Source organism: Phaeobacter sp. B1627 (assembly GCF_006265095.1).
Taxonomy (GTDB): Bacteria; Pseudomonadota; Alphaproteobacteria; order Rhodobacterales; family Rhodobacteraceae; genus Epibacterium.
Genome location: NZ_VCNK01000023.1, coordinates 1 through 57,671, shown reverse-complemented (window position 1 = coordinate 57,671; position 57,671 = coordinate 1). Strand labels below are relative to the sequence as shown.

General features: G+C 58.2%; 51 protein-coding genes (1 of these 51 running past the window's edge). 25 read left to right on the top strand and 26 right to left on the bottom strand.

Going from position 1 to position 57,671, the window contains the following annotated elements; genetic code table 11:
- Together FGE21_RS13565 and lipA are read left to right on the top strand one after the other, a co-directional pair.
- A protein-coding gene (locus FGE21_RS13565) for a DUF6456 domain-containing protein (RefSeq protein WP_139663840.1) crosses the window boundary here: on the top strand, positions 1-539 show its 3' portion. The gene continues 511 nt to the left of window position 1, outside the view; the window shows 539 of its 1,050 coding nt (coding positions 512-1,050); its start codon lies beyond the left edge, outside the window; the stop codon is at positions 537-539.
- Between the two features lie 466 nt (positions 540-1,005).
- A complete protein-coding gene (lipA, locus tag FGE21_RS13560; RefSeq protein ID WP_139663839.1) occupies positions 1,006-1,959 on the top strand; it encodes a lipoyl synthase in 954 nt (317 codons plus the stop codon).
- Between the two features lie 119 nt (positions 1,960-2,078).
- Here lipA and hpt read toward each other — a convergent pair whose 3' ends face one another.
- A complete protein-coding gene (gene hpt / locus FGE21_RS13555) occupies positions 2,079-2,615 on the bottom strand; it encodes a hypoxanthine phosphoribosyltransferase (RefSeq protein ID WP_139663838.1) in 537 nt (178 codons plus the stop codon).
- Positions 2,616-2,689: 74 nt separating this feature from the next.
- Here hpt and FGE21_RS13550 point away from each other — a divergent pair, with 74 nt between their 5' ends.
- Positions 2,690-3,136: a type II toxin-antitoxin system RatA family toxin gene (locus tag FGE21_RS13550; RefSeq protein WP_139663837.1), complete on the top strand. Its 447-nt coding sequence runs from the start codon at positions 2,690-2,692 to the stop codon at positions 3,134-3,136.
- Here the strand turns inward: FGE21_RS13550 and FGE21_RS13545 are convergent.
- Genes FGE21_RS13545 through FGE21_RS13535 form a run of 3 tightly spaced genes read right to left on the bottom strand, consistent with a single transcriptional unit; the run spans position 3,125 to position 5,231 of the window.
- Complete coding sequence (locus FGE21_RS13545) at positions 3,125-3,604, bottom strand: CinA family protein (RefSeq protein ID WP_139663836.1); 480 nt, start codon at positions 3,602-3,604, stop codon at positions 3,125-3,127. The genes FGE21_RS13550 and FGE21_RS13545 overlap by 12 nt on opposite strands.
- Positions 3,601-4,098 (bottom strand): phosphatidylglycerophosphatase A, encoded by a 498-nt coding sequence (locus FGE21_RS13540; protein WP_139663835.1) that lies wholly within the window; start codon positions 4,096-4,098, stop codon positions 3,601-3,603. Before FGE21_RS13540 ends, FGE21_RS13545 begins: the two co-directional genes overlap by 4 nt.
- Positions 4,095-5,231 carry a bifunctional 2-C-methyl-D-erythritol 4-phosphate cytidylyltransferase/2-C-methyl-D-erythritol 2,4-cyclodiphosphate synthase gene (locus FGE21_RS13535; protein ID WP_139663834.1) on the bottom strand — a complete coding sequence of 379 codons (1,137 nt, stop codon included), beginning with the start codon at positions 5,229-5,231 and terminating at the stop codon, positions 4,095-4,097. The genes FGE21_RS13540 and FGE21_RS13535 overlap by 4 nt, the downstream gene beginning before the upstream one ends.
- A gap of 193 nt (positions 5,232-5,424) precedes the next feature.
- Here FGE21_RS13535 and dusB point away from each other — a divergent pair, with 193 nt between their 5' ends.
- From dusB to hflX, 9 genes are all read left to right on the top strand, one after another.
- Positions 5,425-6,414, top strand: coding sequence for a tRNA dihydrouridine synthase DusB (gene dusB, locus FGE21_RS13530; RefSeq protein WP_139663833.1), 990 nt, complete (start codon positions 5,425-5,427; stop codon positions 6,412-6,414).
- Positions 6,411-7,499 (top strand): nitrogen regulation protein NR(II), encoded by a 1,089-nt coding sequence (locus FGE21_RS13525; protein ID WP_139663832.1) that lies wholly within the window; start codon positions 6,411-6,413, stop codon positions 7,497-7,499. The genes dusB and FGE21_RS13525 overlap by 4 nt, the downstream gene beginning before the upstream one ends.
- 18 nt (positions 7,500-7,517) lie before the next feature.
- Complete coding sequence (locus tag FGE21_RS13520) at positions 7,518-8,897, top strand: response regulator (RefSeq protein WP_139663831.1); 1,380 nt, start codon at positions 7,518-7,520, stop codon at positions 8,895-8,897.
- A 99-nt stretch (positions 8,898-8,996) separates the two neighbouring features.
- Positions 8,997-11,276, top strand: coding sequence for a PAS domain-containing sensor histidine kinase (locus FGE21_RS13515; RefSeq protein WP_139663830.1), 2,280 nt, complete (start codon positions 8,997-8,999; stop codon positions 11,274-11,276).
- A complete protein-coding gene (locus FGE21_RS13510) occupies positions 11,273-12,682 on the top strand; it encodes a sigma-54 dependent transcriptional regulator (protein WP_139663829.1) in 1,410 nt (469 codons plus the stop codon). Before FGE21_RS13515 ends, FGE21_RS13510 begins: the two co-directional genes overlap by 4 nt.
- 102 nt (positions 12,683-12,784) lie before the next feature.
- Complete coding sequence (gene trkA / locus FGE21_RS13505; RefSeq protein ID WP_139663828.1) at positions 12,785-14,161, top strand: Trk system potassium transporter TrkA; 1,377 nt, start codon at positions 12,785-12,787, stop codon at positions 14,159-14,161.
- Between the two features lies 1 nt (position 14,162).
- Positions 14,163-15,701 carry a TrkH family potassium uptake protein gene (locus FGE21_RS13500; RefSeq protein ID WP_139663827.1) on the top strand — a complete coding sequence of 513 codons (1,539 nt, stop codon included), beginning with the start codon at positions 14,163-14,165 and terminating at the stop codon, positions 15,699-15,701.
- Positions 15,702-15,831: 130 nt separating this feature from the next.
- Positions 15,832-16,071 carry an RNA chaperone Hfq gene (gene hfq / locus FGE21_RS13495; protein ID WP_005611588.1) on the top strand — a complete coding sequence of 80 codons (240 nt, stop codon included), beginning with the start codon at positions 15,832-15,834 and terminating at the stop codon, positions 16,069-16,071.
- Positions 16,071-17,342 carry a GTPase HflX gene (gene hflX, locus FGE21_RS13490; protein ID WP_139663826.1) on the top strand — a complete coding sequence of 424 codons (1,272 nt, stop codon included), beginning with the start codon at positions 16,071-16,073 and terminating at the stop codon, positions 17,340-17,342. The genes hfq and hflX overlap by 1 nt, the downstream gene beginning before the upstream one ends.
- An 11-nt stretch (positions 17,343-17,353) precedes the next feature.
- Here hflX and FGE21_RS13485 read toward each other — a convergent pair whose 3' ends face one another.
- Positions 17,354-19,828, bottom strand: a complete 2,475-nt coding sequence (locus FGE21_RS13485; RefSeq protein WP_139663825.1) for a penicillin acylase family protein — start codon at positions 19,826-19,828, stop codon at positions 17,354-17,356.
- Positions 19,829-19,942: 114 nt separating this feature from the next.
- Between FGE21_RS13485 and FGE21_RS13480 the strand changes: the two genes are divergently transcribed.
- Positions 19,943-20,815, top strand: coding sequence for an NAD(P)-dependent oxidoreductase (locus FGE21_RS13480; RefSeq protein WP_139663824.1), 873 nt, complete (start codon positions 19,943-19,945; stop codon positions 20,813-20,815).
- A 79-nt stretch (positions 20,816-20,894) separates the two neighbouring features.
- Here the strand turns inward: FGE21_RS13480 and FGE21_RS13475 are convergent, their stop codons facing one another.
- Positions 20,895-21,467: a YSC84-related protein gene (locus tag FGE21_RS13475; protein WP_139663823.1), complete on the bottom strand. Its 573-nt coding sequence runs from the start codon at positions 21,465-21,467 to the stop codon at positions 20,895-20,897.
- A gap of 151 nt (positions 21,468-21,618) precedes the next feature.
- A complete protein-coding gene (gene hemB / locus FGE21_RS13470; protein ID WP_139663822.1) occupies positions 21,619-22,617 on the bottom strand; it encodes a porphobilinogen synthase in 999 nt (332 codons plus the stop codon).
- Positions 22,618-22,797: 180 nt separating this feature from the next.
- On the opposite strand from hemB, the gene FGE21_RS13465 reads away from it, so the two are divergent.
- Together FGE21_RS13465 and mfd are read left to right on the top strand one after the other, a co-directional pair.
- Positions 22,798-23,322, top strand: coding sequence for a component of SufBCD complex (locus FGE21_RS13465; protein WP_139663821.1), 525 nt, complete (start codon positions 22,798-22,800; stop codon positions 23,320-23,322).
- Positions 23,323-23,356: 34 nt separating this feature from the next.
- On the top strand, positions 23,357-26,821 hold the full coding sequence (mfd, locus tag FGE21_RS13460) for a transcription-repair coupling factor (protein WP_139663820.1): 3,465 nt from the start codon (positions 23,357-23,359) through the stop codon (positions 26,819-26,821).
- A 65-nt stretch (positions 26,822-26,886) separates the two neighbouring features.
- Here the strand turns inward: mfd and FGE21_RS13455 are convergent, their stop codons facing one another.
- Both FGE21_RS13455 and FGE21_RS13450 read right to left on the bottom strand, forming a co-directional pair.
- Positions 26,887-28,110, bottom strand: coding sequence for a multidrug effflux MFS transporter (locus tag FGE21_RS13455; RefSeq protein ID WP_139663819.1), 1,224 nt, complete (start codon positions 28,108-28,110; stop codon positions 26,887-26,889).
- Between the two features lie 190 nt (positions 28,111-28,300).
- Positions 28,301-29,002, bottom strand: coding sequence for a DsbA family oxidoreductase (locus FGE21_RS13450; protein WP_139663818.1), 702 nt, complete (start codon positions 29,000-29,002; stop codon positions 28,301-28,303).
- A 186-nt stretch (positions 29,003-29,188) separates the two neighbouring features.
- Between FGE21_RS13450 and FGE21_RS13445 the strand changes: the two genes are divergently transcribed.
- On the top strand, positions 29,189-29,812 hold the full coding sequence (locus tag FGE21_RS13445) for a helix-turn-helix domain-containing protein (protein WP_139663817.1): 624 nt from the start codon (positions 29,189-29,191) through the stop codon (positions 29,810-29,812).
- A 36-nt stretch (positions 29,813-29,848) separates the two neighbouring features.
- Here the strand turns inward: FGE21_RS13445 and FGE21_RS13440 are convergent, their stop codons facing one another.
- Entirely contained in the window at positions 29,849-30,064 is a 216-nt protein-coding gene (locus FGE21_RS13440) for a hypothetical protein (protein WP_139663816.1), read from the bottom strand.
- 285 nt (positions 30,065-30,349) lie between these two features.
- Positions 30,350-32,158: an extracellular solute-binding protein gene (locus FGE21_RS13435; RefSeq protein WP_139663815.1), complete on the bottom strand. Its 1,809-nt coding sequence runs from the start codon at positions 32,156-32,158 to the stop codon at positions 30,350-30,352.
- Between the two features lie 364 nt (positions 32,159-32,522).
- On the opposite strand from FGE21_RS13435, the gene FGE21_RS13430 reads away from it, so the two are divergent.
- Positions 32,523-33,296: a 3-hydroxybutyrate dehydrogenase gene (locus FGE21_RS13430; protein WP_139663814.1), complete on the top strand. Its 774-nt coding sequence runs from the start codon at positions 32,523-32,525 to the stop codon at positions 33,294-33,296.
- Between the two features lie 63 nt (positions 33,297-33,359).
- A complete protein-coding gene (locus tag FGE21_RS13425; RefSeq protein ID WP_139663813.1) occupies positions 33,360-34,388 on the top strand; it encodes a patatin-like phospholipase family protein in 1,029 nt (342 codons plus the stop codon).
- 13 nt (positions 34,389-34,401) lie between these two features.
- On the opposite strand, the gene FGE21_RS13420 is transcribed toward FGE21_RS13425, so the two are convergent.
- The 4 genes from FGE21_RS13420 to FGE21_RS13405 all read right to left on the bottom strand — a co-directional run bounded on the left by FGE21_RS13420 (position 34,402) and on the right by FGE21_RS13405 (position 37,838).
- A complete protein-coding gene (locus tag FGE21_RS13420; protein ID WP_139663898.1) occupies positions 34,402-35,100 on the bottom strand; it encodes a DUF502 domain-containing protein in 699 nt (232 codons plus the stop codon).
- 86 nt (positions 35,101-35,186) lie between these two features.
- Positions 35,187-36,095, bottom strand: coding sequence for a pseudouridine-5'-phosphate glycosidase (locus tag FGE21_RS13415; RefSeq protein ID WP_139663812.1), 909 nt, complete (start codon positions 36,093-36,095; stop codon positions 35,187-35,189).
- The gene (locus FGE21_RS13410) at positions 36,092-37,000 is read right to left on the bottom strand and encodes a PfkB family carbohydrate kinase (protein WP_139663811.1); all 909 of its coding nucleotides are present in this window, start codon (positions 36,998-37,000) and stop codon (positions 36,092-36,094) included. The genes FGE21_RS13415 and FGE21_RS13410 overlap by 4 nt, the downstream gene beginning before the upstream one ends.
- Before the next feature lie 37 nt (positions 37,001-37,037).
- A complete protein-coding gene (locus FGE21_RS13405) occupies positions 37,038-37,838 on the bottom strand; it encodes a DUF4198 domain-containing protein (protein WP_139663810.1) in 801 nt (266 codons plus the stop codon).
- Between FGE21_RS13405 and FGE21_RS13400 the strand changes: the two genes are divergently transcribed.
- Complete coding sequence (locus tag FGE21_RS13400) at positions 37,837-38,994, top strand: HupE/UreJ family protein (RefSeq protein WP_255731581.1); 1,158 nt, start codon at positions 37,837-37,839, stop codon at positions 38,992-38,994. The two genes, FGE21_RS13405 and FGE21_RS13400, sit on opposite strands and share 2 nt — an antisense overlap.
- Positions 38,995-39,053: 59 nt before the next feature.
- On the opposite strand, the gene FGE21_RS13395 is transcribed toward FGE21_RS13400, so the two are convergent.
- Positions 39,054-39,686, bottom strand: a complete 633-nt coding sequence (locus FGE21_RS13395) for a thiamine phosphate synthase (RefSeq protein WP_139663808.1) — start codon at positions 39,684-39,686, stop codon at positions 39,054-39,056.
- Positions 39,687-39,840: 154 nt separating this feature from the next.
- Here FGE21_RS13395 and FGE21_RS13390 point away from each other — a divergent pair, with 154 nt between their 5' ends.
- From FGE21_RS13390 to FGE21_RS13380, 3 genes are all read left to right on the top strand, one after another.
- Entirely contained in the window at positions 39,841-40,590 is a 750-nt protein-coding gene (locus FGE21_RS13390; RefSeq protein ID WP_139663807.1) for an RNA methyltransferase, read from the top strand.
- Between the two features lie 63 nt (positions 40,591-40,653).
- Positions 40,654-41,799, top strand: a complete 1,146-nt coding sequence (gene ctaA, locus FGE21_RS13385) for a heme A synthase (RefSeq protein WP_139663806.1) — start codon at positions 40,654-40,656, stop codon at positions 41,797-41,799.
- 4 nt (positions 41,800-41,803) lie between these two features.
- A complete protein-coding gene (locus FGE21_RS13380; protein ID WP_139663805.1) occupies positions 41,804-43,273 on the top strand; it encodes a carboxypeptidase M32 in 1,470 nt (489 codons plus the stop codon).
- A 46-nt stretch (positions 43,274-43,319) separates the two neighbouring features.
- Here the strand turns inward: FGE21_RS13380 and FGE21_RS13375 are convergent, their stop codons facing one another.
- Together FGE21_RS13375 and gyrA are read right to left on the bottom strand one after the other, a co-directional pair.
- Positions 43,320-43,670, bottom strand: coding sequence for a DUF6614 family protein (locus tag FGE21_RS13375; protein WP_139663804.1), 351 nt, complete (start codon positions 43,668-43,670; stop codon positions 43,320-43,322).
- 134 nt (positions 43,671-43,804) lie between these two features.
- Positions 43,805-46,546, bottom strand: coding sequence for a DNA gyrase subunit A (gene gyrA, locus FGE21_RS13370; protein ID WP_176695440.1), 2,742 nt, complete (start codon positions 46,544-46,546; stop codon positions 43,805-43,807).
- A gap of 191 nt (positions 46,547-46,737) precedes the next feature.
- Between gyrA and FGE21_RS13365 the strand changes: the two genes are divergently transcribed.
- Entirely contained in the window at positions 46,738-47,007 is a 270-nt protein-coding gene (locus FGE21_RS13365) for an usg protein (RefSeq protein ID WP_139663802.1), read from the top strand.
- A gap of 115 nt (positions 47,008-47,122) precedes the next feature.
- The gene (pgl, locus tag FGE21_RS13360; protein ID WP_139663801.1) at positions 47,123-47,794 is read left to right on the top strand and encodes a 6-phosphogluconolactonase; all 672 of its coding nucleotides are present in this window, start codon (positions 47,123-47,125) and stop codon (positions 47,792-47,794) included.
- Positions 47,795-47,839: 45 nt separating this feature from the next.
- On the opposite strand, the gene FGE21_RS13355 is transcribed toward pgl, so the two are convergent.
- The 7 genes from FGE21_RS13355 to FGE21_RS13325 form a co-directional block, all read right to left on the bottom strand.
- Entirely contained in the window at positions 47,840-48,238 is a 399-nt protein-coding gene (locus FGE21_RS13355; protein WP_255731580.1) for a thioesterase family protein, read from the bottom strand.
- Positions 48,239-48,424: 186 nt separating this feature from the next.
- Positions 48,425-50,716, bottom strand: coding sequence for an ATP-binding protein (locus FGE21_RS13350; RefSeq protein WP_139663799.1), 2,292 nt, complete (start codon positions 50,714-50,716; stop codon positions 48,425-48,427).
- A gap of 207 nt (positions 50,717-50,923) precedes the next feature.
- Positions 50,924-51,589, bottom strand: a complete 666-nt coding sequence (locus FGE21_RS13345) for a class II aldolase/adducin family protein (protein ID WP_139663798.1) — start codon at positions 51,587-51,589, stop codon at positions 50,924-50,926.
- A gap of 154 nt (positions 51,590-51,743) precedes the next feature.
- Positions 51,744-52,085: a chaperone modulator CbpM gene (locus FGE21_RS13340; protein WP_139663797.1), complete on the bottom strand. Its 342-nt coding sequence runs from the start codon at positions 52,083-52,085 to the stop codon at positions 51,744-51,746.
- Positions 52,082-53,038 (bottom strand): DnaJ C-terminal domain-containing protein, encoded by a 957-nt coding sequence (locus tag FGE21_RS13335; RefSeq protein ID WP_139663796.1) that lies wholly within the window; start codon positions 53,036-53,038, stop codon positions 52,082-52,084. The genes FGE21_RS13340 and FGE21_RS13335 overlap by 4 nt, the downstream gene beginning before the upstream one ends.
- A 100-nt stretch (positions 53,039-53,138) precedes the next feature.
- A complete protein-coding gene (locus FGE21_RS13330; RefSeq protein ID WP_139663795.1) occupies positions 53,139-54,215 on the bottom strand; it encodes a Hint domain-containing protein in 1,077 nt (358 codons plus the stop codon).
- A 284-nt stretch (positions 54,216-54,499) separates the two neighbouring features.
- On the bottom strand, positions 54,500-55,192 hold the full coding sequence (locus FGE21_RS13325) for a YoaK family protein (protein ID WP_139663794.1): 693 nt from the start codon (positions 55,190-55,192) through the stop codon (positions 54,500-54,502).
- Between the two features lie 537 nt (positions 55,193-55,729).
- On the opposite strand from FGE21_RS13325, the gene FGE21_RS13320 reads away from it, so the two are divergent.
- The gene (locus tag FGE21_RS13320; protein ID WP_139663793.1) at positions 55,730-57,157 is read left to right on the top strand and encodes a Hint domain-containing protein; all 1,428 of its coding nucleotides are present in this window, start codon (positions 55,730-55,732) and stop codon (positions 57,155-57,157) included.
- 7 nt (positions 57,158-57,164) lie between these two features.
- Here the strand turns inward: FGE21_RS13320 and FGE21_RS13315 are convergent.
- Positions 57,165-57,671, bottom strand: a 507-nt coding sequence (locus tag FGE21_RS13315) for a tyrosine-type recombinase/integrase (protein WP_176695439.1), incomplete at its 5' end; no start/stop codon positions are given.

Sequence of the window (57,671 nt, the reverse complement as noted above, 5' to 3'; positions counted from 1 at the left end):
CGGCGGAAAACAAAAAGCGCATCCGGGCTGAAACCACGACTCAGTCGGGCATTTCCGGAGTTCTTGCGGGGGCCGACGGTGGCGATGATTTGGTCCAGAAGAGAGCGCGATATGGTCCGCAGGAGACCCCGATCCAAACGCTGGCACGTCTTTCGGACCGGCAAGGAAAACCCTTTCTTACAGTCGAAATGTTACGTGCCGGAGAGAGGTTGCGCGAGGACTTTGAACTGGCACAAATCGGTCAGCATATCGCCGAAGAGCGGGCCGTCTTTGCGGAGGGAGGATGCCGGTCCGAGGCACGTGACTATGACAGACCGGCCCGGCAGGCGTTCCAGCGGTCGGCAGACGCCCTGTGCGCGCTTGGTCCGGGTCTGAGTGATATCGCGCTGCGGTGTTGCTGTCATCTGGAGGGCCTGGAAGCCGCAGAGCGGGAGCTGGGATGGTCCGCGCGCTCTGGGAAAATTGTTCTGCGAATAGCTTTGGAGCAATTACACCAATATTATGAATCACTCCCACCGCAAAACCAGATGATTGGGTAGTGTGTTGAGACCCTAGATTTTGCGCGGGAAAGAGGTTGATCCGGTGCTTCGTGAATATTTGAATATTGGAATATAGAGCCAGATAGGATGTGGTGGGAATGAATGGAGAACAAAATGGGAATGCGTGCAGATCTATTTACGTTGTATTTGCAAGTTCGCCCTTTGTGCCGTTCCTGTTTTGTGTGATTTGAAAACTCGTTCCTGCATCTGAATGATCGAAATCCCGAATACTTTTCTTTCTATATTTGTAAATGAAATTTCGAGGATTTTCGGAAATAAAATTAATTGGAGGCATGCAAGATATCCGGGACATTCGCGCGACATCTTTGAGATGAAGTGTTAACGGTATGGGAATGGAGACGCAGTAGATTGCGTTGAGAACAAAGCAGGCATGCACCACTGGCCGTGGCCATCGCAGGCTGATATGTTACGCTGCAGCAACCGACGCAGTCACAAGGAAGACCCTGTGCGAGATCTGAAGATCCCCGAGCAGCGCCACCCCGAAAAAGCGCACCGTCCCGACAATGCTCAGCCTAAAAAGCCAAGCTGGATCCGCGTGAAGGCGCCAGGTGGCAAGGGCTACGCAGAAACTCACAAGATCATGCGGGAGAACAATCTCGTGACAGTCTGCGAAGAAGCTGGCTGTCCGAATGTCGGCGAATGCTGGAGCCAGGGTCACGCGACCATGATGATCATGGGGGACACCTGTACGCGCGCCTGTTCGTTCTGCAATATTGCGACGGGCAAACCGCCCGAGGCCCTGGATGCCTTTGAGCCCGGCCGTGTGGCGCATGCTGTCGCCAAGCTGGGGCTGAACCACGTTGTCATTACGTCGGTGGATCGCGACGATGTCGAAGATGGCGGCGCCTCGCATTTTGCGCAGACCATCCGCGCGGTGCGCCACCGGTCGCCCTCCACCACGATCGAGATCCTGACGCCGGATTTCCTGCGCTGTGATGCGTCGGCGCTCGAAACGGTAGTGGATGCAAAACCGGATGTGTTTAATCACAACCTGGAAACTGTGCCGGGCCTCTATCCCGAAGTCCGTGCCGGGGCGCGGTATTTCCATTCGCTTCGCCTGTTGCAGCGGGTGAAGGAGCGTGACCCCAGTATCTTTACCAAGTCAGGCATTATGGTGGGGCTCGGAGAGGAGGCCATGCAGGTGAAGCAGGTCATGGACGACATGCGCGCCGCCGATGTCGATTTTCTGACTATTGGTCAGTACTTGCAGCCGACGCCTAAACACCATGCGGTAGATCGTTTCGTGACGCCGGAAGAATTCGCAAGCTATGAAAAAGCGGCTTACGGCAAAGGGTTCCTGATGGTGTCGGCAACGCCCTTGACCCGGTCATCCTATCACGCGGGCGATGACTTTGCCCGTCTGCGCGACGCCCGCAACGCCAAGCTCGGGCTGGCATGATGTGAATGCCTTGGCGCGGCAATGACGCCGCGCCAGGAGTTTCTTCGCCGAAGACAGGCTGTATTTGGAACAGGTTGTGTTCGGTACAGACTATGTTCGGTCCGCTGTATCTGTGCGGCTCAGGTGAACCGCACTTTGCCGATATAGGGCAGGTTGCGATTCCTCTGGGCAAAGTCGATGCCATAGCCCACGACAAATTCATCGGGAATTTCGAAACCAATCCAATCGGCGCGAAAGTCCACTTCGCGACGTGAGGGTTTGTCCAGGAGCGCAATGGTCTTGAGCCGCGCGGGCTTGCGGCTTTTCAAAAGCGAAGTGACATGGTTCAGCGTGTGACCCGTGTCGACGATGTCTTCGACCACCAACACGTCACGCCCTTCAATTGCGCCGCGCAAGTCTTTGAGAATACGAACCTCCCGGCTGCTTTCCATCGCGTCTCCGTAGGAAGAGGCCTCGAGAAAATCGACCTCGATGGGCAGATCAAGTTCACGGACGAGATCAGCGATGAAAACAAAGCTTCCGCGCAACAGGCCGACGACGACCAGCTGCTTGGTATCGCCGAACTCGGTGGTTATCTCGCCGCATAGCTGTTCGATTCGCGCAGCGATCGACTTGGCTGAAATCATCACATCGATGACATATGGTCGCTCTGACATCCTTGCCCCCTTGAAATCCGAGCGCGTTCATAGGACACCACGCGCCACCTGTACAGAAGACGAAGCCCGCGCAAATGCCAACCCATTCGGAAACCCGCCAGATGCCTTATACCGCACAACAGATGTATGATCTGGTGGCGGATGTGGCTGCGTATCCCAAATTTCTGCCCTGGTGCTCTGCTGCACGTATCCGCAGCCGGACCCGGCAAGAGGCCTCCGAAGTGATGGAGGCGGATCTGGTGATTTCCTTCAAGGTGTTTCGCGAACGCTTCGGAAGCCGTGTTGTGCTGCACCCCGACGACAAAAAGATCGACACCGAATATCTTGACGGACCCTTTCGTTATATGAAGTCGAACTGGGCCTTTTCCGATCGTGAGGACGGCGGGTGCGATGCGTCCTTCTTTGTCGATTTTGAGTTCAAGAACGCGGTATTACAGGGCATAATTGGTGTCGTTTTCAACGAGGCGATGCAGCGGATTGTCCGCGCTTTTGAACGTCGTGCCGCTGAATTATATGCGTGACAGAGCCCGCCAGAGCATCTGAAGCGCGTGATCGCGACTGGCCAGGCGCACCTGATCCCGGCCGAGCGGACCAAAGTCCACCAGCTCTGTTATGGTGTCGGCGCCGGTCTGGGCGAGGCCAAAGCAGACGCGTCCTTCCGGTTTATGCTCTGACCCTCCGGGGCCTGCGATACCCGTCACCGAGACGGCGAAACGGACACCGGCCTGCGCCAGCGCCCCCTCTGCCATCTCGCGGGCGGTTTCCTCGCTGACGGCTCCGAATGTCTCTAGCGTATCGGAGCGGACGCCCAGCATCTGCATTTTGGCGCCATTGGAATAGGTTACGAAGCCGCGATCCACAACGGCGGAGGAGCCCGGGATCTCGGTCAAGGCGGCCGCGATCATGCCGCCGGTGCAGCTTTCTGCGGTGGCGACCGTTGCATTCAGCGCCTTGGCGCGGTCAAGGAGCCTGGCGACATCGACGCTCACAGCCCCGGCACCCCATGTGAGAGGCCGGCCAGCACGACGATGCCGATGGCTGCCATCGCGCCCGCAATCACGTCATCCATCATGACACCGAACGGGCCTTTGCGGCGGTCAGCCCAGCCGACCGGACCCGGTTTCCAGATGTCAAACAGGCGAAACAGCAAAAATCCTGCGACCCAACCGGGCCAGAGGGCTGTGATATCGAGACCATGCAGCCAGGCCGGGAGGGAAATGGCCCATAACGCCAGCATTTGCCCGGCCAGTTCGTCCAGCACGAACTCGGAGGGGTCGAGGTCTTCTTGTCCACGGGTCATTTCTATCGCGGCCCAGTAGCCGATGACGATGGCACAGAGGGTGACAATGGCGAGCAGGGGAAACCCGCCGAGAAGGTGCAATGCCAATGTCAGAGGCAGCGCCGCCAGGGATCCCCAGGTGCCGGGGGCAGGGCGAAAATAGCCTATTCCGCAACAGGTTCCGAGCAGTTTTGCAACCGTCATACGCGCACCAAAGTTGCGGTGGCAAGTGCCGCAATCCCTTCGCCACGCCCGGTGAATCCGAGGCGTTCGGATGTGGTGGCCTTGATCGAAATCCGATCCCGTCCGATCCCGGTGATCTCTGCCATCCGGGTCCGCATGGCCTCGGCATGGGGGCCGATTTTCGGAAACTCGCAGACCAACGTGCAGTCTATGTTGCCGATGCTGAACCCCCTGGAGGTCGCCAGATCGACAGCATGGCGCAGAAAGATGTCCGAGGCGGCCCCTTTCCACTGCGGGTCACTGGGGGGGAAATGGCGGCCAATATCGCCTTCGGCCAATGCACCATAGAGCGCGTCGGTCACCGCATGCATTCCGACATCGGCGTCCGAATGCCCCTGCAGGCCATGGTCATGGGGGATGGGAATGCCGCAGAGGGTGACATGGTCTCCGGGGCCGAATCGGTGCACGTCATAGCCATTGCCCAGTCTGATATCCATGGAGCTCCTCAATATGGTCTCGGCGCGGGCGAAATCCTCGGGCCGGGTGATCTTGATGTTGTTGCTGTCGCCGGGGGTGATGCGCACGGGCAGGCCGGCTTTGCGTGCGACCTCCACATCGTCTGCTGCCGCGCCCTCAAGCGCAAGATGCGCAGACAGGATTGCGTCAAAGTGAAACGCCTGCGGTGTCTGGGCGGCGAAGAGATTGCTGCGGTCCTGGGGGCCTGCGACCATGTTGTCATCGCCGATCCAAAGCGCATCGGTCACAGGCAGTCCCGGAGCGGCGGCGATTGACGTCTTGAGCGCGTCCAGGGCGCCGTGAATGACAGTGGGACTCACACAGGGGCGGGCGGCGTCATGGATCAGTACATGTTGGATGCCGTCGCGCTGCAGCGCCAAAAGACCATTCAACACAGACGATGCACGATCAGCTCCGCCGTCTGCCTGTTGCACATCGGGATGAGCGCGAAGCGCATCCCGCCCGGCAGCGTCCTGAGCGTCACGAACCACCATGATATGGTTCAGCCCGGCGCGCCGGAAGGCCGCGATGGTCCAGTCAATGACTGTCTTGCCCGCAAGGATGCGCCATTGTTTGGCAATCCCGCCACCAGCCCGCGTTCCCTTGCCCGCGGCAACAATCAAAACGGCAGTGGTCATGTCAGATTGGCGTCCCTTGCGCGTGCAAACCTGCGCAGTGTCTACGGTGCGGCGGATAAACTGGCAACGGTCGCGAGTAAAGTGATTAAAGAATAGGCACTCACGCCGGATGACTGGGCTGGAATGGCGTGTTGGAATGGAGCATAGGAACGTTTCAAGCTAATAAACAATCATGTGCACAAGGATTAAGCAATTGTCCTTTTCTGTTGGACCCACACATCTTGACCCTCCGATTGCGCTGGCTCCAATGGCCGGCATCACGGATCGCCCGTTCCGCGATCTTGTCCGGTCGTTCGGGGCTGGTCTGGTGGTCAGCGAAATGGTGGCGAGCCAGGAAATGGTGCAGGCCAAACCCGGCGTGCGGGAGCGGGCGGAACTGAGCGCGGATGTGGAGAATACGGCAGTGCAGCTGGCAGGGCGTGAGGCCTATTGGATGGCAGAGGCCGCCCGGCAAGTCGCGGATCGCGGTGCTCGCATGATCGATATCAACATGGGGTGCCCGGCCAAGAAGGTGACCAGTGGCTATTCGGGGTCCGCCCTGTTGAAGACGCCGGACCATGCGATTTCTCTGATCGAGGCCGTTGTTCAGGCTGTCGATGTGCCTGTGACGTTGAAAACCCGGCTTGGTTGGGATGATACGAATTTGAATGCCGCGGATGTGGCGCGCCGGGCACAGGACGCGGGCGTGCAGATGGTCACCATTCACGGGCGCACGCGCTGTCAGTTCTACAAGGGGCAGGCGGATTGGGCCGCGATTGCAGCGGTCCGGGATGCGATTTCCGTCCCTTTGTTGGCCAATGGGGACATCATCGGGGTATCTGATGCGCGACAGGCCCTGGCGCAATCGCGTGCGGATGGCGTCATGATCGGGCGCGGCGCGCAGGGGCGCCCTTGGGTGCTTGCAGAAATCGCCCATGAGATCTGGGGCAACGCGGCGCCTGACATCCCTACAGGAGCGGGTCTGGTTTCAATGGTTTCAGAGCACTACGAGGCAATCCTGAGCTTTTACGGTCTCGACTTGGGTCTTCGCGTCGCCCGAAAGCATCTCGGCTGGTACATGGATGAGGCGGGAACCCCAACGCATCTCAGGCGAGAGATTCTGACCGCACGCACGGCGGGGGAGGTATTGACCCGTTTGGAAGAGGCCCTGAACCGCCCCCAGCAGCAGGAGAACGCCGCATGAGCCCGTCTCATGTTCCACATACGGCCGATTGCGCAATCTGGGCATCGCTGCCGGTGCCCGCGTTTCTTGTGGATGCGGAAAACCGGATCGCTGACGTCAACTCCGCCGCAGAAGGCTTTATCAACGCTTCAAGAAAGTCTCTGGTCGGCTGCCCGATCTGGCAAAAAGTGGCCCTTGAGACAACAATCGAAATGGCCTTTGACAAGGCGCGCGATCAGGGGACGCCCTTGTTTGTGAACGACGTGGATGTCGGCGCGCGTAGCCGGGCGCCCTTGCAATGTGCGGTCCAGATCGCCCCGCTGCATGGCCACAAGGGATATATGCTGCTGATGTTGTCCCCGCGGGAGTTGGCCGGTCGGATGACGCAAAACCAATCCGCCAAATCGGCGGCGCAATCGGCCATTGGCATGGCGGAAATGCTGGCGCATGAAATCAAGAATCCCTTGGCTGGGATCACCGGGGCAGCGCAGCTTGTCAGCATGAACCTGAGCCCGGATGACCTTGAACTCACGGACCTTATTGTCAGTGAGAGCCGCCGGATCGTAAAACTGTTGGAGCAGGTGGAACAGTTCGGAAATCTGTCGGAGCCGGATTTTCGCCCCGTGAACCTGCATGATGTTCTGGATCGGGCGCGCCGTTCTGCGTTGCTGGGGTTTGGCGCACATATGAAGATTATTGAAAAATACGACCCCTCTTTGCCCTTGGCATGGGGGGATCCCGACCAGCTGCTTCAGGTGGTCTTGAACCTGTTGAAGAATGCTTCTGAAGCGGCTGGAAAAAAACAGGGAACCATCACCATCCGAACCTTTTACGAGCATTCTTTTCGCCTGCGACGCAGTGATGGCCAGGGCAAGCTGTTGCCTCTTCAAATCGAAATTGTCGATGACGGGCCGGGGCTTCCGGCGCATATCCGCGATGATATTTTCGAACCCTTCGTCTCGGGGCGTGAAAATGGCACCGGCCTCGGGCTGGCTCTGGTCAGCAAAATCATCGCTGACCATGACGGCTGGATCTCGGTTCGGTCTGAGCCGGGCAATACCGTATTCCGACTGTCCCTCTCGCGTGTTCCGCGCGATCATACATAACTCAAGGAGCACAATGACATGGACGGCACCGTTCTTGTTGCTGACGACGACCGCACGATCCGCACAGTCCTGACCCAGGCGCTCACACGCGCGGGGTGCAAGGTCCATGCAACCTCTTCTCTGACCACGTTGATGCGTTGGGTCAGCGAAGGAAAAGGAGATGTTGTGATCTCAGACGTCATGATGCCGGACGGGAATGGGCTGGAGATGCTGCCGAAGATCGCCCAGGATCGGCCTGGCCTGCCGGTGATCGTGATTTCTGCACAAAACACAATCATGACGGCGATCAAGGCGGCCGAAGCCGATGCCTACGACTATCTGCCCAAGCCGTTTGATCTGCCGGAACTGATGAAACGGACGGCGAAGGCGCTGTCGGAAAAACGGACGGCTCAGGCGGCCGGACGGATTGAGATGGTTGAGGAACGTCCGGACGAGCTCCCGCTTGTCGGGCGCACGGAGGTCATGCAATCCCTGTACCGGTTGATTGCCCGGGTGATGAACACGGATATGCCTTTGCTGGTCACTGGTGAAAGTGGCACCGGCAAGTCGTTGATAGCGAGGGCAATTCACGACTTTTCTGACCGCCGGACGCTGCCGTTTGTCGTCGCTGAGGCCTCCGACCTGATTGAGCTTGAGGGACCGTCGCGGCTTTTGGGGCAGGTGAAGGGGGGGACCCTGCTGATCGATGAAATCGTGGACCTGCCGGATGAAGCGCAGGCGAGATTGGTCCGGATGATGGATGCGCCCGGTGACCACGCGCCGCGGTTCATCGCCACGACCAGCCAGCAAAATCTGGCGAAGCAGCTCGAGGCGGGTGCCCTGCGGCAGGATCTCTATTACCGGATTTGCGGAACAGAACTGGCGGTCCCGGCCCTTCGCGAACGGGTGGAGGATATCGCTTTGCTGAGCGAGCACTTCCTGGCGCGGGCCGAAAGCGACGGCGCAGCACGGCGCATGTTGAGCGAGGATGCCCGTGAAATCCTGCGTCACTACGCCTGGCCAGGAAATGTACGGCAACTAGAAAATATCGTTAAGCGGCTGGCTCTTACGGCACGTAGTGAGGAAATTGGAAAAGCCGAGGTCGCGGCTGCCTTGGGGCCCCAGACCACAGGTGTCGAACCGGTGATGGGGGGCGGTGCAAGCAATGAAAAACTCTCTGACGCGGTTGCCCGTCACTTGCAGAGATATTTTGATCTGCACGGCGATATGCTGCCGCCTCCGGGCCTCTATACCCGGCTTCTAAAAGAGGTGGAGACACCACTGATCGAAATTGCGCTTGCAGCAACCGGTGGAAATCAGGCGAAATGTGCCGATCTGCTCGGCATCAACCGCAATACGTTGCGCAAGAAAATCACCGACCTCGATATTGAGGTGACACGCCGCCGCAAACTGATGTAATATCGCCACAGAAGCGTGACCCCTTCGCCGACCGGCACATGGGAAACCGCGAAATCATGTGGTGAGCGCAGAACGCGCAACATCAACTGGGGGCAGTCAGTGGCGCAGATGTCACACATCCGCTTGGCCTATCCGTGGCTTACGGCCTTGGATAGTTGGCGAAAAACACGCCGGGCACGAAATATCACGACCTTTGGGCTGGTGATACTCGGTCCGGCTATGGCCCTGGTGACCTTTCTGGTCATTGGCCCTTTCGGACAGGGGGCAAGCTCTCCGGCGCTGCGGCTGATTCTGCTGGCCGATCTGGTCTATGTTCTCACCGTGACCGCCATGGTTCTCAGCCAGATCGGTCGTCTGGTTGCTGCACGTCGCGAAAAATCGGCGGGATCACGCCTGCACCTGAGACTCATCGGCGCCTTTGCGTTCCTCGCACTGGTTCCCACGGTGACCGTTGCCGTATTTGCGGTTCTGACGGTGAATGTCGGCCTGGAGGGCTGGTTCTCAGAGCGTGTCAGGGACGCAATTGGCAACTCAGTGAAAGCGGCCGAAGCCTACCAGAGGCAGCAGCGTCAGGATCTGGAGCAGGATGCCGTGAGGTTAGCGCGGTTTCTCGATCGCAGCCGAACGGCGAATTTCTTTATGAGCGACGCTGATTTACGGCAATTCCTGTCGCAGGGACAGCTGGGCATTCAGCGTGGCCTGCAGGAAGCCTATGTCATTGACGGCTTGGGTACGATCCTGACCCGCGGCGAACGGTCCTACGAATTTGATTTCGAAATGCCGTCCCGGCAGGACATCAGCACCGCCGAGGCGGATGGATTTGTCGTTATACAGGATTGGGAAAACAATGAATTTCGGGCTTTGGTGAAGCTGGCCGCCTTCGTGGATCGCTATCTATATGTGAGCCGTGACGTGGATGGCGAGTTATTGAACCTGCTCGATGATACCCAGGAAACGGCCCATCTGTACCAGCAGCTTGAGAATGAGCGGGGTAGGATGTTGTTCGAGTTCGGACTGCTCTACCTCGGCTTTGCCGTGATTCTGATCCTGGCGGCGATGTGGTTGGGTATGTGGTTTGCCGAGCGCCTGTCGCGCCCCGTCGGGCGGTTGATGATTGCTGCGCAACGGGTCGGCGGCGGCAATTTGAATGTCCAGGTCACCGAGGAACGTGGCGACGATGAAATCGCCCAATTGGGCCGGTATTTCAATCAGATGACGAAGCGGCTTCAAGTTCAGAGAGACGCTCTTCTGGAAAATACGCGCCAGATTGAGCATCGGCGGCGGCTGTTTGACTCGGTGCTGTCTTCGGTCACGTCCGGGGTGGTCGGTCTGAATGCCGACGGGGCGATCACCTTTGTGAACAAATCTGCCAAGCGGCTACTGGACTGGCGCGAGGATCAGCAATCTCTGGCCCTCGCGGTGGTGGTTCCGGAATTCGGCCCGCTCTTTGCCGAGATGGTAGAGGGCGGCTCTCAGGTGGCCCAGAGTGAGATCAAGGTCACGCGCCAGGGGCGGTTGGAAAACCTGTTGGTTCGCATGTCGCCGCGTCGGTCGGATGAGGGGAGCCTGGAGGGGTATGTGATTGCATTTGATGACGTCACTGACCTCGTGAGCGCGCAGCGAATGGCCGCCTGGGGTGACGTCGCGCGACGTATCGCACATGAAATCAAGAATCCGCTCACACCGATTCAACTCAGTGCCGAGCGGATCAAACGCAAGTTCGCCCCGAAACTCAGTGGCGAGCAAAGCGATCAGCTACAGTCTATGACCGACGTGATCGTTCGACAAACCAATGACTTGCGGCGTATTGTTGATGAGTTTTCAAAATTTGCGCGGATGCCGGAGCCGGTTTGTCGCAAGGAGGACCTTGGGAAGCTTGTGCAAGAGGCGGTATTGCTGCAGCAAGCGGGGCAACCTGATCTGAGACTTCGATCCGACGTCCCGAATGAGGCCTCTATGGTTGATGTCGATGCCACGATGATCGGGCAGGCCTTGACCAACCTCATCAAGAACGCAGGAGAAGCCACTGTGACTCTGCAGAAAAAAGGTGCACCACAAGACTATGTGCCGGAGGTGCGGGTCTCCCTCGTATCAGAGGGCGGCGGGCATCTGATAACAATCGCGGACAATGGGGTTGGTCTGCCGGAAGACAGGGCGCGTTTGTTCGAACCCTATGTGACCACCCGTGACGAAGGCACGGGGCTCGGACTTCCGATCGTCAAGAAAATTATAGAAGAGCATGGTGGCACGCTGACGTTGGAAGATGCTCCCCTTTTCGAGGGACAAGGCCACCGGGGCGCGATGGCGATCATTCGCCTTCCGGCACTTTCACCGGACGATGCCGTTCACCATCCAAACGTAGTAGCAGGGCTGACATGAGTGATATTCTGATCGTTGACGATGAGCGCGATATCCGGGAACTGGTTTCGGATATTCTGGAAGACGAAGGCTACGCGACACGCAAAGCCGCCAATTCGGATGATTGCATTGCTGCGCTCGAGGAGGCGCCGCCTGCGCTTTTGATCCTGGATATCTGGTTGAAAGACAGCCAGATGGACGGAATCGATATCCTGAAGACGGTAAAGCGTGACTATCCGGAGGTGCCGGTCGTCATCATCTCAGGGCATGGGAACGTCGAAATTGCCGTGGCCGCTATCAAACAGGGGGCCTATGACTTTATTGAGAAGCCGTTCAACATTGATCAGCTGATGGTGGTGATCCGGCGGGCCATGGAAACCTCGCGGCTGCGACGCGAAAACACGGACCTGCGCCGCAAGGATGGCGGCGTCGCGGAAATGGTCGGAGTGTCGCCTGCGTTCCGGACGCTGATTGGCCAGTTGGACAAGGTGACCAAATCCAATGGCCGCGTCATGCTGACCGGTCCTGCTGGCAGTGGCAAAGAAGTGGCTGCGCGGTATATTCATTCAAATTCAAACCGTTCTGGGGCTCCTTTCATCACGGTGAACTGCGCGAGTATTGAGCCGGAGCGGATGGAGGATGTCCTGTTTGGGCGCGAAAGCAGCGAGCGCGGTATCGAGCCGGGATTGCTTGAGCAGGCTGACGGAGGGGTGGTGTTCTTTGACGAAGTGGCGGATATGCCGGCCGGGACCCAGTCCAAAATCCTGCGGGTGCTGGTGGATCAGCAGTTCGTTCGTTTGGGCGGGACGGAGAAGCTCAAGGTTGATTTGCGGGTGATCTCCTCTTCCAACAGGGATCTTGAGAAGGAGATTGCCAACGGTACCTTCCGCCAGGAGTTGTTTCATCGTCTGAACGTGGTTCCGATCAATGTCCCCGCCCTGTCCGAACGCCGGGAAGACATCCCGCTTTTGACAGAGCACTTCATCGCTCATTTCAACACGACCCAGGGGCTGCCCTTGCGCGGCCTGAGTGATGATGCGGTTGCTCTTTTACAGACGATGATGTGGCCCGGGAACGTTCGGCAACTCAAGAACCTCGTGGAACGTGTTCTGATCCTTGGTGAAACTTCGGGACCGATCCAGGCGAAGGATTTGCCGCGGGAAGAGGAAAAGATTGAAACGGAGGGGCGCGTCGTGCTCTCCGGTGCGTTGGCCACTTTGCCGCTACGAGAAGCGCGTGAGGCGTTCGAGCGTGAATATCTTCTGACGCAGATCAACAGGTTCGGCGGAAATATCAGCCGGACGGCGTCTTTTGTCGGAATGGAGCGGTCCGCCTTGCATAGAAAACTGAAGTCGCTGGGCGTGGTCACTTCCAACAAGGCAGGCAGTCGCATTGCGCGGGTTGAAAGCGAAGAGCCGGCTGTCTGACGGCCGGCCTTCCTGTGGCGGGTCGGCGCCGGACAATTGAATTGACCACATCATGGCCTTCTGTCATGCAGAAGAGCATTCCAGCGCCCGGAGAGCGGATCGATGAAGGTAATTATCTGTGGTGCCGGGCAGGTGGGCTGGCAGATCGCCCGCCATCTGTCTGGAGAACACAACGATGTCACTGTTGTGGACAACAATCCTGATCTGGTGCGCCGGGCGACAGATACGCTTGATGTTCAAGGGATTGCAGGGTTTGCTTCATATCCTGATGTGTTGGATCGTGCAGGTGCCCGGGACGCGGATATGATCATCGCGGCGACCCATTCGGACGAGGTGAACATGGTCACCTGCCAGGTGGCGCACTCCGTCTTTTCGATCCAGCGCAAGATTGCGAGACTGCGGGCAAAGAGCTATCTGAACGCCATCTATTCTGATCTCTATCGGCGCGATCACCTGCCGATTGATGTCGTCATCAGCCCGGAGCGCGAAGTCGCGGCAGCGGCGATGCAACGTCTGCGGGCGCCGGCTGCATTCGATACCGAGGTGTTCATGGATGGCCGTGCGCAGCTTCTGGGGATTCGGGTGGATGACGATTGCCCGGTGGTGAATACTCCGTTGCGTCAGTTGACAGAGCTGTTCTCGACGTTGCGGGCGATTGTGGTCGGTATCCGTCGGGACGGAACGCTCTTTGCGCCCGAACCCGGGGATCAATTGTTTGTCGGTGATTCCGCCTATGTGTTCTGTCATGCGGATGACGTGAACCGTACGATGGAAGTGTTTGGTAAAAAAGAGAAACGCCAGGAACGTGTCGTGATTGTCGGGGGCGGAAACGTGGGGCTGGAGGTTGCCAAGGCGCTTGAGGGCCGGTCCGGGAGAACCCGGGCAAAGATGATCGAAAAGAGCCGCAAGAACGCCGAGCGCGCCGCCGAGGCCCTGGAACGCACCATCGTTTTGAACGGAGACGGACTTGATCGCGGGTTGATGATCGAAGCCGGGATCGACAAGGCCGATGCGATGCTGGCGGTCACCGATGACGACAAGACGAACATGCTGGCCGCTGTGCGTGCAAAAGCCGAGGGATGCCCTTTTGCAATTGCGTTGATCAATGATCCGACCCTGTTGCCGCTGTTGCCGCATCTTGGGATTGACGCGCATATCAACCCGCGCGCCACCACCGTAAGCTCCATTCTGCGCCACATCCGCTATGGCCGAATTCGTCAGGTCTACTCCATTGGCGATGCCGAGGCCGAAGTGATCGAGACAGAGGTTCTCTCGACCTCGCCGATGGCGGGGCAAGCCATCCGCGATATCGATTTTCCCGAGGGTGTGCTGGTCGGTGCCGTGAGCAAGAATGGCGAGGTCATGCGCCCAAGTGGCGCGCTACGTATTGAGGCCGGGGATACTATCGCCCTGTTTGCGATGGCGGCAGACGTGCGGGAGGTCGAGCGCCTGATGCAGGTCTCGATCGATTACTTCTAGAATGCCCCGTCGTCCTCGCTCACAGGTGCGCGGTATATTGCGGTTGCCGCTGGTGCTGCTGATCTGGGGAGTCTTTGCGATCGCCATGTGGATCCCCGCGGTGCATGCGGTGGTGGCCGACGATCACCAGACATCGCAGAGTTTCTTTTACGCAGGTCTTGTCGGGCTCACTTTGGTGACCTTTATCGGCCTGTCTGTCGCCAACCGGGTGCCGCGCTATGGCATGCCGGGGCAGTTGATGACGTTGCTCGCGACCTTTGTGTTTTTACCGCTGTACCTAGCTGTTCCCCTGCAGGACGCTTTGCAGAATACAAGCTATCTGAATGCCTATTTCGATATGGTCAGCGCATTGACGACGACGGGCGCGGATGTGTTTGACGCGCCGGGCCGGTTGCCTCTGTCGGTTCATCTGTGGCGGGCATTAGTGGCCTGGCTGGGGGGGCTGTTCATGTGGATCGCTGCCTCCGCAGTGCTGGCTCCGCTGTCCCTCGGCGGATTTGAGGTCACGGCCCGGGCGGAGCCCGGACGCAGCGACGCCAATCTGAGTGACAGTCAACGCCCGGATCCGCGTCGGAAACTGATCCTGGTTACGCGGACCCTCGCGCCCGTCTATCTCGGCCTGACGCTTGCGCTGGCGGTCTTGCTGGTCCTCTGCGGCGAGAGCGGTCTGGTTGGTATCTGCCATGCAATGTCGATCATGGCGACATCCGGGATCTCGCCGATCGGTGGCATCGGAGCGGCCCAGGCGGGGCTTGCGGGCGAGATGGTGATGTTCTTGTTTCTGCTGTTTGCGCTATCTCGCCTCACGTTCTCCAGCGATACGGTGGCGGTTGGTCACAGCCGTCTGGACAAGGACCCGGAATTTCGCACGGGGCTCCTGATCATTCTGGGTGTGCCTCTTTTGTTGTTCGCCCGGCATTGGATGGCGGCGCTGGAAGTCAACGCATCCGATGATATTTCAATGGCGTTCGCGTCATTTTGGGGCGCGCTGTTCACGGTCACATCGTTCCTGACCACCAACGGATTTGAAAGCGCCTATTGGCTTAGTGCGCAGGAATGGTCCGGCTTGGAGACACCGGGGATGATCCTTTTGGGGCTGGCTGTCATGGGGGGCGGCGTCGCCACGACCGCCGGCGGGGTCAAACTGCTGCGGGTCTATGCGCTTTACCTCAATGGTCTGCGCGAGATGGAGCGCCTGGTGCTCCCGTCGTCAGTCAGCGGCGAAGGGCGCGGGAACAGGCGCCTGCAGAGCAACGGCGCCTTCGTGGCATGGATCTTCTTCATGCTGTTCGCGCTGTCGCTCGCCGTGATCTGTGTTGCTTTGTCCGCGTTTGGCATTCCCTTTGAACAGGCCATGATTCTGGCGGTTGCAGGATTGTCAACAACGGGCCCGCTGATCGAGGCGGCAGGACAAGTTCCGATTGAGCTGAGCCTGATGGCTGCTCCGGCAAAACTGATCTTGTGTTTTGCGATGGTACTGGGGCGTTTGGAAACACTGGCGATAATCGCGCTTCTGTCGCCCAATCTTTGGCGAAGCTGAGCCAAACTGCGTAAGCCATATAGAAAAGTGACGTTTTTCGGCTGGAAACCCGAGAAATCTGCGTCCATACTCTGCTGAAGGGGCGTGTTGGGCCGCAACACGTGACAAGAACAAAGGCGAGATAATAAGAATGGCTTCGGACAGACAGAATCTTCAGGACGCGTTTCTGAATCACGTTCGCAAAACCAAAGTTCCGGTTACAATTTTTTTGATCAATGGTGTTAAGCTACAGGGTGTAATTACTTGGTTTGACAACTTTTGCGTGTTGTTGCGCCGCGATGGTCAATCCCAGCTTGTATACAAGCATGCGATTTCCACCATCATGCCGGCCCAGCCGATCAGTCTTTATGAGGGTGAAGACTCCAATTGATGGAGCATGACAGGAAGCGGACCCGGGCTTGGGTTCTGCATCCGGAAATCAAATCAGATAATCGGCGACGCCCTGCCCAGCCTGCTCTGTTGGAGGCTGTTGGTCTTGCCGAAGCCCTGCCTGATCTGGATGTGATTGGCTCCGCTGTCGTGCGCCTGCCCAAGGCGCATGCGGGAAAGCTGTTTGGCTCCGGGAAAATTGAGGAAATCAATGCGGAGCTGAAGGCCGAGGATATCGAGTTGGTCCTGATCGACGGCTCGGTCAGCCCGGTGCAGCAACGCAATCTGGAGAAGGCCTGGGGCGTCAAAATTCTTGACCGCACCGGGCTGATCCTCGAGATATTCTCGGACCGCGCGCGGACCCGCGAGGGTGTTTTGCAGGTCGAGATGGCTGCCTTGAGCTATCAGCGTACGCGGCTCGTGCGCGCATGGACCCATCTGGAGCGCCAGCGGGGTGGTTTGGGATTCGTCGGCGGCCCCGGTGAAACCCAGATCGAGGCGGACCGGCGCGCGATCGACGATCAGCTCGTGAGACTGCGCCGTCAATTGGACAAAGTGGTGAAAACGAGGACGCTGCATCGCGCGGCTCGTGCAAAGATACCCTATCCGATTGTTGCGCTTGTCGGCTATACGAACGCCGGAAAATCAACCCTTTTCAATCGGTTGACGGGCGCAGATGTGATGGCAAAAGATATGCTGTTTGCCACGTTGGACCCTACGATGCGACGCGTTCAATTGCCGGATGGGCCGGAAGTGATCATGTCCGATACGGTGGGCTTCATCTCCGACCTGCCTACCGAATTGGTCGCGGCCTTTCGCGCGACATTGGAAGAAGTGCTGGCCGCCGATGTCATTCTGCACGTGCGAGATATCAGTCACAGCGACAGTGAGAGCCAGGCTACCGATGTCGAGAAAATTCTGTCATCGCTGGGAGTTGGGGATGACCGCGCGCGGATCGAAGTCTGGAACAAGATTGATCAGCTGACGCCGGAAGAGGCGGACGCCTGTCGCCAACGTGCTGAGCGCAGTGATGCCTTGTTTGCAATTTCAGCCGTCACTGGCGAAGGCATTCCCGAACTCCTCAAGGATATTGCTGTAAAATTGCAAGGCGTCCGGGTGCTTGAAGTCCTCAGCTTGGATTTTTCGCAAGGCAAGCAGCGGGCGTGGCTGTTCAAGGAAGACATCGTGGAGTCTGAAGAGCAGACTGAGGGCGGGTTTGAAATCACCGTACGTTGGACGGAGACCCAGAAGGCAAAATACGCAGCGCTTTGAGGCGCTGCGTTTCAGTCCTCCCGAGGCAGAATACGTGTGACGCCGACGGCCGCAGCGCGCGCCAGTTCCTCATCCAGTGACATCGGAATATACTCTCCGCGCCGCCAGAGTTGGGCCATATCATCGTAATAGCGTGACAGAAAATGGCCGGATTGGCCAGTTGCGATGATAAACACCGAGCTGTCCGGATCAGCAAAATCATAGACACCGCGATAGCTTGCAGCATGGACGTTGTTGAATGGGCTTTCTCCCTCAGCGGAGGTGCGTCCGCGTTGCAGGGTGTTGTCTCCGCCGCTGGTGGATTGGCGGATGTTCACAAAATAGCGCAGCAGCGGAACCTCGCCCAGCACCTCGTGGTCGTGCGTCGCTTGATGTGCGTCGCCCCAGCGCAAGGCTTCCAGCGCGTTGCCGTATTTCTCGTGAATTTCGACCAGAGCATCGTCCAAAGCGAGGCGCGCCATATCGGTGCAGGTCTCGGTCGGCGCACTGCGCCTTATATCACACCACGCTGACGCTCCGTCGACATTGCGGAACACACGTTCCAGAAACAGGGGGTTTACCCGAGAAAACGCATCCGAAAGCGGGCCGAGGTCATCCTCGATAAGGCGCTTTTGCAACGATCGGACCCAGCTGGCATAGATGAGTGGTTCGGGGAGATGTTCATTCATCTCGCCATTCCATTCCGCCAGAAGCGACAACGCAATTTGACGCTGGCGTGCCGGAGTACCCTCTGCTGCGGCTTCGCCCGTGAACCACAGATCCGCTCCGATCAAGGGCAACAAGGTGCGTGCGCTGAAGGAGACGGTGTCGAGCTGGGCCTCGATGAAACTGTCCCGGGTGTGAACCTCGCGCGATTGCATCAGGCGCCGCCACCGATTGATCCGTTGGGTGTCGCCCCATTCAAAGGAAACATGATTTGGAAACGGCCGGTCGAGGAGCTTGTTGTTTGTATTGCCGACAATGCCGCCACGGGGGCTGAGAAACTCCGGATTGGCGGCATAGGGCAGGCGGCCCTGCCATTTGTTTTCGCGCCGCCACCCTTGATTTGGCAGCCGCCCCTGGCTTTGGTTGCGCAAATCACGATCCGGCATCGCCCCCATTGTCTTGAGCGCAATGGTGGTTTCATCTGCGAGTGTAAGGTTCTGTGACGGCGCGATAAACTTCTCGCCTGTGGCAAGCGCCTCTGCCACGGTGCCCGCCCGCATCAGATCCAAGGCGGCTGTCATTGAAGTGTCGCTGGGCGACAGCGCGGTCCAACCCAGTGAAACCACATGACCGGGCGGCGTAATCGAGGCGAGGTTGAACAGAGAACCGGGCAGGACGGGGCCGTTTTCTGTCCAGCGCAGCGTCAGTGTAAGCGGTTCATTTCCCTTGATCTGAACGATCGACGGGCGGGAGATGAAGCTTTTGTAGCCGGTCGGGCTGAGGTATTCCTGTGGGTTGTCGGGGTTGATTTTCTCGATAAATAGGTCTTGGTCATCGAGATAGGACGACGTCAGCCCCCAGCCCATCTGTTGGGATCGCCCTGTCAGAACCGCCGGGATCCCTGGGATTGTTCCGCCGATCACGCCGCCGGTTCCGAGCTCCAATCGCGCCAGATACCACGCCCCCGGCGCGGTCAGTTTCAGATGCGGATCATTGGCAAGCAACGTGCCTCCGGCTGCTGATCGGGTGGGAGCCGCGGCCCAGGCATTCGACGCCCCCCCCAGATCGCGCGGCGCCACGGGCATAAGCGCGGCGATATCCGAACGCGATTGCGGGCGGTTGCGCAAGCTCGGGAACAGGCTGGTGTATTCGGGAAGGGTCGCGGTGCCGGCCCCCGGCGCATCGGGCAGGATGTCCTTGAGGCGGGCAGCATCATCAAGCGCAATGGAGGTCTGCGCGCGGAGAATTTCCTCCTGCATATGCGAAGATAGCTGCAGAGCCATCAGTTTCATCAATGCGATGCTGTCGGCAGGTTGCCACGGGGCAAGTGGCATGTTGAACAAAAACATTTCAGGAGCGCCGCGCCCCAGAGCGCGTTCATTGATCTCCTGTATGCGGGCATTGACCCCGGCGGAATAGGCCTCCAGGGAGCGCAGCGTTTCGGGGCTTTGCGCAGCAACGGAACTCCGCGCCAGGCGATAGATATCCAGGCGGCGCAGAAAGCTGTCCGTCTTCACCGTACGCGGGCCAAAAACCTCCGACAGCCGTCCCTGGGCCGTGCGGCGCATCACCGCCATTTGCCACAGGCGATCCTGCGCATGCGCATAGCCAAGGCCAAAGAATACATCTTCGTCCGAGGCGCCGAAACTGCCAAAGATATGCGGGACGTTGGCATGATCCCGCACAATTTCGACCGGAGCCGTGGGCCCGGGCAGGGCAATCTCCTTATCGTATTCGGGCAAGGATTGAGAGGCGAGGAAATAGGCCAGAACCGCGCCTGTCAGGCCAAGCAGAATCGAACTGGCGGTCAGCCATAGGAGCCATTGAAAAAGGCGTGCCATTCTTTGTCTATTCCCTTGGAATTTCATTATTTGTTGCCGAGTCGCATTGCGCTTGGGCGAGCGGCTGGTAGGGTTGTCGCCAACATATGCGAAGACAGAAGAGGGGGAAAGGACATGACAAACGTTGCGTTCCTGGGGCTAGGTGTGATGGGCTATCCGATGGCAGCACATCTGCAAAAAGCAGGTCACAGCGTCACGGTTTACAACCGCACGACCGCAAAGGCAGAGGCCTGGGTCGCCGAGCATGGCGGATCTTTGGCGACAACACCGAAAGAGGCGGCCAATGGTGCCGACTTTGTGATGTCCTGCGTTGGAAATGACGACGATCTCAGGTCTGTGTGTCTCGGCTCCGACGGGGCTTTTGTCGGCATGTCCGCAGGGGCCACCTTTGTCGATCACACGACGGTGTCCGCCAAGGTTACCAAAGAGCTGTATCTTGCCGCAAAGGAACAGAATATCGGCTTTGTTGATGCGCCGATTTCAGGCGGGCAGGCCGGAGCCGAGAATGGTGTGCTATCCATCATGTGTGGTGGCGACTCGGAGGTTTTCGATGCGGCTGTTCCCATCATGGAGGCCTATTCGCGGATTTGTCGGCGTATTGGCGAAAGCGGTGCCGGCCAGATGACCAAGATGTGCAACCAGATTGCCATCGCAGGCGTTGTTCAGGGGCTGAGTGAGGCGCTGCATTTCGCGGAAAAGGCCGGGTTGGACGGGCGTTCGGTCGTCGAGGTGATCAGCCAGGGCGCCGCAGGCAGCTGGCAGATGTCCAATCGCTATCAGACCATGTTGGATGACCATTTTGAACACGGGTTTGCCGTCGACTGGATGCGCAAGGATCTGGGCATTTGTCTGGATACCGCAGATGATATCGAAGCGAGCCTGCCGCTCACTGCACTGGTCGATCAATTCTACAAAGACGTACAAAAGCTGGGTGGCGGCCGCTGGGATACGTCTGCTCTGATCAAACGATTGCGTTCCATGGGCTGACGTCCCGAGGGATAAAATAACAAAGCCTCCCACATGAGGGGAGGCTTTTATCATATTGACCTGAAATGTCTAAATTGGATCAGGGGATGATGCGGGTGTATTTTGCCCCCTCAAGGGTTGCCCCGACCCGGAGTCCCGCCTGGCCAAACACGGCGGCAATGACCGGCGCGGTCAGCGTGTTGGTATCGGCCGTAAGTGCGTTGCCCTCGTCGCGAACCACATATTCCAGATCCGCACCAGCAGTCCATCCGGAGGACCTGCGGAAGCGGGCCATCGCCTCATCCGTCATGAAGAACAGAACATGGGCGTATTGCTGGGCCCCGATTTGCAGCCCGGCATTGCCCTTGACGGAGGAATAATAATCGACAGTGGCGCCGTTGATCCGAAGCGCCCCCCGGCCATAGGCTCCGCCGAGAATAAACCCGGCTTCGGTTACCAGCGGGATAACCAGCATCCCCGAGGCCTTGGCAGCCAGATCCCGTGTTCCGGGGTAGGTATTGTACATCTGGTTCAACGTCGCATCGACGCGGGCGTCGATTTTGACGTCGTTGCTGTTGCCGATGCCGTTGCCACAGGCGGCTGTGACAGCCAGCATGGCGAGGCTCGTTGCGACAAAGGTACGACGGGTGATCCGGGAGTTATCTGCGCTCATTTTGTGAGAACCTGAAATTTGTTACGGCGCTTAATGCACCTTGTTAAGATGCACTATAGGCGGAAATGAGCAGGGTGTCATCTTGATCTGTGGCCCATTGGGCGGCATCTCGCCGTTCTGGTGCCGTGTGCGTCAAGGTCACCCCTCACGGTCATCCGTTCAGAAGGCGCGCGACCTGCGGGGCAAAATACGTCAGAACCCCGTCACATCCGGCGCGGCGAAAAGCCATCAGGCTTTCGAGCATGACCTGTTCGCCATTGATCCAGCCGTTCTGCGCCGCAGCCTGGATCATCGCGTATTCGCCGGAGACCTGATAGGCAAACGTCGGCACGCGGTACTCGCGTTTGACCTGGTGGCAGATGTCCAGATAGGCGAGCCCGGGTTTGACCATCACCATATCGGCGCCCTCCCGCAGATCGCGTGCGATCATGCGCAAGGCCTCGTCAGAGTTTCCCGGGTCCATCTGGTAGGTCTTCTTATCCCCCTTCAACGCTCCGGACGCGCCAACCGCATCACGGAACGGACCATAGAAACCCGAAGCGTATTTGGCGGAATAGGACAGGATCTTCACGTTGTGAAAGCCCCGGCCCTCCAGTGCGCTGCGCATTGCTCCGACACGTCCGTCCATCATATCCGAAGGGCCGATGATATCTGCCCCGGCTTCGGCTTGGGCAAGCGTCATTTTCACCAGCGCATCAACGGTTTCGTCATTCCTGATTTCCCCATCAATAACAAAGCCATCGTGGCCGTTTATATTGTAGGGGTCCAGCGCGACATCGGTCATGATCGCAAGGTCGGGCACCGCTGCCTTGATCCCTCGGATGGCGCGGTTGCACAGATTGTCAGGGTTCCAAGCTTCAGCGCAGTCTTCGGTCTTCAGAGAGGGGTCCGTGTAGGGAAACAGGCAGATTGCAGGGATACCGAGCGCATAGGCTTCTGTTGCTGCCTGGACCACCCGATCGACGGAGCGACGCAGGACGCCGGGCATGGACGGTACCGGCTCTTCCAGCCCTTCACCGTCGCGCACGAAGACCGGCCAGATCAGATCGTTGACGGAGAGCTCGGTCTCGCGCGTCAGATTGCGAATGGCGGCTGAACTGCGCAACCGGCGCGGACGTGCGGCGGGAAAAGGGGCGAGTGTGGAGGTCATCGTGATCTCTGCATTATTCCGATGACTATGGGTGACATGGAACTGCGGTGTTTCACAAGTGCCCCGACAGCGCATTTATGACGCAGGGGGCCTTGTGTCGCGCCGCGTGGCAATGGATACAGGGCTCTAAATCCCGCAGAGGCGGTGTATCGGGATCACTTGTCGAGGAATGGGCCGACCTTGGATCTGTTTAGTATAATCGTTGAATTGATCGATCTTCGGTCCTTTTCAAACCTGTGGTACTGGATCGCGCTGGCGGTCCTGTGGTCCTCGGCCAGCCATTGGGTGCTTGGGGTGCCGTTTGATATGGTGGGCAGAGCCTCCAGGGTGGGAGGTCAAGCGGCCGAGGACCTGCAGGATGCTGTGAGAATTCAAATCAACCGCATTCTGTATATATCTGATGTCGCGGGTTTATTCCTTGTGGCGCTGATGTTCTTTCTGCTCACGTCGCTGATCCTGCTGGGCTTTGTTCATGGCGTAGAATTTGCGCAGGCTGTGGTCCTGATGCTGTTGCCTATGAATATCGTGGGATTGATCAACCTGTCCGCCGCAAGAGCAATGCAGGCACGGCCGCATGGAAACGAAGACTTGCGTCGCCGCTTGGTCCGCACGAGGTTCTACATCCAACTTGTTGGAATCGTATCCATATTTGTAACCGCCATTTGGGGTATGTACCAAAATCTTTCGATCGGCGTTCTGGGCTGAGACGAAGGGCGAAAACGAACGAGGGGAAGGCCAGATGGCTCAGCAGTCCGTTGTCATGGGGGGCGCACCAGAAGGGTATGATGCACGCCTGATCTTGCGTGAGCTGGATCGGAGCAACGCGCCCGTCCTGCATATCGCGCGCGATGACAAACGTATGGAGGCCATGCGCGCCGCGCTGCGGTTCTTTGCGCCATCGGTGCCCGTCGTCATTTTTCCCGGCTGGGACTGCTTGCCCTATGACCGGGTGTCGCCGAATGCGGATATTTCCGCGGCGCGGATGGCGACGCTTGCCGGTTTGGTGCACGGAATGCCGCAGCAGTTTGTTCTCCTCACGACCCTCAATGCCGCTATGCAGCGCGTGCCGGCGCGAGAGGTCCTGAAAGAAGCAGCCTTCACAGCACGGGTGAATTCCAGGATCAATGAAGAAGCGCTTCGCAAGTTCTTGGTTCGAATGGGCTTTTCGCAAAGCCCGACAGTGATGGAGCCCGGCGATTATGCGGTGCGCGGAGGCATCATCGACATCTTTCCACCGGGCGAGAGTGGTCCCGTCCGATTGGATCTGTTCGGCGATGTTCTTGACGGGGCGCGCCGGTTTGATCCCTCGACCCAGCGCACGACCGAAAAGCTGGAACTGATCGAGCTTGCGCCGGTGTCAGAGGTCATTCTGGACGAAGCCGCGATCACCCGGTTCCGGCAGAACTACCGGATTGAATTTGGCGCGGCTGGAAATGACGATCCGCTCTATGAAGCAGTGAGTGCGGGGCGCAAGCATCAGGGCATGGAGCATTGGTTGCCGTTTTTCCACGAGCAGCTGGAGACGCTATTTGACTATATGCCGACCGCCGCGGTGACGTTGGATGATCAGCTCACGCCGGCCCGGATCGCACGCTGGGACAGCATCGCTGACCAATATGAAACCCGCAAGATCGCCATGAGTGCCAAGGGGCGAATGGATACGGTCTATAAGCCGACCCCGCCACAACGTTTGTACCTCGATGATGCGGCATGGACGGATCGGATCAAGCCGCACCGCACATTGCAGTTCCATCCGCTGCCACAGGCCTCCGGGCCCGGTGTTGTTGATGCAGGCGGGCGGATCGGGCGCAATTTTTCTCCTGAACGACAACTGGAAAGTGTCAGCCTTTTCGGCGCGTTGGTCGATCATATTAAATCCCGTATGGAGAAGGGCCCGGTTCTCGTGGCGTCCTATTCCGAGGGCGCCCGGGAGCGGTTGACGGGGTTGATTGAAGACGAGGGGCTGGCAGAAGCGATCCCCGTTGCTGATGTGACGCGCGTCGGACGGTCGGGACTACATTTGGCGGTCTGGGCATTGGAGCACGGTTTCGAAGCGCCGGACATGACCGTTATTTCCGAGCAGGACGTGTTGGGGGATCGCCTGATACGGTCGCCCAAAAAACGTAGGAAAGCCGAGAACTTCCTGACCGAAGCTCAATCTCTGAGCGCTGGAAATCTGGTGGTTCACGTGGATCACGGTATTGGTCGCTATGTCGGGCTTGAGGTGGTCACGGCGGCGGGCGCTGCGCATGAATGCCTGTTGTTGGAATATGCCGAGCAGGCAAAATTGTATTTGCCGGTGGAAAATATCGAATTGCTGTCCAAATACGGCCACGATGAGGGCTTGCTGGACAGGCTGGGCGGTGGAGCCTGGCAGGCCAAGAAAGCGCGCCTGAAAGAGCGCATTCGCGAAATGGCAGACCGGCTGATCCGTATTGCAGCAGAGCGGGCCCTGCGCAAGGCGCCGGCAATAGATCCGCCCGCGCATGCCTGGGAGGAATTCTCCGCGCGCTTCCCCTATCAGGAGACGGACGATCAGCTGCGCGCGATTGAAGACGTGATGGCGGACCTGAACTCGGGGCAGCCGATGGACCGGCTGATTTGTGGCGATGTGGGGTTTGGAAAAACCGAGGTTGCGATGCGCGCAGCCTTTGTGGCGGCGATGTCCGGACTGCAGGTTGCTATTGTCGCGCCGACGACCTTGCTGGCGCGGCAGCACGCGGCTGGCTTTAAAGACCGTTTCCGAGGGTTTCCTCTGGAAGTCAGGCAGCTGTCCAGGTTTGTTTCACCAAAAGAAGCCAGTAAAACACGCGAGGGCCTGGCCAAGGGAACCGTCGACATCGTTGTCGGGACTCATGCGCTTCTGGCAAAGAACATCCGGTTCAAATCACTCGGGCTATTGATCATTGATGAGGAACAGCATTTCGGCGTCTCGCATAAGGAACGTCTGAAGCAGCTCCGGTCCGACATTCATGTCTTGACGCTGACCGCAACGCCGATCCCTCGGACGCTTCAACTTAGTCTCACAGGGGTCCGGGATCTTTCGATTATTGGCACTCCGCCAGTGGACCGCCTGGCAATCCGCACCTATGTCACAGAATTCGACGCAGTCACCATTCGGGAGGCCTTGCTGCGCGAGCACTACCGGGGCGGACAGAGCTTTTATGTGGTGCCGCGGATCTCTGATCTTCCCGAAATTGAGGGGTTCCTCAAAGAGCAGCTGCCGGAGCTGACATATGTGATAGCTCATGGCCAAATGGCCGCGGGTGAGCTCGATGACCGGATGAATGCCTTTTACGACGGCAAATACGATATCCTCCTGGCGACCACGATCGTTGAATCCGGCCTCGATATTCCGACCGCGAACACCATGGTTGTGCATCGCGCCGATATGTTCGGCCTGGCTCAGCTCTATCAGATCCGCGGGCGCGTGGGACGATCCAAGACCCGGGCCTATGCCTATCTGACCACCAAGCCACGTCAGCGTCTGACCGACACCGCCGAGAAGAGATTGCGGGTGCTTGGCTCGCTCGACACCCTCGGCGCGGGCTTTACACTCGCCTCGCAAGACCTTGATATCAGGGGCGCAGGCAATCTTCTGGGCGAAGAACAGTCCGGCCAGATGCGCGATGTCGGCTATGAGCTGTATCAATCCATGCTGGAAGAGGCGATCGCAAAGATCAAGTCCGGTGAGGTTGAGGGCCTGATTGAGCATGACGACCAATGGGCGCCGCAGATCAATTTGGGCGTGCCGGTTCTTATCCCGGAGACCTACGTGCCGGATCTCGACGTACGCCTGGGTCTCTATCGCCGGTTGTCGTCCCTCGCCTCCAAGGTTGAGATGGAAGGCTTCGCGGCCGAATTGATCGATCGTTTTGGAACTTTGCCGAGGGAGGTCAATACCTTGATGCTCGTTGTTCGGATCAAGGCGATGTGCAAGAAAGCTGGAATTGCCAAATTGGACGGTGGCCCGAAGGGCGCAACCATTCAGTTCCACAATGACAAGTTTGCCTCCCCGCAAGGCCTCGTGGAGTTCATTCAGGCGCAGGATGGCCTCGCCAAGGTGAAGGACAATAAGATTGTCGTGCGGCGGGATTGGAAAAAGGACAGCGACAAGATCAAAGGCGCCTTTGCCATCGCCCGGGATCTGGCGGAAAAAGTCGTTGCCGCGAAAAAGAAAAAGAAGGATCACAGCGGTCGTTGACAAGACATGAGCCACTCACGGTATCCGCGAGTGGCTCATATTTTCAGTGCGTTATGGCGTGATCTCTACACAACTGCGGTCATTTCCTCGACCCTGGCCATCCGTAGCATCGTTAAAAAGGCAAGGATCGCGGTGCACAGAACGCCGCCAACCATTGGCAGAATGGTTCCATCGAACAACAGGCCGACGGGGGCAGCAATGAATGCGGCCGCCACGGTAGAGATGGCGCCCATTACAGACGCTGCCATGCCGGCGATATGTCCCATCGGCTCCATCGCGATGGCGTTCAGGTTGCCAAGGGTCAGGCCGACCATGAAGAACACACTCGTTTGCCATGCAACAAAGATATAGAAATCAGCGGGTTCACTCAGGTTGATGAAGGTTGTGAGGAACATCACTACACTGACCAGAATCTGAATCCCAAGTGCCCATGTGACCATGCGGCGCATCCCAACACGACCCACGAGGGAGGCGTTTAGAAAACTTGCGGATCCCGCCAGCAGCGCGACGGCCATAAACCACACGGGGAAGGTCTCGGCACGGTCGAAAACCACGTCGTACACGGGTTGCACCATAACGATCATGGTGAACAGCATTGCCATGCAGAAGGTCTGGGCCAAAATCGAAAGGCGAACCGTTGGGTGGTGGATCATTTCGCTGAGGGCCGAAAGCAACGTCGGTAAGCGGAACGGCCGACGGTTTTCCGGTTTCAGAGGTTCATCCAGACGGAGCGCCATCCATAGAACGGTGATAAGTGAGAACAGGGCGAATGCGGCGAAGATCCCGCGCCAGTCTGACAGAGCGATGATGCCAGTTCCGAGCAGCGGCGCGAAGGCAGGTACGAGGGTAAAGATCATCATCGCCAACGACATGATGCGCGCCATATCGCGTCCAACATAGAGGTCACGCACAATAGCAATCGCCACGACACGCGGAGCCGCCGCACCCAATCCCATCAAAACACGTGAAATAAGAATGGTTTCCAGGGATTGGCTAAAGTAGCTTGCCAGAGCGCCAAGACAATACAGCGCCGAGCCGACGAAGATCACTGGTTTGCGTCCAAACGCGTCGGACAGCGGTCCGGTAAAGAAGGTACCGACCCCCATGCCAACGACAAAGGATGTGACGATGAGTTGGGCGCTGTTTATATCATTCGGACTAAGAGTTGCGCCGATTTCCGGAAGGGCTGGCAACATCGCATCGATGGAAAATGCGATTGTGGCAAACATCATCGCGATCATTGCGATGAATTCACCCTGCGACAGCGCCGATTTGCGTTGTTCTATCATGTGTAAACCTCTCCCGGCGACTTGAACGGGGGCGGACATCGCTCCGGGTTCGGCCACCGGCCCGACGGCGCTAACATGAAATTCGAAATCCGAAAAGTGCTTCAAATGTTAAACGAGCGCACATACCTATGTGCAGGCCTGGACAAGATGTCGCCACTTCATTGGGCGACATCTAAATATGTACATTATTTTAATGTGTTAGGCGCGTATCTTCGGCATCCTCATTGGCGCTTTGGTCGGATCGGAGCTGTGAACGAATATCAGCTATGATCTGAGCCCATAGCTCGGGCGGTTGGGCACCGGGAATGACATGCTGGTTGGCGACAATGAAGGTCGGAACAGACGTCACGCCCATCTTGCGGGAATGGGCATCCCGGTCCTGAATATCCTGCCGATCGCTGTCGCCGCTGAGGAGCCTTTCGATAACCGCTCGATCCATGCCGGCCTTGTCCGCGACATCGGCAAGCACGCTGTGGTCGCCGATATCCTTTCCCTCGACAAAATAGGCCTGAAACAGCGCATCCACCACCGGCGATTGTTTCGCTTCCAGTCCGGCCCAGTGAATGAGGCGATGGGCATCTGTGGTGTTTGGGGTCCGCTTCATGGCTTCGAAATCGATTGGAACGCCGGATTTTTCCGCATGCTCCGCGATCTGAGCATAGACGCGTACCGCGTTGTCTTTGCCACCAAATTTGGTTTCAAGATAGGTACGCCGATCCATCCCTGCGGCAGGCATGTCGGGATTGAGCTGGAATGGGTGCCATTCCACCACGAAGGGCAGTTCGCCTTCTTCGGCCAAGGCCCGATCTAGCAGCGTCTTTCCGATATAGCACCACGGGCAGATCGGATCGGAAAGGATATCGAGTTTTACCAATGGCAGGGTCTCGGTCATAGCGATCTATCTCTTTTTGATTTCCGTGAGCTATGTACGCGTCTCACTCACATTGTGCAAAAGCTTGCCGACCGGTTTCGGTCACGTCTTCGCGACCGTTTGCGAAACCTGATTAGAGGTACCGCGCAGCGGGTATTTGGGCAAGTCTGCGTTGCAAGAAAGACCATGTGGACATATAGGACGTTCATGGAAGAACGCGACCCGAAGAAACTGATCTCCATTGCGCATGCCAATGGCGAGGAGCGCACGCCGGAACCTTTGGACCTCGGTGCCAGGGTGCGGGATTTGCGCAAACAGCGTGACTGGACGCTGGAGCATGCGGCCAATCAGGCGGGACTGGCCCGGTCGACGCTGTCGAAAATTGAGAACGGCCAGATGTCGCCCACCTATGAAGCGTTGAAGAAGCTCGCGGTTGGCCTGCAGATATCGGTGCCGCAACTGTTCACCCCGCCGCAGCGTGAGCAAGTCAACGGTCGCATGATCGTGACCAAATTTGGCGAAGGGTCCGCCCATGCCACGGCAACCTATGAACACGAACTGCTCGCCGATGGGCTGACCCGCAAAAACATGTTGCCGTACCGAGCGCGCGTTCGGGCGCGTGCGCTTGACGAATTTGACGGCTGGGTGCGTCACGATGGGGAAGAGTTTCTATATGTTCTGACTGGTGTCGTCAGGCTCTATACTGAATTCTACGAACCCGTTGAGATGCGGCGCGGAGACAGTGCCTATTATGACGGCGCGATGGGCCATAACGTAGTGTCCTGCAGTCCTGACGATGCGACCATTCTATGGGTCACGTCTCTCGTGTAAGGACTTGCCGCAAATTAGATTTTCCGGATCGATGTGCTACGCAATTTCAGCGCGCAGACTTTCCATATAGAGGAAATCGCGCATTTCTTCACCGGCTTCGGTCAGGGAGATGCCCTGAGCTCTTGCCAAGGCTGCGATGAAGGCATCGCGCTGCGACACGGGACATAGATTCTTATCGACCACGATACCGGGGAAGCGCTGCCGAAGCCGGGGCAGGCTCGTCGTCAGGTCAAATTCGGGCGAATTCTGCATCGAGATCCTCACTCAGTGAGATACAATCCGAACTATTGAAGTGCAATGTAGCAAGAAACGCCAAAACTGTCAGCGTTTCTTGACATAATTGCAATGCCCGATCGGATGCCTCTTGCCGACCAGATCCGAAGATGCTGCAGCGTCAATATGCTCAGAGAGACGGCGCTAGCTCTGAAATTCTTGTTTGCCATAGGGTTAGTAGAACAACTTCACCGTGCCGGGGCCTTGCTGTGACACGATATTCCTGTGCAGACACGGCCATTTTATGATAGGGGCAATCCGTCTTCATTCGCCTGAACTCCACCAGACCTCTGGCATGTAGTGGATGCCATCGCCGTATATCGGAACCCGGGGCGCGAATCGCATGGTCGCATCATGCGCGATACGGCTCTTGGCGTACTGCCAGATCGGAATCACATAGCGCCCAGACGTCAGCGCCCGGTCCAGCGCCTGCGCAGCTGCGATGAACTCCTCCGAAGAGGACGTCTTCAGCATGTGGAGTATCATCGCTTCCGCTGCGGGACTGTTCATACCCATCAGGTTTCGCGATCCGGGCATGTCGGCACCTGAGGCGCCCCAATACAGCATCTGCTCGTTTCCGGGGCTGAGGGAGAGGGCGCGCCGAAAGAACGTCAGGTCGAAATCGTAGACGTTCTGACGTTCAACATATTGCGCCCCATCGACCAGATCCGTGGTCAGTTTGATGCCGAGGCGTTCCAGCGACGTGGCGTAGATGTCGACGGCTTTCTGCATCTCTTCTTCGCCGAGGTTTCCGTGTTGAAGGAGGACCTGCAATTCCAGGGCCTGTCCCTCGGCATTCTGCAGAACTCCGTCCTGGATGGTCCATCCGGCATCAGAGAGCAGTTTCCGGGCTGTGCGAAGATTGGCCCGATTGCGCTCAGTCCCATCGCTGACGGGGAGGGTATAGCCCTCCAGGGCGCCGGGCAGAAGCGTGTCCCGGAACGGCTCCAGAAGCTCTGCAACCCGCCCGGTGGCGGGGCCGTCGTTCATGGCGAGGTAGGAATTGGAGAAATACGAGGTGATCCGGGGCAATCGGCCGCCAGTCAGCGTGTCGTTGATGAATTCAAAGTTAAACGCCTCAATCAACGCCTGACGGACACGCCAGTCGTTCAGGGGCGGGCGCCTGGTGTTCATGACCAAGCCGGTCATCCCTGACGGAGTTTGATTTGGAATTTCAGTCTTGATGACCGCAGCGTTTTGCACACGTGCAAAATCGTAATCGCTATCCCATTTGGCAGCGTTGAATTCACGCACGGCGGACAGGTCTCCGGCTTTGAACGCTTCGAACAGAACCGTCTGGTCCCCGAAGTATTCCAGACGCAATTTATCGAAATTGTTGGTGCCTTTGCGCAGTGGCAAGTCACGCCCCCAATAGTCGGGATTTCGTGACAATGTGACCGAGCGACCCAGCTCGAAGTCGCTGACCACATAGGGGGCGGTTCCGACCGGCGCATTGTCCGGGTCCGTGTCCCATTGCTGTTTCTTCAGGATCGGGCGCAATCCGGCGATCAATGCCAGCTCCCGATCCTCCGTGTTGAAGGTCATGCGCACGCGGCGCGGCCCGGTCTGTTCAATCCGCTCGATCTTGTTCCAAAAGCTGCGGTAGCGCAGGTTGCCCTCGGAGCCGAGCGTCTCATAGGACCAGATGACATCCTCTACTGTAACCGGGCTCCCATCAGAGAATCGGGCCTCAGTTCGGAGACTGAATTCCACCCATGATCGGTCATCCGGGGTCTCGATCGATTCGGCGAGCAGCCCGTAAAGGGAGAAAGGCTCGTCATATGACCGCCCCATCAGGCTCTCGTAGGCCCAGAACCGCAGCTGCCAAGGAGGGGTGCCTTTCTGCGTAAAGGGGTTGAGGGTGTCAAAGCTGCCCAGATTGCCAAACACCACCTGCCCACCTTTGGGGGCATCGGGGTTGACGTAGGGGAGGGACACGAAATCCTGTGGGAGCGCGGGTGCGCCATACATAGCTATGCCATGGGACGATTCTGCAGTCGCGAGACTCGCACCTGCAAGAAGGGTGATTCCACATGCCGCTGACCGGAGACGAGAGAAAAATAATGGTCTCATTTTGAGAACAATCCTGCGCTGCCCTTATTTTCATAAGCCCTGACGCTATCCGTGTGGAACAGACAATTCAAACTTTTAGCTTGGAGAGAGGCCGTAAATTGCTTATAACGGAGTCACTGCTCGATAGGTTTCTTGCCTGTATGAAACCTGCCTCAATAACTGACGCCCGCCTTGTGCGGGCGTTTTTTTTGCGGTTTTGATACGGTGGACTATTGCGTGCTCCGGGCCATCTGCTCCGCCCCAACCGCTCCGGATCGACGACACGCACTACCGGAACTTTCCCCACGATTGAACGTTTATTTTGCGGGTGCAGCATGCAAAACTGCCTCAAGCACGCGACCTCAGTATCCGAAGGGAAAAATCGATGACCATTTCAGGGAAAACCGCAGTTGTGACCGGCTCTAATTCTGGCATCGGCCTTGGCGTGGCCCGAGAGCTGGCGCGGGCGGGGGCGCGTGTTGTGCTGAATTCCTTCACGGACCGCGATGAAGATCACGCCATCGCCGCTGAGATGGCAAAGGAATTCGGCGTGGAGGTCCGCTATATTCAAGCTGACATGTCCAAGGCGGAAGAATGCAGGGGCCTCATCGAAAAGGCGGGCGCCTGCGACATCCTGGTCAACAATGCGGGTATTCAGCATGTTGCACCGATCGATCAGTTTCCGACGGACAAATGGGATGCAATCATTGCGATCAACCTCAGCTCGGCCTTCCATACGACGGCGGCCGCGCTGCCGATCATGCGCGCGGCAGGTTGGGGCAGGGTGGTGAATATTGCCTCTGCTCACGGGCTGACCGCATCGCCATACAAATCCGCTTATGTTGCCGCAAAACACGGGATTGTCGGCATGACCAAAGCAGTCGCGCTGGAAACCGCAGAAGAGCCGATTACCTGCAACGCGGTCTGCCCAGGCTATGTTCTCACCCCCCTGGTCGAAGCGCAAATCCCGGATACCATGGAAAAATACAATATGGGGCGGGACGAGGTGATCAAGAAGGTGATGCTGGAACGCCAGCCGTCCCGCGAATTTGCCACGGTAGAGCAACTGGGAGGCACGGTGAATTTCCTGTGTTCCGATGCCGCGGCGCAGATTACCGGAACCACTATCAGCGTCGATGGCGGTTGGACCGCTCTTTGATCATATGTGTCAGTTTCAAGGGCGGGATCCTCCGGCTTTGTCAGCCCCGACAGGAGAAACCAAATGGTAAAGAGCGTAAATCTGGCCTTGCAAGGGGGCGGGGCGCACGGAGCCTTTACCTGGGGTGTGCTTGACCGTCTGCTGGAGGATGAGACGCTTGAGATTGCAGCCATAACGGGGACGTCGGCGGGCGCGTTGAACGGGGCGGCCTTCAAGGCGGGCATGGCGCGGGATGGCCGGTCCGGAGCAAAAGAGTCATTGGACACGCTCTGGGCGCAGATGGGGGCTGTCGGTGATTTGCGCATGGCAAACTGGATTGCGGGCTTCGATGCCGGGCCACTGCTGCATGTCCTGAAAATGGCCGCCCCGTTCTCACCGCTGGAAGCGATGAGCCAGGCGATCTCGCCCTATTCCTATGGACCGTTTTACCGAAACCCGCTGCGACAGGTGGTTGATCGGTTTGATTTTGACGAGGTTTGCGCCGACACCGGTCCGGAGCTGTATATTTGCGCAACATCCGTGCAGACTGGCAAAGTGCGGGTATTCTCGGGAACGGATGTTTCCACCGACGCCATCCTCGCCTCCGCCTGCCTGCCCAATCTCTTTCAAGCCATAGAGATCCCTGATCCCGAAACGGGCGCACGGGAGGCCTATTGGGACGGAGGCTACACCGGGAATCCGGCCTTGTTCCCGTTGTTTCGCAGTGATTTGCCGGATGATCTGATCGTGGTGAACATCAATCCGCTGGTGCGGGACGACGTGCCGAAAACAGCCCATGACATCCAGAACCGGGTGAATGAGATCAGCTTCAATTCGTCGCTGTTGCGCGAGCTCCGGGCGATTTCCTTTGTGCAACGGCTGTTGGCGGAGGGCGCTCTGGAGCAGGGGCGCATGAAACGGGCGCTTGTTCACATGATTGCAGATGACGCGCTGATGACGCGGCTGTCCGTGACCACGAAACTGATCCCGATCCCGGAGGTTTTGCATATGCTCAAGGATGCGGGCCGCGAGGCCGCCGATACGTTCCTGGACCGTCACCACGGCGATCTTGGGGTGAACCAGACCGCCGATCTGGCAGCCATGTTCAGCTGAACATCAGGATCGGTTACTTCGCCTTCTTGTCGTCGAGGGCCACCGTCGGGTCTTTGCCATTCGGGTAGACGAGCCCGGCGGAAATGACCAGTTTTGCGGCGTCTTCGACGCTCATATCCAGCTCCACAACGTCTTCTTCGGGAAAATACAGCAAGAACCCAGATGTCGGGTTTGGCGTCGTGGGCACGAAGACGCTGATCAGGCGGCCACTGGTTTCCGCGTGATTGACGATCTCGCCCTTGGCAACGGTTGATATGAAACCGATCGCCCAAATGCCACGACGTGGGTATTGTACCAGGCACGCGGTTTCAAAACTGCGTTCTGATTGTGCGAATACCGTCTCGGAGATCTGCTTGATACCGGAATAGATGGAGCGAACGACGGGCATCCGGTCCACTAGCCGTTCACCATACCCAATCAGGGACCGGCCAATGATGCCTTTTGCAATCCATCCCACGATGATCGTGAACAGAAGGAAAATAATCAGGCCGACGCCGCGCAGATTGATGCCGATATATTGTTCCGGCTGGATGGTGTGGGGCACCAAAGGCAACACGACACCATCGATCCAACCCATCACGGTCCAGAGCAGCCAGATCGTCAGGCCCACCGGCGCGATCACCACGATGCCGGTCAAAAAAGACGATCTTAGGCGGGCAAAAAGCCCGGGGCGGCGTGCTGGCACAAGAGGGTCATCAAAGGGTGTGTTCATATTCTGCTGTCTGATTGGGTCGGGTGCAAGGTATGTACTGATGTCTCCCGCCACAATGGATTTGCGGGATCATTACTAAGATTGTCTCAAAGAGCGGCCAATTCTTTGGCGATCTCGGCCGCGAGGCGGGCGTTGTTGCGAACCAGTGCGATATTGGCGATCAGGGACTGCCCGTCCGTCAGTTCAAAAATACGCTGCAACAGGAAGGGCGTAACCTCTTTGCCTGAAATGCCCCGTGCGTCTGCCTCGCTTTGTGCCTGGGCAATGATCGGTGCCAGAATCTCTGCTGCAATCTGCTCATCCTCGGGAATTGGGTTCGCCACAAGCTGGCCACCCGGAATATCCATCTGACGACGCAGCATATGAGCCTGCGCGATCCTTGCGGCCGTATCCATCCGCAGCGGCGCCATCAGATCCGAGGTGGCCGACCAGAAGGCAGGAAAGCTGTCCTGACCATATGCGATCACCGGCACCCCTTGCGTTTCAAGCACTTCCAGGGTCTTCGGCACGTCGAGGATCGCCTTGGCGCCGGCGGCGACGACCGTGACCGGCGTCTGTGCCAACTCAAGCAGATCTGCAGAAATGTCAAAGCTGCTCTCGGCTCCTTTGTGAACGCCACCGATACCGCCGGTCGCGAAGACCTGAATACCGGCCAGCCGGGCTGCGATCATGGTTGCGGCAACCGTCGTCGCGCCGGTGCCTCCGGTCGCGATACAGGCGGCGAAATCCGCCCGCGACAGCTTTGCCACGCCTTCTGCCTTGCCCAGATCCTGCAGGGTGTCGGCTTCGAGGCCAACATGAAGCTTGCCGCCGATGACCGCCATAGTGGCAGGCGTCGCCCCGGCGGCGCGGATATCGTCCTCTACCTGCGCCGCAACCTCGACGTTCTGGGGATAGGGCATACCATGGGTGATGATGGTGCTTTCCAAAGCCACGACAGGCTTGCCCTGGCTGCGGGCAGATGCGACTTCGGCGGAATAGAGGATGTCAATCACAGGGGTGGTTCTCCGGATACGTAAGTTGCGGCAGCGCGCAGCGCAGAGGCGAGCGCGTGTTCGCGGTCCTCGCCTCTGGCTTCTGCTGCGATATGGGCTGCCATGAAAGTGTCGCCAGCGCCCGTCACCCGCGCCACGGTGACCCGGGGAGGCACTTGGGTGCATGCACCGCTTGCATCTGCTTCGGTTGCGGATTTCCCGCCGTCTGTCACAAGAACGCGGGCCGCGCCTCGGGCCAGCAAGGCCTCGGCCGCGGCGGCGCTTTCGTCGAACACATCCTGACAGAGCAGACCTGCCTCTTCGAGGTTCACATAGAGCGTTCCCCGCGCATGGCTCAGGAAAGGACGCAGTCGTTCCGCCTTGCCAGGGGAGGCTGGCGCCACGCGCAAGTCGGCGCGGGAAAAGGCCGGATGGGTGGCAATTTCATCGAGAAGCGCCAGCTTCAGGTTGCCGTCCAGCGCGATGGGACCCTCGAAGGGGGCTTCATTGGTTCCGAGGGGACCGGTGACCAAGGGACGCAGGATTTTGTCTCCGGCCGCTTCGAGAGAATGCGCATCGGCAATCGCCGCTGTCAGACCATTTGCGCCCTCGACGGCCATGTAGCGATCGGTGGGCAGATCCTCGGACCTGTAGAGATGATCCGTGATCAGGCCGAGATGGCCGCAGGCCAGAACCAGTTCATCGCCTTCGGCATCCCTGCCAACAGCACTCAATACCGCGGGCTTCATCCCGAAGCGGGCCAGCGTCATGGCAATATTCATCGCCACGCCCCCGGGCAGCCGCGTAATCCGCCCCGGCATGTCAGCGCCGTGCTGCATATCTGAGGTGCAGCGGCCGATAATGTCCCAAAGGACGGAACCAACGCAGAGGATATCGGGGGTGGAGCGGGAAGCAGGCTGTGTCATGTCGTCCTCTTGCCGCCTTTCGCGCGGCCCCGCAAGCCTATTCCGGAGCAGCAAAGGTCAGGGCGGCCCAGTAGGTCTCCCAGAGGGCTTCGGAACCGTCGGGCGCAGGTGAGAATGCCACTGAATCTAGCAGGTACTGGTGGCCGGGGCTCAGGTCGATGTGAACCTGCCCTTGGTCATCGGTACGGTGCAGCGTGTGGCTGACATGGCCCTGATCGTTCTTGTCGAACACCGATACGGGCGCATGCGTCTGGAGAATACCGTCCAATCGCAATTCCACTGTCATCACGCCTGTGAAGTTTTGATCATACGGGTTTGAAATTGCGGTGAACTCCGTCTTCATGCCAAGCGTGACATCCGCGCCGGCGCCGCTTCCGACGGCGATGAGGGCCTTGGCGTGGCGGGTATAATTCTCCTTGAAAGTCTCGACGGGCAGGCCGAGTTCGCGGTGCCGATCCAGGATATCGGGCCGTCCTTTTTCCTGAACGAACCGTCGAAACTTCTCCAACGTGGTATAGGTGATGGTACTGGGCATCGTCTCATGTACGACCGTCACCAAACCATCTGTAAACCCGTCGCTCTGAAAGGCAGGAAAGTCCCCGATCCGCCCGGAATAATTGAAGGTTTCTCCTGCGTGATGCACATCAAAGCGCGCAGTGCTATTGGGAATGTACGGAAGTTTCATCCCGGAGAACATTTGGCCATTGCGCAATTCGGCTGTCACTGAACTGTTGGGGGGAAAGGCATAAGGTGCCGCGTCAATCCAGAACTCATGGGCCAGAGCCGGTAACGCCATGATGATGGATGCGAAAGAGAAGAGGATGCGAAGGGTATTCATGCGGTTTTTTCTATTTTCCTTCAGGCGGCTCTGCGCCGTTTTTCGCGTTTTCGCGATGGCTTTTTTTGTCGCCCCTTTCGGCTTCGGTATCTCTGGCGCTCAGGGGCATGAACTCACACCCACCATCATCGACTTTCGGGTGATTGACGCCCAGATTGCCATGCGGATTCGCATGAACCTAGAGGCATTCGCAGCGGGGATGGATCTTGACGCAGTTGTGAACACCGACAGCGCCGAGCAAGCGGAGACCTACCGGGAGCTTCGGCTGCTGGCGCCCGAGGATTTGCAGCCGATTGCACGTAATTTCGCTGCGGACTGGCTGCCGTCAGTGAGGATCGAGGCCAAGGACAGTCTGCCGCTGCGGCTGCAGGATCTTGAGTTGGAGCCGGTCGGAGACCCAGAGATCCCGCGGGCGACCATTCTGCTTGTCTCCGCTGACCTCCCAGAGCGCGCGCAGCATTTGACACTCAGCTGGCCCGAAGGGGCTGGCGGGCTGGTGCTGCGCCAGCATGATGTGGAAAATCCCTACACAGGCTATCTGCTGAGCGGGGAAACCACGCCTCCGATTGCGATCACGGGGGGCGCTCAATTGACGGGGTGGGAGGCCTTTGTCCGTTATATCCCGGTGGGGTTTGACCATATCCTGCCGCAGGGGTTGGACCATATCCTCTTTGTCCTCGGCTTGTTCTTCTTCAGCCTGCGACTGCGGCCGTTGCTGTGGCAGGTCAGCGCCTTTACCCTGGCGCATACACTCACCCTGGGTCTGGCAACGCTGGGGTGGATCCAGGTCGCTCCAACGATTGTAGAGCCTTTAATTGCGGCATCCATCACGTTGATTGCATTGGAGAATATATTCGTTCGAAAGTTGCACCCCTGGCGGCCAGTGGTGGTATTCGGTTTTGGGTTGCTACATGGCCTGGGCTTTGCTTCGGTGCTCGGTGACTTCGGCCTCCCGGTGGCTCAGTTTATCCCTGCGCTTCTCGGTTTCAATGTCGGAGTTGAGCTGGGGCAGCTCACGGTGATCGCCATTGCCTATGTCGCGTTGGGATACTGGTTCGGAAACCATCCCAAATACCGTGGCAGAGTGGCTATTCCCGCGTCTGCGACCATTGCGCTGATCGGTGCCTATTGGTTTGTGGAAAGAGCATTCCTTTGACCAGAGATCATGATAGGCACAGCATCTTTCACCGCGCCCATCTCAAAAGTCAAAGGAAATCAAACCATTGCAAGTTGAAGTGATTTCAGGGCCGCGACAGGATCATCTTCGCGCCAGATCTCCTCGCCAACTGCGAAAAAGTCCGTAAAGGGGGCAAGAGAGCGCATGGTGTCCTGTGTGAGCCCGCCTTCTGCAACGATCGGAACTTCGATCATCTCTGACCACCACTGAAACAGCTCCGGTTCGGCGGTGGCGCCGTCACCCAGACCAGATGCGCCGACCGGGCCGAAGCATACGTAGTCTGCACCGGCCTCTCCTGCGGAAATGCCTTCGTGACGGGAGGCGCCACAAAAACAGCCGACGATTGCGTCCGGCCCCAGCGCTTTTCGCGCAGTACGCACCGATTTGGACGCTTCGGTGAGGTGAACCCCGTCCAAGCCAAGCCGTTCCGCCAAAATCAGATGGTCTGAGATCACCAGTGCGATATCTCGGGAATGCGTCACTTCGCGCAAAGCGTCTGCGGCTCGGCTGAGCGTGTCTTCGTCACGGCTGACCAGATCCAAACGGACGCAGGCGACCTCAATCTTGTCCAGAACGCGCGCCAGTTGCCCGGGGAATTGCCCCAGTTCAAAGCTTGGGGGCGTGACAAGGTAGATCTGCGGCTGCTCCGGTGTCTGCTCTGGGCTGTCCATTGGCGGGGCTCCTGTTGGCATGATTGGCGGGTATTTACCGGAAATCCCGCTCAACGCAAGGATCACGGGCGGATAGTGGCGATAATATGTCACCCGAGGCTTGCCCCATGCGGGCGCAACCAGTAAGGCAAATGCGGTTTTTCCGGAGTTTCCCATGCCAACTGACACCCCACAACCTCACTTTGTGCTTGTTCGTCCCCAAATGGGCGAGAATATCGGTGCTGCGGCGCGCGCGATGTGGAATTTCGGCCTGGATCGGATGCAGATCGTTGCACCGCGTGATGGGTGGCCCAATCCAAACGCGGTTGCCATGGCGTCCGGCGCCGGACGGCTTCTGGACGAGGCGCAGCTTGCCGAGGACCTGCCGGAGGCGCTTGCGGACTGTACCTATGTTTTTGCCACCACGGCGCGTCCGCGCGAGCTGACCAAACCGGTTTTCAGCCCCGAAGGCGCCATGAAGAAAGCCGCGCAACTCATTGCACAAGGGGAGAAAGTCGCAGTCCTGTTCGGGCCTGAGCGTTCGGGGTTGGAAAATGACGACGTTGCCCGCGCCAATGCGATCATCACCGTTCCCGTCAACCCCGAATTTGCGTCGCTCAACCTCGCACAATGCGTGTTGCTGGTCGGATACGAGTGGCGCCGCCAAACCCAGACCGTTGCTGAGGAAACCTTTGAGCTCGGCAAGTCGGAATGGGCCACGGGGCAGGAGATCGAAGCCCTCGTCCGGCATTACGAAGAGCGCCTGACCGATGCGGGATATTTCTTTCCCCCCGAAAAAGCACCCGGCATGAAGACCGTATTCCGCAATCTATGGAGCCGGATGACGTTGACCCGGGCCGATGTGCAAATGCTGCACGGCATCATGCGACAGATGGTCCGTTGGAAGGAGCACGGCGAGGACTAACTCCTGCTGGACCTTTTGAAACACAGACCCTAGCGTCCCGCCAGATGAAGATGTGAGGCCAAGATGAGCAACCGCACAATATTTGAGGAAGTCTCCTCCGATGCGACCCAGCGTATCTCTCCAACGCCCGGGGGGATCGACAAGCGGCGAGGCGGTGCCCGCGGGGCCATCCGTGTCTGGTTGGCGATGCTCTTTCTGTGCGTCGTTGCCATGATCGTTGTGGGCGGTTTGACCCGTCTGACGGACTCGGGTTTGTCGATCACCGAGTGGCGCCCGATTGCCGGGGCCTTGCCGCCGATGACCGAAGCCCATTGGCAGGAAGAGTTTGAGAAGTACCAGCAGATCGACCAGTTCCAGGTGATGAACAGCTGGATGGAACTCTCTGATTTCAAAAAGATCTATTGGTGGGAATGGGGCCATCGTCAACTGGGTCGTGTGGTCGGTATCATCTGGGCTGTTGGCTATCTCGGGTTTTTGGCCACGCGCAGCATTCCGGCAGGATGGTACGGTCGGCTCCTGTTGCCGGGGGTATTGGGCATGGCGCAAGGCGCGATCGGGTGGTGGATGGTGTCGTCCGGGGTCACCCAGGGCGAGGGCATGACCTCTGTTGCATCGTATCGCCTGGCCACCCATCTGGGCCTTGCCTTTGTGATCCTTGGCTATCTCACCTGGTTCTTCTTCCTGCTGGCGCGGGAAGAGCGGGATCTGATGCAGGCACGGCGCCTGAAAGAGGCCAAGCTATTTGGCATGGGCACCGGGCTGCTGCATTTTGCCTTCCTGCAGATCCTGATCGGCGCATTGGTGGCTGGTATTGATGCGGGGCGATCCTACACGGATTGGCCACTCATGGGGGGGCAGATCCTTCCACCGCGCCCTTTCATGATCGATCCGATTTGGAAAAACTTCTTTGAAAACCCGGCCCTGGTGCAGTTTGTTCACAGGGTTTCGGGCTATCTTCTGTTCATCTTTACCATCGTGGTCTGGGTGCGGGGGCGCCGCAGCGCTCATGCGACGACAAGGTTCGCCTTCAACGCTGTTCTCGCCGCGATGAGCGTGCAGGTCGCCATTGGGATTGGGACAGTTGTGACCGCTGCGCCGGTCGAGATTGCCATTGTGCATCAGGCAGTTGCCGTGCTTGTCTGGGTGCTGATCCTACGGGCGAGATTTCTCGCGGGTTACCCAATTCCGACGCTTATCAAGAGGCACTGATGACATGAGCTCTTATGATGAACTGATTGCTTTTGAACGTGAAACGCAGGCGTTGTCCCAAATTTCAGGGCGCTTGGGCTGGGATCAGGAGACGGTTATGCCGCGGGGGGCTGCTGCGCAGAGGGGCGAAGAAATGGCCGCACTGGAGGGGGTGCTGCATGCGCGCCGCGCAAGCCCCCGGGTCGCCGAACTTCTCGAACACGCAGAAGCACCCGATGACGCAGGCGCTGCGCAATTGCGCAACATTCGACGGGCCTATGACCGTGCGGTCAAGGTCCCCGCAGCGCTGGCCAGCCGGATTGCACGTGTCACATCCGAGGCGCAGGGAAAATGGGCGCAGGCGCGCGCCGATGAGGACGTCGCCGCCTTCCTCCCGGTGCTGAGCGAAGTCGTCGCAATGAAGCGGGAGGAAGCGCAGGCCCTGGCCGCCGACGGTGACCCATACGATGCCCTCATCGAGGATTACGAACAGGGTACAACGTCTGGGGAAATAGCGAAAATTTTTGACGCAATGCGTCCAGGCCTGGTGGACCTACGGGCCCGGGTTCTGGATCAACAAAGGCCTGCGGCTCTGCGCGGCGCGTTTGATGAAGATCTGCAAATGGCGCTGGCGGGAAAAATTGCCGAAGCCTTTGGGTATGATTTGCGCCATGGACGCGTTGACAAAGCCGTTCATCCGTTCAGTTCCGGCAGCGGTCTGGATGTCAGGATCACCACACGGACAAATGTCGATGATCCGTTCAATTGCCTCTATTCCACGATCCACGAAGTAGGCCACGCGGCCTACGAGCAAAATATCGACCGCGCATTCCTGCTGACGTCTATCGGGCGCGGGGTGTCCATGGGGGTTCACGAAAGCCAGAGCCGGATCTATGAAAACCAGATCGGCCGCAGCCGTGCCTTTACCGGATGGCTGTTCCGTGAGATGACAGAGACCTTCGGAGACATCGGCGTCCAAAGCGCAGAGGCGTTTTACGCTGCCGTCAATTCGGTTCAGAATGGCTACATTCGCACAGAGTCAGACGAATTGCAGTATAATCTGCACATCATGCTCCGGTTCGATCTGGAGCGTGCCTTGATGCAGGGGGATCTGATGGTCGAGGATCTGGAAGCCGCCTGGAATGACCGGTTCCACGCGGATTTCGGATATGAAGTCGATAGACCGTCAAACGGCTGCCTTCAGGATGTCCACTGGTCGGTGGGCCTGTTCGGGTATTTCCCCACTTATTCACTCGGCAACGTCTATGCCGGATGCCTACACGAGGCGCTGCGTCAGGATGTGACCGATTTGGACACGCAGCTCAGTGTTGGTGACACATCAGGGGCAACGGGGTGGCTTCGCCAAAACCTGCAAAAATTCGGCAGCCTCCGGGAACCGCAGGATACTATCGCACATGCGGCCGGTCGATCGCCGGATCATGGTCCTTTGATGCGCTATCTGGAGGCCAAATTCTCCGATATTTACAAGCTCTGATTGCCGTCTCTGGCCGTGATGAAAGCCCGAGCTGATGCAGGGTTTCTCAGATTAGAGCCATACGCTCCGCTCGTTCCGGATCAGGAAATGGCCGGTACAGGCCAAAATCTGCCGACGAAATCAACGCGCTTACATTGGCATAGAGACGTTCGACCTCTTCATCCTTTTCACCAAGAATACGAAAGGCCTGATCGAGCTGGGTCATGTCGGAAAATTCAATCTCGAGCAGGAAATCCTTGCAGGAATCGTTGGCTAGATTGAGCTTGCGGCGCAACAGACGCCAGCTGACAATGGCGGACCGATCTTTCAAATACGCCATCCATTGTTCAACGGCACTTGCAAAGGCAAGCGCTTTTGCCTCGTGCTGCAGGTCGATCTGACAGTGATAGAGGTTCATGATCCGCTCCTCCCGATATGATACGCATCCAGAGGAGAACTATCGCGCAAATAGGTGAGCGAAGCGTAAACAGAAAAGCTCCGCGCGGTGTCACAGCCGGGCGGAGCTTTGGTTTAGGAGTGGCGACTAAAGCGCTATTCTTCTTCGCCTTCCTCATCTCCACTATCAGCGATCCAAGCGACGGAGACAACTTCCTCGCCTTTTCCGGTATTGAAGATCCGCACACCTCCCGCTGATCTTGAGCGGAAGGAAATGCCATCGACAGGGACCCGGATCGATTGGCCCTTGGAGGTCGCGAGCATGATCTGGTCATCCAGATCAACCGGGAAGGATGCCAGCAGAGAGCCGCCGCGCATTGCCTTGTCCATTGCCGTCACGCCCATGCCACCGCGGCCACGCACCGGATAATCATGTGAGGATGACAACTTACCCTGGCCACCTGATGTTACGGTCAAGATCAGGTTCTCGGCTGCAGACATCTCCGCATACCGCTCCGGAGTAATCGTCGCGTTCTCATTGACCTCTTCGTCCGTTGTGCTGTCCGCGTCATCGGCAAGACCCGCAACGGCGCGCCGCATCTTCAGGTAGGCGGAACGCTCGTCCGAGGTCGCGTCAAAATGTCGGATGACGGACATGGAAACAACTTCCTGGCCATCGCCGAGTTTGATACCACGCACGCCGACAGAGTTCCGGGAGTTGAAGACGCGCACTTCGGTTGTCGGAAAGCGAATGGCCCGCCCGGTATTGGTGACAAGCATGATATCATCGTCTTCGGAACAGATCCGCGCGTTGATCAGCTTGGTCTCCGCGTGATCGTCCTCGAACTTCATGGCGATCTTGCCGTTCCGCATCACATTCGTGAAGTCCGACAGTCGGTTACGCCTGACTGTTCCAGCAGATGTGGCGAACATGATCTGCAGATCCTGCCATTCATCCTCATTCCGATCGACCGGCATGATCGCGGCAATGGAGACGCCAGGCGGGATTGGCAGAATGTTGACGATCGCCTTGCCTTTTGCCGTCCGCCCGCCCTGAGGAAGACGCCATGTCTTCAGCTTGTAAACCATGCCGTCGGTCGTGAAAAAGAGAAGCTGCGTGTGGGTGTTCGCCACAAACAACGTGGTCACCACATCTTCTTCTTTCGTCTGCATGCCCGACAGGCCTTTGCCGCCCCGTTTTTGCGCACGGAAGTCAGCCAGAGGTGTTCGTTTTATGTAGCCCCCCGAGGTCACGGTCACAACCATGTCTTCCCGTTCGATCAGATCCTCATCGTCCATATCTCCGGACCAATCGACGATTTCGGTGCGTCTTGGGACGGAGAAACTCTCACGAACTTCCCGCAGTTCATCGGCAATTATGCCCATGATCCGCTCACGAGATGAAAGGATTTCCAAGTATTCCTTGATCTTTGCAGCGAGTTCTTCAAGTTCATCGGTGACTTCTTTGACACCAAGCTGGGTCAGTCGCTGAAGGCGCAGTTCTAGGATCGCACGGGCCTGAACCTCTGACAGATTATAGGTCCCGTCGTCGTTCATCGTATGGGTGGGATCGTCGATCAGTCGAATGTAGCCCGCGATATCGGAAGCAGGCCATTTCCGGGTCATCAGTTTCTCGCGCGCAGTCGCCGCATCGGCCGAGGAGCGGATCGTTGCGACCACCTCGTCGACGTTGGACACGGCCACGGCAAGACCACAGAGAACATGGCTGCGCTCACGGGCCTTCCGCAGGTTGAACGCGGTCCGTCTCGCGACAACATCCTCCCTGAAGTCTATGAAAGACGTCAGGAAACGGCGCAGAGTAAGCTGCTCGGGACGGCCCCCATTCAAAGCCAGCATGTTGCAGCCAAAGGAGGTTTGCATCGGTGTAAATCGATAAAGCTGGTTCAGGACGACTTCGGCGGTGGCATCACGTTTCAGTTCCACGACCACCCGGACGCCGTTTCGGTCAGATTCATCCTGAACATGCGATACGCCTTCGATGCGCTTCTCTCGCACCTGCTCGGCGATCTTTTCGATCATGGACGCCTTGTTCACCTGATAGGGAATCTCATCCACAACAATCGCGTAGCGGTCTTTCCTGATCTCCTCGACGCGGGTTTTGGCGCGTATGATCACGCTGCCTCTTCCCTCGAGGTAGGCCTTGCGGGCACCGGAGCGACCAAGCATCACGCCCCCGGTCGGAAAGTCGGGTCCGGGGACATAATCAATCAGTTGTTCGCTGGTCAGATCCGGGTCGTCAATCAGCGCGAGTGTGGCGTCGACGACCTCGCCAAGGTTGTGCGGCGGAATATTGGTCGCCATCCCGACGGCGATACCACCGGCACCGTTGACCAGCATGTTGGGAAAACGCGCGGGCAGGACAGTGGGTTCCTTGTCCTTGCCGTCATAGTTGTCCTGAAAGTCGACGGTTTCCTTTTCGATATCCGCCAGCATGAAGGCCGCGGGCTTGTCCATCCGAACCTCGGTGTAGCGCATCGCAGCCGCGTTATCGCCATCCATCGAGCCAAAGTTGCCCTGACCATCAAGCAAGGGCAGGGACATCGAGAAATCCTGAGCCATCCGTACCAGAGCATCATAGATCGCGCTGTCGCCGTGGGGGTGATATTTACCCATCACGTCCCCAACAGGGCGGGCGGACTTTCGATAGGGCTTGTCGTGGCTGTTGCCGGTCTCGTGCATGGCATAGAGAATGCGGCGGTGAACCGGTTTCAGACCGTCCCGCAGATCCGGAATTGCACGGCTGACGATAACCGACATCGCATAGTCGAGATACGAAGTACGCATCTCGGATTCGATGGAAACGGACGGCCCATCATAGGCCGGGCGTTTCGGGGGAGTTTCGTCCGCATTTTCAGGGGTTTCCGGCGTATCACTCACGTTGGCTGCCCGCTTTTCTTGTTTATCTATATGTTGTGGGAGCACCTTATCAGACTGCGTATATGACGTGCAAGCAAGCAGCCTGCCTTTGCTTGGCAGCCGGCGGGTATATCTGATAACAAACTGATTTAGTTGAAAATTTACTCCGGATATCTAGGCTGATTGCATCGATCAGTGAATGGAGAACCAAAATGGACTCATCTGAAGCCGAATTGATGCTGCGAGGGTATGGCCTCACGACTGCGGAATTCATCTATCATATGCCTGATTTTGCGCATGTCCTGAATGTTTTTGTTTGGCAGGAATACGATCTGGCACCGGATCATCCCCGGCTGCTGTCCTTTATCGATTTTTGGAAGGAGGAAATCGAGGGGCCGTTGCGTCAGGTGCGATTTTCACATCGCAAGAGGGTGTCGAGCGGAGAGTGGTGTAATCTGACTGGCGAGTTTTATATCAACTGACCCAGTGCCAGTAATTTTCCTGGGCGCTCTTGGCCTGTTGCGAAACCTGTGACACAGTTCCGTCAAAGGGGGCTACGGCTGCACTGTCGTTACCTCAAGTATGAGGAGCAAGTCAATGATTTTCAACGAATACCCTGATCGGGAAATGCTGGCTATTTCGGTTGCGAACCGGATCGCGGGGGATCTCAAAAGCCACCTTCTGCGCAACAGTCGCGCGACGATCGCGGTCGCCGGCGGAACCTCGCCGGGTCCGATATTTGACGATCTTTGCGCTGCAGAACTTGATTGGGCCAATGTCTGCGTGATGGCCTCCGATGAACGATGGGTGCCCGAAGACAGTGACCGGTCCAACGCCCGGTTGATCCGTAACCGGTTGCTGACGAACCGGGCTGGTGCTGCGGAATTCTTGCCGTTCTATATGGCGGGGCTCAATCCTGATGATGCGGTCGAGCCGCTGTGCGAAAAGGTCAGTGCGCAGGGCAATTTGACGGTGGCGTTGCTGGGCATGGGGGCGGATATGCATACGGCCTCGCTGTTCCCCGGAGCAGCGAATTTGTCGGCCGCCCTGTCCCCCGACGCTCCTGAAGTGGCCGTCGTCCGCCCGGACAGCCAACCGGAGGCCCGCATAACGCTGACCGCGCGGGTGCTGGACGCCGCCATGGCAAAGCATCTGGTGATCTTCGGTGAGGAGAAGAAAGAGGCGCTGGATCGGGCGTTGAAACTGCCCCCGGAAGACGCACCGATCCAGGCAGTCCTGTCCGGGTGCCAGGTTCACTGGGCCGTGTGAGGGTTCACTGGTCCAGGTGAGGGTGCGGTGCAGAAATCTGTGGGGTCAGCGAATTTCCGTAGCCCTGTCGAGGTCAATAAACTGTTGCCGCAGGCTGTCAGGAATAGGGTAACCCTCCGTTCCGTCAGCGGTGCGAAACACCATGACGCCTTGCATGGTTGCGCGAAGGTCGCCGGACCAGATTTGTTGTTCGATCACATAGGATGTACGCCGAAACGACAGAACTCTGGCCGTGGTGATATAGGTTTCGCCTATAACCATCTCTTTAATATAGTGAATGTCTGCATTTCTCACCACATGCCGGGGTTGGTCGAGCCCCTCAAAATGGTGGCGGAAGAAACTGTTGTAATACTCAACGCGCAGGGCCTCGAACCAATCGAGGTAGGCTTTGTTGTTCACATGCTGCAGTATGTCGATCTCGGAAAATCGCACGCGGTCTGCCATGGCCATTGGCACCGGGGTCGGCAGGCCTTGGGCGCGTTGTTCGTCTGGGCTTAGCGGGGTGAGATATCGGAGATCCATAGGCCCCTGCCGTAAGCCTCTATTCCGGTTTGTGCAACGATAATCTGGCGAAGAACCGACCTGCTGCACCCGCCGCCGTCGTCAGAGTGATCGTTTGAACGAGTGACATCATGCGGCATCTTGGCCTTCGGTCAGCACAGGCTTTGGCCAGGTGAAGACGAATTCCGTTCCCTGACCACTGCCATCGGAAATAACCCGGATATCATGTCCAAGGATCGTGAGATGTTTTTTGACGAAGGCCAGGCCCATGCCGCTGCCTTCGACCTTGTCGCGAGATTGAAGCGTTTTGAATAGGCCAAAGATCAGATCATGGAATTTCTCCGGTATACCTGGTCCGTTGTCTTTTACATGAATAGTGTAGTGGCCAATGCTGTCGTGCAAGGACACATATATCTCGCCCTGGGCCTTGTCGTTGTGTTTGATCGCATTGCCAATCAGGTTGAGCAGAACGGTTCTCAGGGGCAGGAAATTCAACCGCGCGGATTTGAAGTCGTCAGAAAACGTCAGCGATATTTGTTCGGAGGACTCCACCAGTTTCTCCAAATCTTCCACGATTGCGGTGCCATCGACGATCTGCCGTGACGGATCAAACTCGATGGATCCAATCCTTGAGTGAAGCAACAGATCATCCAGCAGGCGTGCCATCCGTTGTATGCGCGATTTCATAAAAAACATGTGTTCGCGGGTGTCATCTGTCAGCAGGCCATCCAGGTCTTCTTCTAACCACGTCGCGGCATGTGAAATGACCCGCAGGGGGGCTTTGAGGTCATGCGAGGCGACATATGCAAATTCCTCCAGTTCGCTGTTTGACCGGTTGAGGCGCTCGATCAGAGACTTGGCCTCATCTTCCAGCGCGATGCGCGCGGTCACATCCCGCATCACTGCAACAAACAATGGCGGATGCTGGTCGGGGAGCGGGCTGATCAGGACCTCCAGTGTGACTTCCTGCCCGAACCGGTTGTGCCGGGCGCAGAGTTTGCCGCGCCCCAGAGCCTCGGATGATCCGGTCGACAGAAATGTGGTGATTTCGCTGTGCAATTCGCCCCAGGCCTCCGGGGATACGAAATCGGACAACTTGACGCCGGTGATCTCTCCTGCCGGGACTTCAAACGCGGTCTGAAAGGACAGGTTGCAATTGAGAATGGCCCCGTCGCCGTCAATAACCGCCAAGCCGTCGAGGACCGCATCATAGACCATTCCGGCATGAGCCTCCTGCTGGTGTAGCCGGTCAATCAGGTGCCGAAAGCTCCTGGCAAGATCTCCGACCTCATCCTGCAAGGAAACGGGAAGAACCGGATCGAGCCCGCCATTGGCGGCGCTGACAATATCCCGGCTCATGTCGATCATTGGAGCGAGCGCCCGTTTCAGACCGGCCTGCGTGTATCGCGCCGCAGCAATAATGAGCAACAGGCCCAGCGCAAACAGCTGCAGGGTCGAAACCGGCAGCGTATGCCCGAAAAAAAACCTCGGCTTGATCAGGGTGAAGTGAACCCGATGGGTGTTATGGCTCAAGCGGTCAAGCTGAGTTGTGAGGTAGTCGGTGCCGTCTTTCGATATCCACGTCATGCCTGTTTCCGCACGCTCGACCCGGTTTGCAACCTCGCGGGGAAGGGAGGTCGGCGTGTCGAAGGTGAATTCGCCCTTCTGTTGGTCGGAGTGCCATGCATAGGTGCGGCCGGAAGAGTAGGACAGCAGGAAGTCTGCCGACAAATCCAGTGGATCAAAGGTCGCAGCGTTGTGGGAAATCAGATCCGTATCTATCGCGATAAAGCCGAACGGCATCCCATAGGCATCGAATACGGGGACCAGCGTGCGGTAAACGAGATTAAGAGGGGTCTGACGGCCATGGATCTCGCGCTCGAACGCGGGCTGGCCGATGTATACGCCGCCTTGGCCAAGGTCGGCAGCTTCCTGGAAATAGGGCTCTCCTTCTTCAGAGCGGAGCTGGTCTTCGGCAAGGCGGACCAATTCTGCGCCTTCTTTCCTGACGCGAACGATTTCACGGCCCCCATTCGCGATGCCGACGAACAGAATTTCGATATAGTTCGGTCGCAGGGCGTGAAATGACGTGAAGACCGTCGCGAGCCGATCTGACCATTCCTCGGTGCTGTCACCACTTTTCGGGTCAATTCCGTTATTTGACGCGGCGCGTACAAGCGCCGACACCGGAGGCATGTTGGCCAGAATTCTGGCATCAGAGACGATAGCCCCGGTCGCGTTGACGGTCGCCCTGGTCACAAGATTTGCAACTTCAACGAGGTCCGACGCGGTTTTCCGGGTTTCCAGGCTGTGGGAAATCAACGCGCTCGCCAGTGTCAGGACGACAACGGCCACAACCGTGGTAGAGACTGCGAGCTGCGATACGCGGTGTTGCAGAGAGTTGGATTTTCCAAAGACCATATTGGGCTCGCTGAAACTGCACGCCCTGAATGGTCACATGCGATCTTTCCTTGCTATGTATCTATGGTCGGCCCGGTGAGATAACAGGCAGTTAATTTCCCCATGCACGCCCCGGTTTTTACGGTCGCATATCGCTCCGGCGCGGAGGCCTGCCTCGCGCCTGGCGGGGGCAGGCCGTTGCCGGAGGCGAAGGCGCGAAACCGGACGCTAGCCCCTGGCCCTGCCCGGGCCATATTCAGCAAAGCCTGCGAGCACCTCAGCCATTTCAGCATCACTCAGAAGGCGTGGCGTTCCAATGGACAGGCTTGCCACATAGGCCTGGGCCAGGGTTTCCAATTCCCTCATGCGCCACATGGCCTTGTCCAGGGTCTCGCCACAGACAACCGCACCGTGATTTGCCATCAGACATCCCGTCCGGTCCGCCATGGCGCGGGTGATATTGTCAGACAAGGCCTGCGAGCCGAACAGGGCATAGTCGGCCAGGGGCACATCGGTCCCCCCAAAGGCCGCCACCATATAGTGGCAGGCCGGGATCGGGCGGTGGGACATCGCCAGCACGCTGCAATACACGGGGTGTGCGTGAACGACGGCATGCATCTCCGGCTTTGCGTTCAGGATCGCGCGATGGAACGGCCATTCGGTCGAAGGTTTCATCTGTCCCGGTTCCGGCGGGCTGTCATCGAGAGGCAGCCGGACGATCAATTCCGGGGTCATCTGAGCGTAGGGAACCCCCGAGGGGGTGATCAGAAAACCGCCGTCAACCTGTACCGAGATATTGCCTGATGTCCCCTGATTCACCCCGCTTCTGTTCAGCTCCAGGCAGGCCGCAATGATGGCTTCGCGGGTCTCAAAACTGTCTGGCGAAAGGCTCATGTGGTGCTTCACTTTTCGTACTGCGACTTTGCGTCAATGATACCGGGATTGTGGTCGAAGGGACAGGAAAGAAGGGCAGGGGTGTTCAGAGCAGCCTGCAGTTCCGTTTTCCCTGTGCCTTGATATCCGATGTGATCTCATTGCAGCCGCAGGGTCAATCGGCAGCGCCGACCTCATGCAGTCGGCGGGACACGCGCAGTTTGACCTCTGAAGGCTCGTCTCCGAGCGCCTGCACCACCTGCTCAAGCCTGCTGCGCGTTCCATGCAGCTGATCCAGCAGCGACATGATGATGACCAGTGCGTCTTCGTTCACTTCGAAATCGTCGGTCAGCTCACACAGGAGGGTGATCCGTCGAATATCCAGCGTGCGATACCGTGGACCATCTGACGTCTGAACCGGAGAAATGATCTGCAAACGCTCGAAATAACTCAGTCGCTCGGGCGTCAGGGAGGTGACTTTCTCAATTACCTGTTCCGGGGCGTAGGACTTGGTCATGAGGTCTCCTTTGCGGCCCGAGGGTCATAGGCGTGGTTTGCCTTCCAGTCTGTCATGAACCGCCTCAGCTCGTCGTCGATCTCGGGTGGGCTGACAATCACCAGTTTTATCCTCTGGTCCCCTCTGCCGCTGCGCCCCTTGATCCCACGTCCCTTGAGGCGCAGCACCTGACCGGAGCTGGCGCCGGGGGGCACCGAGACGTTTACGGTGCCTGCGATCGTTTTGACGGGCACTTTGCCGCCAAGGATCGCTTCGTCGATGGAAATCGGCAGAGACACCACGATATCATCGCCGTCGCGCTCGAAATCCGGGCTGGGGCTTACGTCCAGAGTGATGAAGGCATCGCCGGGCTGGCCGCCGCCGACGCCCTTTTCGCCCTTGCCGCGCAGGCGGATGGTCTGCCCGTCGCGCACGCCCTCGGGAATGGTGACCTCCAGCGCGGCGCCATCCGGCAGGGTGATCCGAGTCTTCGCCCCGCGTGCGGCATCCAGAAAGGACACCGATAGGCGATATTGCGTGTCCTGTCCCTGGCGATCCTGCGACCAGCCCCGGCCGGATCCCTGGCCCATGCCCGAAGCGCCTCGGCTCCGGGCGAAGTTGGCGAAGAAATCGTCGGCGTCAAACCCTTCATCGAACGGGTCGCCCCCCGATCCGCTGCGGCTATGTGATGTATAGGGGTTTTGCGCCCGTCTTGCTTCGTCCCGGTAGTAGCCCCTGGGGGCCTTTTCCGCCCCGGTCGCATCAATTTCTCCGGCATCGAACCGGCGACGTGTCTCCGGATCCTTGAGCAAGTCATAGGCGCGGCCTGCATCCTTGAAACGCGCCTCTGCGGCCGGATCATCCGGGTTGAGATCCGGATGATTTGCCCGGGCCAATTTGCGATATGCTTTTTTGATCTGGTCCGAGGTTGCGTCCTTGGTCAGGCCAAGCGCGGCGTAGGGATCTGGTGACATTTCTTGCTCCGCAGTTGAGACATTATCTATCCGTCGCGGACAAAATTGCAATGCTGGGTGCCTGCGAAACCCGCCGGCGGGTTCCTGTGGTTTTCGAGGTTTATCCGACCAGCCGAAGCGGGGTATGGCCCTGCGGATCCAGGGATGCGTCGTTTAGTCGCCGCGTCAGGCGCAGAACAACTGAAAGGGCTTGTGCCTCTTTTTTCGACAGGAGCCGCCGGGCGGCGGGGTAGGCAAGCGAGAGCTCTTTGGTCCTGAGGCCCGGGCAGAGCGCCATCACTTCGCAGCGCCCGGCCGCTCCGAGCCGATGCAGCGCCTCCGGACCGGGGTACAGCGTCTCAACCGGCAGGCCATTCGCCAGGATGACCTGATGCCGGCCAGTCAACAGGCTGACATACTCCACGCTCTTTCTGCCCTGCATTTCCCGAATGCGTGCAAGCGCGATCAGCCCCTTGGCCGGGGCGAGTACCTCTCTCGTGCCAAACAAGAGGTCGCAGGCCGGACCCGCGACCAGAATGCGGTGATCCGGGGATAGCACTGTGTCCCGATGTGGTGTCTTCGCTCCGCTGAAACCGGCCCTGAGCAAGAGAGGCTTTGCAGCACCCCGCACCGTCAGATCCAGAGTACGCCGCCCGACCCAAAGGAGCGGAACGGCGCCGTTGTCGATTGTCTGCACGAGATCGCCGACTTTGAGATCGGCGACATCCACCTGGCCAGAGGGCGTCGTGATCAATGTTCCGGTGGCGAAACAGGGGAAATCATCAAAGTCCAGATGGCCATCATCGTCGCCACCGGGGCCGGCCGCTTCATCTGCCCGGGTGTATCTTACCCTTGCTGGCCCGTCGGGCACGCCGCCCAGATCGATGAGAAAGGGCTGGTTGTAAAGAATGAGATGTTCGTCCCCATCGCCTCGGCCCTGCTGGATATCGGGCTGGACACCGGAGCGCGGCACCACGACGGCGCCGGTGGAGTCGTAAATCGTGACGAACTGACCGTTCTCGAATTCGGTGCCTCCGGCGCGGACCTGTTCAACGACGACGGTATAAATATCACTCGCAGATCCGATCGCCTCGACGCCATTGACGATGACAACCCTGTTGGACCCGTTGCCGTATCCCGAAACTCTTGTGTATCGACCGATCTGGTCGCCTCGAAGTTCCAATGTCACTGTCGGCATGTTTCACGAACCTCGCACTCTGCACCTGCGCCGGATTCAAAACTGCGGGCGACGCATCCCGGTCTCTGCCGCTCGCTCAGAAAGCCGCGGCCAAAACGAAGTGAACAATGAGTTAACTCTGTAGCAATTCTGCTGCTCTGGGTCATGTAAATTCTGGCGCCGACCTCTGCATCGCCGCTCAATACAGGGATTTGCGTGCGGATGGCCATTGAACCGCCCCTGTTGCCGGAGTCGGCGGAGGGTTGGACAAATTGAAACGAGCCAGCCGTCAGGGTTATCCGGTTTCATTGGCGACTGCGCAAAACCTCAGGCACGGCGATGAGCCAGAGCGACACTGCAGCAAGACCAAAAAGCCAATGGCCGACCACCGTGAAAAGTACCGCGCCGGCGACGCCTCCGACGGCGAAGCACGCGAGTGTCAGGCTGTGCAGGGCCAGCTTTGGCCGCGCGTCCTGGCGGGCGGTTTCGGTTCCAAGCAAAGCAGCCAGTTCAATTCCGATGTCGGTTGCCATGCCCGACACATGCGTCGTCCGGACACGGGAGCGGGAAATCATGGTGGTCACCGCATTCTGGAACCCCATAATGAAGCTTAGCGCCACAACCAACAGCGTTTGCTGAACGCTCTGAGGCCAGACAAGCAGTATCGCCCCCAGAAGCAACAGAAAGAGGCCCTCGGCAAACACCGCCAGAGCGTATATGGACCGGAGCCGCCTGTGCTCTCCGATCTGTATGCTCACAGCGGCCAGGCCTGCGCCGAGGATGAACGCGATCACCAGTCCGGCAAAGGACAGAGCCATGAGGGTGCGTCCCTCGGCGATGTGATCGGCGAAGGCGGAAATGTTGCCTGTCATATTCGCGGTGAATGCGCCTGCAATCAAAAAACCGACTGCGTTCAGCGCACCGGCGATCGACGACAATAACCCGGCTAAAAACAAATCGATCGTATCGGTTCGATCCTCACCAACACGCACCAGCATCGCGTTCCTTTCCCAGGTTTGTCAGCGACCAGAGTAACGTCGGCCAGACCCGGCGGTAAAGCGGAAGCGGCCCGCAGGAATTCGGGTTTTCGGCGCCGACCGATACCTGGCTTGCTTTACCTGGCATCTTGCTGCTGATCCGCACAGGTTTTGGGCACTATATCCTGCCGGGGAAGGGGGCGTGCATATGTCATGTGTCTGGAAAGTGCGACACTGATCGCGCCCCGGTCCCGGCTTCGACACCCCTTTGGGGCGCGTCTCTGAAGCGGTCAAACGGCGTACCATGCTCCGTCGAATCGGAGCGGAGCCGGTCCTGATCCGGTCCGACAAAAATGCCCCAAACCGGCTATGGTTTTGCCACTTTGCCAGCACAGTGTGTGCGCATAGATAACCAAAGTATTAGCCAAGCAGTGGAAGATGCCGACCCAGCACCTGCGCGCGCCGGTGCCAACAGAGATCACGTCCTGATTGGAGCGTCTGCAGGTCTTTCAGCGGTCCGAAACCTGCAGGCTCTGTCCGTTTGAAAGAGCATACCCTATGCCCACAATTGATATTGTCCGGCTCGATGAAGACCCGCACCAAAGTGACTATGCCATTCGCGCCGACACATCCTCGCGCGGGGTCGATCTGGAGGGGGCGACGATCACCGCGACCTATGCGGACGGCACCAGCGAGACCCTCACCTGGCAGGCGCTGGACCCCTACACTACCGGCGGCGCGACCGGGTCAGACATTTCCATGTTCTACGGCTATAGTTGGCATGAGCTTTCCACGACCAAAGTCTTGACGTCGCTTGAGATTGATCTTGCGCCCGCGAACTCAGTCTTTGATACCACCCTTGCCTCTGACGATGACCCGCTGGGTGGGTCCACGCCCGGGTCAAAGAACGGCTATCCGTTCCAGGTGTCGTCTGAATACGAAGATATGGGCGGCAGCATAACGGCCGAGTATTCAGGGATTGTAAATCTTGCCGGACATCCCGCCGCCGGTGATCTCTATACGACTTTGACGATTGATTTCACCGGCCTGCCGGGGGGCGGTCTCCTCGGGGAGCTCGACTGGAACTCCGATATTGACACGATGACCGGCCCTTTCAACTGCGATCTTGTCGCCACGGATGACATTGTGGAAATCTCAGGCGATGGCTCGGAGATCCTGAATGTTTTGGGCAACGATGTGCGCATTGACGGCAGCAGCCTGACGATCACCCACATCAATGGTCAGCCCGTGGAAGTGGGCGGGTCGGTGACGTTGCCCAGCGGCGAAGTCGTCACCTTGAACCCGGACGGTACGCTGTCAATCGCGAACGACAGCACCGTGGATGAGGTCAATACGTTTTCCTACCGGGTGAGTGATGGTCTCGGCCATTCCGACGACGCCATCGTCAAGGTGAAGACGGACGTGTCCTCTCCCCCCTGTTTTGTCGCGGGCACGATGATCTCGACGGAATACGGTGCCGTTGCGGTCGAGGAGCTGGAAATCGGGACCTTGGTGTATACGCGCGATCATGGGATGCAGCCGCTGCGCTGGATCGGTCGGTCCCATCGTCGCGCGGAGGGGCAGAATGCGCCGGTGGTCTTTGCAGCCGGCGCCCTTGGCGATCATGACCGTGTCTGCGTCTCGCAAAATCACCGGGTCCTTGTCACGTCGGAGCGCGCAGAACTGCTGTTTGGCCAGGCCGAAGTCCTTGTAAAGGCCAAGTTCCTCGTCAACGATCATTCGATCCGGGTGGAGGCGAATGGCCGCGCAGTGACCTATGTGCATCTGCTCTTTGATCAACATGAAATTGTCCTCGGCAACGGGCTCGAAAGTGAGAGCTATCACCCCGGAGCCGAGACGCTCGATGCCTTCGACGTTGAAACCCGCGATGAAATTCTGAACCTGATGGCCGAGATCGGCGAGTATAGTCCGACGGCCCGTGTCGCGCTCAAATCATACGAAAGCCGACTGCTCTGTGTTGGATGAGCTGCGATCATGATCTGCGCCACAGCGCAATCTCGCCCGGTTCTGTGCAGGCAGACATTCGGTGAAGGAAGAGGCATGAACTTTGGGAGATCAATCTGGAGCGGGTAGCGAGAATCGAACTCGCGCGTTCAGCTTGGGAAGCCGTAAGTTGTGCGACATAAGATACTGAAAGTATTGAATTGCATTGATTGCTTCGGGAGAAATTTCGGGACTCGGCAACTTGAAACATGCTGAAATCGTTCATCGCGTCAGCCAAGTCCGTATCTAGAACATGGGCGTATCGCATAGTCGTTTCAATACTGGTGTGACCCAATAGCCTGCTTACCAGCTTCAGATTGCCGGTGGCACGAAGCATCCGTGTCGCGAAGGTGTGGCGCAGATCATGGAAGCGGAAGTCTTCAATCTCTGCCTTTCCCAGGGCGGCCCTGAAATCACCGAACAGATGACTGTTTTGCCTGATCCGTCGACGCTCCGGATTTTTCTCGTCGTCGGTTGAGCCTCCCCCTTTAAAGTG

What these genes read in the sequence shown, in the direction of transcription:
- hpt (WP_139663838.1), bottom strand. Translation starts at nt 2,615, where the DNA reads ATGTCAGAGCGACCATATGTCATCGATGTGATGATTTCAGCCAAGTCG.
- FGE21_RS13525 (WP_139663832.1), top strand. Translation starts at nt 6,411, where the DNA reads ATGAGCCCGTCTCATGTTCCACATACGGCCGATTGCGCAATCTGGGCA.
- FGE21_RS13425 (WP_139663813.1), top strand. Translation starts at nt 33,360, where the DNA reads ATGGTAAAGAGCGTAAATCTGGCCTTGCAAGGGGGCGGGGCGCACGGA.
- FGE21_RS13420 (WP_139663898.1), bottom strand. Translation starts at nt 35,100, where the DNA reads ATGAACACACCCTTTGATGACCCTCTTGTGCCAGCACGCCGCCCCGGG.
- FGE21_RS13395 (WP_139663808.1), bottom strand. Translation starts at nt 39,686, where the DNA reads ATGGACAGCCCAGAGCAGACACCGGAGCAGCCGCAGATCTACCTTGTC.
- FGE21_RS13330 (WP_139663795.1), bottom strand. Translation starts at nt 54,215, where the DNA reads ATGCCGACAGTGACATTGGAACTTCGAGGCGACCAGATCGGTCGATAC.
- FGE21_RS13455 (WP_139663819.1), bottom strand. Translation starts at nt 28,110, where the DNA reads ATGATAGAACAACGCAAATCGGCGCTGTCGCAGGGTGAATTCATCGCA.
- FGE21_RS13540 (WP_139663835.1), bottom strand. Translation starts at nt 4,098, where the DNA reads ATGACGGTTGCAAAACTGCTCGGAACCTGTTGCGGAATAGGCTATTTT.
- FGE21_RS13335 (WP_139663796.1), bottom strand. Translation starts at nt 53,038, where the DNA reads ATGTCACCAGATCCCTACGCCGCGCTTGGCCTGACCAAGGACGCAACC.
- FGE21_RS13435 (WP_139663815.1), bottom strand. Translation starts at nt 32,158, where the DNA reads ATGAGACCATTATTTTTCTCTCGTCTCCGGTCAGCGGCATGTGGAATC.
- trkA (WP_139663828.1), top strand. Translation starts at nt 12,785, where the DNA reads ATGAAGGTAATTATCTGTGGTGCCGGGCAGGTGGGCTGGCAGATCGCC.
- FGE21_RS13325 (WP_139663794.1), bottom strand. Translation starts at nt 55,192, where the DNA reads ATGCTGGTGCGTGTTGGTGAGGATCGAACCGATACGATCGATTTGTTT.
- ctaA (WP_139663806.1), top strand. Translation starts at nt 40,654, where the DNA reads ATGAGCAACCGCACAATATTTGAGGAAGTCTCCTCCGATGCGACCCAG.
- hfq (WP_005611588.1), top strand. Translation starts at nt 15,832, where the DNA reads ATGGCTTCGGACAGACAGAATCTTCAGGACGCGTTTCTGAATCACGTT.
- FGE21_RS13550 (WP_139663837.1), top strand. Translation starts at nt 2,690, where the DNA reads ATGCCAACCCATTCGGAAACCCGCCAGATGCCTTATACCGCACAACAG.
- pgl (WP_139663801.1), top strand. Translation starts at nt 47,123, where the DNA reads ATGATTTTCAACGAATACCCTGATCGGGAAATGCTGGCTATTTCGGTT.
- FGE21_RS13535 (WP_139663834.1), bottom strand. Translation starts at nt 5,231, where the DNA reads ATGACCACTGCCGTTTTGATTGTTGCCGCGGGCAAGGGAACGCGGGCT.
- FGE21_RS13410 (WP_139663811.1), bottom strand. Translation starts at nt 37,000, where the DNA reads ATGACACAGCCTGCTTCCCGCTCCACCCCCGATATCCTCTGCGTTGGT.
- FGE21_RS13520 (WP_139663831.1), top strand. Translation starts at nt 7,518, where the DNA reads ATGGACGGCACCGTTCTTGTTGCTGACGACGACCGCACGATCCGCACA.
- FGE21_RS13380 (WP_139663805.1), top strand. Translation starts at nt 41,804, where the DNA reads ATGAGCTCTTATGATGAACTGATTGCTTTTGAACGTGAAACGCAGGCG.
- FGE21_RS13510 (WP_139663829.1), top strand. Translation starts at nt 11,273, where the DNA reads ATGAGTGATATTCTGATCGTTGACGATGAGCGCGATATCCGGGAACTG.
- FGE21_RS13440 (WP_139663816.1), bottom strand. Translation starts at nt 30,064, where the DNA reads ATGCAGAATTCGCCCGAATTTGACCTGACGACGAGCCTGCCCCGGCTT.
- FGE21_RS13355 (WP_255731580.1), bottom strand. Translation starts at nt 48,238, where the DNA reads ATGGCAGACCGCGTGCGATTTTCCGAGATCGACATACTGCAGCATGTG.
- FGE21_RS13445 (WP_139663817.1), top strand. Translation starts at nt 29,189, where the DNA reads ATGGAAGAACGCGACCCGAAGAAACTGATCTCCATTGCGCATGCCAAT.
- FGE21_RS13375 (WP_139663804.1), bottom strand. Translation starts at nt 43,670, where the DNA reads ATGAACCTCTATCACTGTCAGATCGACCTGCAGCACGAGGCAAAAGCG.
- FGE21_RS13485 (WP_139663825.1), bottom strand. Translation starts at nt 19,828, where the DNA reads ATGGCACGCCTTTTTCAATGGCTCCTATGGCTGACCGCCAGTTCGATT.
- FGE21_RS13400 (WP_255731581.1), top strand. Translation starts at nt 37,837, where the DNA reads ATGCGGTTTTTTCTATTTTCCTTCAGGCGGCTCTGCGCCGTTTTTCGC.
- FGE21_RS13365 (WP_139663802.1), top strand. Translation starts at nt 46,738, where the DNA reads ATGGACTCATCTGAAGCCGAATTGATGCTGCGAGGGTATGGCCTCACG.
- FGE21_RS13390 (WP_139663807.1), top strand. Translation starts at nt 39,841, where the DNA reads ATGCCAACTGACACCCCACAACCTCACTTTGTGCTTGTTCGTCCCCAA.
- FGE21_RS13450 (WP_139663818.1), bottom strand. Translation starts at nt 29,002, where the DNA reads ATGACCGAGACCCTGCCATTGGTAAAACTCGATATCCTTTCCGATCCG.
- FGE21_RS13480 (WP_139663824.1), top strand. Translation starts at nt 19,943, where the DNA reads ATGACAAACGTTGCGTTCCTGGGGCTAGGTGTGATGGGCTATCCGATG.
- mfd (WP_139663820.1), top strand. Translation starts at nt 23,357, where the DNA reads ATGGCTCAGCAGTCCGTTGTCATGGGGGGCGCACCAGAAGGGTATGAT.
- FGE21_RS13405 (WP_139663810.1), bottom strand. Translation starts at nt 37,838, where the DNA reads ATGAATACCCTTCGCATCCTCTTCTCTTTCGCATCCATCATCATGGCG.
- hemB (WP_139663822.1), bottom strand. Translation starts at nt 22,617, where the DNA reads ATGACCTCCACACTCGCCCCTTTTCCCGCCGCACGTCCGCGCCGGTTG.
- FGE21_RS13345 (WP_139663798.1), bottom strand. Translation starts at nt 51,589, where the DNA reads ATGAGCCTTTCGCCAGACAGTTTTGAGACCCGCGAAGCCATCATTGCG.
- FGE21_RS13340 (WP_139663797.1), bottom strand. Translation starts at nt 52,085, where the DNA reads ATGACCAAGTCCTACGCCCCGGAACAGGTAATTGAGAAAGTCACCTCC.
- FGE21_RS13320 (WP_139663793.1), top strand. Translation starts at nt 55,730, where the DNA reads ATGCCCACAATTGATATTGTCCGGCTCGATGAAGACCCGCACCAAAGT.
- FGE21_RS13350 (WP_139663799.1), bottom strand. Translation starts at nt 50,716, where the DNA reads ATGGTCTTTGGAAAATCCAACTCTCTGCAACACCGCGTATCGCAGCTC.
- FGE21_RS13500 (WP_139663827.1), top strand. Translation starts at nt 14,163, where the DNA reads ATGCCCCGTCGTCCTCGCTCACAGGTGCGCGGTATATTGCGGTTGCCG.
- FGE21_RS13475 (WP_139663823.1), bottom strand. Translation starts at nt 21,467, where the DNA reads ATGAGCGCAGATAACTCCCGGATCACCCGTCGTACCTTTGTCGCAACG.
- FGE21_RS13430 (WP_139663814.1), top strand. Translation starts at nt 32,523, where the DNA reads ATGACCATTTCAGGGAAAACCGCAGTTGTGACCGGCTCTAATTCTGGC.
- hflX (WP_139663826.1), top strand. Translation starts at nt 16,071, where the DNA reads ATGGAGCATGACAGGAAGCGGACCCGGGCTTGGGTTCTGCATCCGGAA.